The 56494-nt window shown below is 57.9% G+C and carries 49 protein-coding genes and 1 tRNA gene (1 of these 50 cut by a window edge); 19 read left to right on the top strand and 31 right to left on the bottom strand.

Going from position 1 to position 56494, the window contains the following annotated elements; genetic code table 11:
• From tssC to ACYVIS_RS07625, 4 genes are all read right to left on the bottom strand, one after another.
• A protein-coding gene (gene tssC / locus ACYVIS_RS07640; RefSeq protein WP_232744016.1) for a type VI secretion system contractile sheath large subunit crosses the window boundary here: on the bottom strand, positions 1 to 37 show its beginning. 1451 nt of this gene lie to the left of the window's left edge; only the first 37 of its 1488 coding nucleotides appear in the window; the start codon lies at positions 35 to 37; the stop codon falls past the left edge of the window.
• Positions 38 to 48: 11 nt separating this feature from the next.
• The gene (gene tssB / locus ACYVIS_RS07635; protein ID WP_232744015.1) at positions 49 to 558 is read right to left on the bottom strand and encodes a type VI secretion system contractile sheath small subunit; all 510 of its coding nucleotides are present in this window, start codon (positions 556 to 558) and stop codon (positions 49 to 51) included.
• 19 nt (positions 559 to 577) lie between these two features.
• Positions 578 to 2155, bottom strand: a complete 1578-nt coding sequence (tssA, locus tag ACYVIS_RS07630) for a type VI secretion system protein TssA (RefSeq protein ID WP_460873669.1) — start codon at positions 2153 to 2155, stop codon at positions 578 to 580.
• A gap of 270 nt (positions 2156 to 2425) precedes the next feature.
• A complete protein-coding gene (locus ACYVIS_RS07625) occupies positions 2426 to 4315 on the bottom strand; it encodes an LTA synthase family protein (RefSeq protein WP_460873668.1) in 1890 nt (629 codons plus the stop codon).
• Between the two features lie 134 nt (positions 4316 to 4449).
• On the opposite strand from ACYVIS_RS07625, the gene ACYVIS_RS07620 reads away from it, so the two are divergent.
• The 4 genes from ACYVIS_RS07620 to ACYVIS_RS07605 are packed head-to-tail and all read left to right on the top strand — an operon-like array spanning position 4450 to position 9139.
• Positions 4450 to 5661, top strand: coding sequence for an ABC transporter substrate-binding protein (locus tag ACYVIS_RS07620; protein ID WP_232744012.1), 1212 nt, complete (start codon positions 4450 to 4452; stop codon positions 5659 to 5661).
• A gap of 42 nt (positions 5662 to 5703) precedes the next feature.
• Positions 5704 to 7623: an ABC transporter permease gene (locus tag ACYVIS_RS07615; RefSeq protein ID WP_460873666.1), complete on the top strand. Its 1920-nt coding sequence runs from the start codon at positions 5704 to 5706 to the stop codon at positions 7621 to 7623.
• On the top strand, positions 7620 to 8396 hold the full coding sequence (locus tag ACYVIS_RS07610; protein ID WP_460873664.1) for an ABC transporter ATP-binding protein: 777 nt from the start codon (positions 7620 to 7622) through the stop codon (positions 8394 to 8396). Before ACYVIS_RS07615 ends, ACYVIS_RS07610 begins: the two co-directional genes overlap by 4 nt.
• Positions 8393 to 9139 (top strand): ABC transporter ATP-binding protein, encoded by a 747-nt coding sequence (locus ACYVIS_RS07605; RefSeq protein WP_232744009.1) that lies wholly within the window; start codon positions 8393 to 8395, stop codon positions 9137 to 9139. Before ACYVIS_RS07610 ends, ACYVIS_RS07605 begins: the two co-directional genes overlap by 4 nt.
• A 57-nt stretch (positions 9140 to 9196) precedes the next feature.
• Here the strand turns inward: ACYVIS_RS07605 and ACYVIS_RS07600 are convergent, their stop codons facing one another.
• Positions 9197 to 12778, bottom strand: a complete 3582-nt coding sequence (locus ACYVIS_RS07600; protein ID WP_460873663.1) for an indolepyruvate ferredoxin oxidoreductase family protein — start codon at positions 12776 to 12778, stop codon at positions 9197 to 9199.
• A gap of 99 nt (positions 12779 to 12877) precedes the next feature.
• Between ACYVIS_RS07600 and ACYVIS_RS07595 the strand changes: the two genes are divergently transcribed.
• Positions 12878 to 13837, top strand: coding sequence for a LysR family transcriptional regulator (locus tag ACYVIS_RS07595; protein ID WP_232744007.1), 960 nt, complete (start codon positions 12878 to 12880; stop codon positions 13835 to 13837).
• Positions 13838 to 13932: 95 nt separating this feature from the next.
• Here the strand turns inward: ACYVIS_RS07595 and ACYVIS_RS07590 are convergent, their stop codons facing one another.
• Positions 13933 to 15243, bottom strand: a complete 1311-nt coding sequence (locus tag ACYVIS_RS07590; RefSeq protein WP_460873662.1) for a phospholipase A — start codon at positions 15241 to 15243, stop codon at positions 13933 to 13935.
• Between the two features lie 233 nt (positions 15244 to 15476).
• On the opposite strand from ACYVIS_RS07590, the gene ACYVIS_RS07585 reads away from it, so the two are divergent.
• Positions 15477 to 15553: transfer RNA gene (locus ACYVIS_RS07585), tRNA-Arg, on the top strand.
• A gap of 480 nt (positions 15554 to 16033) precedes the next feature.
• Here ACYVIS_RS07585 and ACYVIS_RS07580 read toward each other — a convergent pair.
• Complete coding sequence (locus ACYVIS_RS07580; RefSeq protein ID WP_460873661.1) at positions 16034 to 16915, bottom strand: LysR family transcriptional regulator; 882 nt, start codon at positions 16913 to 16915, stop codon at positions 16034 to 16036.
• Positions 16912 to 17850 carry a LysR family transcriptional regulator gene (locus ACYVIS_RS07575; RefSeq protein WP_460873660.1) on the bottom strand — a complete coding sequence of 313 codons (939 nt, stop codon included), beginning with the start codon at positions 17848 to 17850 and terminating at the stop codon, positions 16912 to 16914. Before ACYVIS_RS07575 ends, ACYVIS_RS07580 begins: the two co-directional genes overlap by 4 nt.
• A gap of 140 nt (positions 17851 to 17990) precedes the next feature.
• Between ACYVIS_RS07575 and ACYVIS_RS07570 the strand changes: the two genes are divergently transcribed.
• Together ACYVIS_RS07570 and ACYVIS_RS07565 are read left to right on the top strand one after the other, a co-directional pair.
• Positions 17991 to 18608 carry an RraA family protein gene (locus ACYVIS_RS07570; RefSeq protein WP_460873658.1) on the top strand — a complete coding sequence of 206 codons (618 nt, stop codon included), beginning with the start codon at positions 17991 to 17993 and terminating at the stop codon, positions 18606 to 18608.
• A 33-nt stretch (positions 18609 to 18641) separates the two neighbouring features.
• Positions 18642 to 19619: a Bug family tripartite tricarboxylate transporter substrate binding protein gene (locus ACYVIS_RS07565; protein ID WP_460873657.1), complete on the top strand. Its 978-nt coding sequence runs from the start codon at positions 18642 to 18644 to the stop codon at positions 19617 to 19619.
• A gap of 125 nt (positions 19620 to 19744) precedes the next feature.
• On the opposite strand, the gene ACYVIS_RS07560 is transcribed toward ACYVIS_RS07565, so the two are convergent.
• Positions 19745 to 20419, bottom strand: coding sequence for a hypothetical protein (locus ACYVIS_RS07560; RefSeq protein ID WP_460873656.1), 675 nt, complete (start codon positions 20417 to 20419; stop codon positions 19745 to 19747).
• Positions 20420 to 21090: 671 nt separating this feature from the next.
• On the opposite strand from ACYVIS_RS07560, the gene ACYVIS_RS07555 reads away from it, so the two are divergent.
• Together ACYVIS_RS07555 and ACYVIS_RS07550 are read left to right on the top strand one after the other, a co-directional pair.
• On the top strand, positions 21091 to 22890 hold the full coding sequence (locus tag ACYVIS_RS07555; RefSeq protein WP_460873654.1) for a sensor histidine kinase: 1800 nt from the start codon (positions 21091 to 21093) through the stop codon (positions 22888 to 22890).
• On the top strand, positions 22887 to 24236 hold the full coding sequence (locus ACYVIS_RS07550; protein WP_232743999.1) for a sigma-54-dependent transcriptional regulator: 1350 nt from the start codon (positions 22887 to 22889) through the stop codon (positions 24234 to 24236). The genes ACYVIS_RS07555 and ACYVIS_RS07550 overlap by 4 nt, the downstream gene beginning before the upstream one ends.
• Before the next feature lie 53 nt (positions 24237 to 24289).
• Here ACYVIS_RS07550 and ACYVIS_RS07545 read toward each other — a convergent pair whose 3' ends face one another.
• Genes ACYVIS_RS07545 through ACYVIS_RS07535 form a run of 3 tightly spaced genes read right to left on the bottom strand, consistent with a single transcriptional unit; the run spans position 24290 to position 27598 of the window.
• Positions 24290 to 25177 (bottom strand): LysR family transcriptional regulator, encoded by an 888-nt coding sequence (locus ACYVIS_RS07545; protein WP_460873653.1) that lies wholly within the window; start codon positions 25175 to 25177, stop codon positions 24290 to 24292.
• Positions 25178 to 25212: 35 nt separating this feature from the next.
• Positions 25213 to 26607, bottom strand: a complete 1395-nt coding sequence (locus tag ACYVIS_RS07540) for an MmgE/PrpD family protein (protein WP_460873651.1) — start codon at positions 26605 to 26607, stop codon at positions 25213 to 25215.
• A 13-nt stretch (positions 26608 to 26620) separates the two neighbouring features.
• The gene (locus ACYVIS_RS07535; protein WP_460873650.1) at positions 26621 to 27598 is read right to left on the bottom strand and encodes a Bug family tripartite tricarboxylate transporter substrate binding protein; all 978 of its coding nucleotides are present in this window, start codon (positions 27596 to 27598) and stop codon (positions 26621 to 26623) included.
• 188 nt (positions 27599 to 27786) lie between these two features.
• On the opposite strand from ACYVIS_RS07535, the gene ACYVIS_RS07530 reads away from it, so the two are divergent.
• The 3 genes from ACYVIS_RS07530 to leuD are packed head-to-tail and all read left to right on the top strand — an operon-like array spanning position 27787 to position 30694.
• Positions 27787 to 28653: an isocitrate lyase/PEP mutase family protein gene (locus ACYVIS_RS07530; RefSeq protein ID WP_460873649.1), complete on the top strand. Its 867-nt coding sequence runs from the start codon at positions 27787 to 27789 to the stop codon at positions 28651 to 28653.
• Positions 28650 to 30065 (top strand): 3-isopropylmalate dehydratase large subunit, encoded by a 1416-nt coding sequence (locus ACYVIS_RS07525; RefSeq protein ID WP_460873648.1) that lies wholly within the window; start codon positions 28650 to 28652, stop codon positions 30063 to 30065. Before ACYVIS_RS07530 ends, ACYVIS_RS07525 begins: the two co-directional genes overlap by 4 nt.
• Positions 30065 to 30694 (top strand): 3-isopropylmalate dehydratase small subunit, encoded by a 630-nt coding sequence (gene leuD / locus ACYVIS_RS07520; protein ID WP_460873646.1) that lies wholly within the window; start codon positions 30065 to 30067, stop codon positions 30692 to 30694. Before ACYVIS_RS07525 ends, leuD begins: the two co-directional genes overlap by 1 nt.
• Before the next feature lie 127 nt (positions 30695 to 30821).
• Here leuD and ACYVIS_RS07515 read toward each other — a convergent pair whose 3' ends face one another.
• The 13 genes from ACYVIS_RS07515 to ACYVIS_RS07455 form a co-directional block, all read right to left on the bottom strand.
• A complete protein-coding gene (locus tag ACYVIS_RS07515) occupies positions 30822 to 31895 on the bottom strand; it encodes an MBL fold metallo-hydrolase (protein ID WP_460873645.1) in 1074 nt (357 codons plus the stop codon).
• A 140-nt stretch (positions 31896 to 32035) separates the two neighbouring features.
• Complete coding sequence (locus ACYVIS_RS07510) at positions 32036 to 33025, bottom strand: Bug family tripartite tricarboxylate transporter substrate binding protein (protein ID WP_460873644.1); 990 nt, start codon at positions 33023 to 33025, stop codon at positions 32036 to 32038.
• 70 nt (positions 33026 to 33095) lie between these two features.
• Positions 33096 to 34463 (bottom strand): FAD-dependent oxidoreductase, encoded by a 1368-nt coding sequence (locus ACYVIS_RS07505; RefSeq protein ID WP_460873643.1) that lies wholly within the window; start codon positions 34461 to 34463, stop codon positions 33096 to 33098.
• Between the two features lie 143 nt (positions 34464 to 34606).
• Positions 34607 to 35398: an aspartate/glutamate racemase family protein gene (locus tag ACYVIS_RS07500; protein ID WP_232743995.1), complete on the bottom strand. Its 792-nt coding sequence runs from the start codon at positions 35396 to 35398 to the stop codon at positions 34607 to 34609.
• Positions 35399 to 35423: 25 nt separating this feature from the next.
• Positions 35424 to 36419, bottom strand: a complete 996-nt coding sequence (locus tag ACYVIS_RS07495; RefSeq protein WP_460873642.1) for a tripartite tricarboxylate transporter substrate binding protein — start codon at positions 36417 to 36419, stop codon at positions 35424 to 35426.
• Positions 36420 to 36580: 161 nt separating this feature from the next.
• The gene (locus ACYVIS_RS07490; RefSeq protein ID WP_460873641.1) at positions 36581 to 37579 is read right to left on the bottom strand and encodes a Bug family tripartite tricarboxylate transporter substrate binding protein; all 999 of its coding nucleotides are present in this window, start codon (positions 37577 to 37579) and stop codon (positions 36581 to 36583) included.
• A gap of 49 nt (positions 37580 to 37628) precedes the next feature.
• Positions 37629 to 38216 (bottom strand): cysteine hydrolase family protein, encoded by a 588-nt coding sequence (locus tag ACYVIS_RS07485; protein WP_232743992.1) that lies wholly within the window; start codon positions 38214 to 38216, stop codon positions 37629 to 37631.
• 33 nt (positions 38217 to 38249) lie between these two features.
• Positions 38250 to 39029: an enoyl-CoA hydratase/isomerase family protein gene (locus ACYVIS_RS07480; RefSeq protein ID WP_460873640.1), complete on the bottom strand. Its 780-nt coding sequence runs from the start codon at positions 39027 to 39029 to the stop codon at positions 38250 to 38252.
• Complete coding sequence (locus ACYVIS_RS07475; RefSeq protein ID WP_460873639.1) at positions 39026 to 39427, bottom strand: Zn-ribbon domain-containing OB-fold protein; 402 nt, start codon at positions 39425 to 39427, stop codon at positions 39026 to 39028. Before ACYVIS_RS07475 ends, ACYVIS_RS07480 begins: the two co-directional genes overlap by 4 nt.
• Before the next feature lie 3 nt (positions 39428 to 39430).
• Positions 39431 to 40603, bottom strand: coding sequence for a thiolase C-terminal domain-containing protein (locus ACYVIS_RS07470; RefSeq protein ID WP_460873638.1), 1173 nt, complete (start codon positions 40601 to 40603; stop codon positions 39431 to 39433).
• Positions 40600 to 41742: an acyl-CoA dehydrogenase family protein gene (locus ACYVIS_RS07465; protein WP_232743988.1), complete on the bottom strand. Its 1143-nt coding sequence runs from the start codon at positions 41740 to 41742 to the stop codon at positions 40600 to 40602. The genes ACYVIS_RS07470 and ACYVIS_RS07465 overlap by 4 nt, the downstream gene beginning before the upstream one ends.
• A gap of 41 nt (positions 41743 to 41783) precedes the next feature.
• The gene (locus ACYVIS_RS07460) at positions 41784 to 42479 is read right to left on the bottom strand and encodes an enoyl-CoA hydratase/isomerase family protein (RefSeq protein ID WP_460873637.1); all 696 of its coding nucleotides are present in this window, start codon (positions 42477 to 42479) and stop codon (positions 41784 to 41786) included.
• 18 nt (positions 42480 to 42497) lie between these two features.
• Positions 42498 to 44666, bottom strand: coding sequence for an acetate--CoA ligase family protein (locus tag ACYVIS_RS07455; RefSeq protein WP_460873636.1), 2169 nt, complete (start codon positions 44664 to 44666; stop codon positions 42498 to 42500).
• A 135-nt stretch (positions 44667 to 44801) separates the two neighbouring features.
• Here ACYVIS_RS07455 and ACYVIS_RS07450 point away from each other — a divergent pair, with 135 nt between their 5' ends.
• Positions 44802 to 45566, top strand: a complete 765-nt coding sequence (locus ACYVIS_RS07450) for an IclR family transcriptional regulator (protein ID WP_460873635.1) — start codon at positions 44802 to 44804, stop codon at positions 45564 to 45566.
• Positions 45567 to 45653: 87 nt separating this feature from the next.
• Here the strand turns inward: ACYVIS_RS07450 and ACYVIS_RS07445 are convergent, their stop codons facing one another.
• On the bottom strand, positions 45654 to 46391 hold the full coding sequence (locus ACYVIS_RS07445) for a FadR/GntR family transcriptional regulator (protein ID WP_232743983.1): 738 nt from the start codon (positions 46389 to 46391) through the stop codon (positions 45654 to 45656).
• 159 nt (positions 46392 to 46550) lie between these two features.
• Between ACYVIS_RS07445 and ACYVIS_RS07440 the strand changes: the two genes are divergently transcribed.
• Positions 46551 to 47483: a beta-keto acid cleavage family enzyme gene (locus tag ACYVIS_RS07440; RefSeq protein ID WP_232743982.1), complete on the top strand. Its 933-nt coding sequence runs from the start codon at positions 46551 to 46553 to the stop codon at positions 47481 to 47483.
• 32 nt (positions 47484 to 47515) lie between these two features.
• On the top strand, positions 47516 to 47986 hold the full coding sequence (locus ACYVIS_RS07435; RefSeq protein ID WP_232743981.1) for a MaoC family dehydratase: 471 nt from the start codon (positions 47516 to 47518) through the stop codon (positions 47984 to 47986).
• 36 nt (positions 47987 to 48022) lie between these two features.
• Here ACYVIS_RS07435 and ACYVIS_RS07430 read toward each other — a convergent pair whose 3' ends face one another.
• The 3 genes from ACYVIS_RS07430 to ACYVIS_RS07420 form a co-directional block, all read right to left on the bottom strand.
• Positions 48023 to 49000 (bottom strand): Bug family tripartite tricarboxylate transporter substrate binding protein, encoded by a 978-nt coding sequence (locus ACYVIS_RS07430; RefSeq protein WP_460873634.1) that lies wholly within the window; start codon positions 48998 to 49000, stop codon positions 48023 to 48025.
• A 63-nt stretch (positions 49001 to 49063) separates the two neighbouring features.
• A complete protein-coding gene (locus tag ACYVIS_RS07425) occupies positions 49064 to 49936 on the bottom strand; it encodes an HpcH/HpaI aldolase/citrate lyase family protein (protein WP_460873632.1) in 873 nt (290 codons plus the stop codon).
• Between the two features lie 98 nt (positions 49937 to 50034).
• Positions 50035 to 50811, bottom strand: coding sequence for an enoyl-CoA hydratase/isomerase family protein (locus tag ACYVIS_RS07420; RefSeq protein WP_232743978.1), 777 nt, complete (start codon positions 50809 to 50811; stop codon positions 50035 to 50037).
• A gap of 177 nt (positions 50812 to 50988) precedes the next feature.
• Here ACYVIS_RS07420 and ACYVIS_RS07415 point away from each other — a divergent pair, with 177 nt between their 5' ends.
• On the top strand, positions 50989 to 52185 hold the full coding sequence (locus ACYVIS_RS07415; protein ID WP_460873631.1) for a CaiB/BaiF CoA transferase family protein: 1197 nt from the start codon (positions 50989 to 50991) through the stop codon (positions 52183 to 52185).
• 46 nt (positions 52186 to 52231) lie between these two features.
• Positions 52232 to 53398 (top strand): acyl-CoA dehydrogenase family protein, encoded by a 1167-nt coding sequence (locus ACYVIS_RS07410; RefSeq protein ID WP_232743976.1) that lies wholly within the window; start codon positions 52232 to 52234, stop codon positions 53396 to 53398.
• Between the two features lie 27 nt (positions 53399 to 53425).
• Here ACYVIS_RS07410 and ACYVIS_RS07405 read toward each other — a convergent pair whose 3' ends face one another.
• Positions 53426 to 54439 (bottom strand): NADPH:quinone reductase, encoded by a 1014-nt coding sequence (locus tag ACYVIS_RS07405; protein ID WP_460873630.1) that lies wholly within the window; start codon positions 54437 to 54439, stop codon positions 53426 to 53428.
• A gap of 54 nt (positions 54440 to 54493) precedes the next feature.
• Complete coding sequence (locus ACYVIS_RS07400) at positions 54494 to 55711, bottom strand: trans-sulfuration enzyme family protein (RefSeq protein ID WP_460873629.1); 1218 nt, start codon at positions 55709 to 55711, stop codon at positions 54494 to 54496.
• Positions 55712 to 56068: 357 nt separating this feature from the next.
• Here ACYVIS_RS07400 and ACYVIS_RS07395 point away from each other — a divergent pair, with 357 nt between their 5' ends.
• Positions 56069 to 56272 carry a hypothetical protein gene (locus ACYVIS_RS07395; protein WP_232743973.1) on the top strand — a complete coding sequence of 68 codons (204 nt, stop codon included), beginning with the start codon at positions 56069 to 56071 and terminating at the stop codon, positions 56270 to 56272.
• Positions 56273 to 56494: the final 222 nt, after the last annotated feature.

Raw genomic sequence — 56494 nt, 5'->3', positions numbered from 1 at the left:
CCTCGGCGGGTTGTTGTTGTGGTGAATCCTGACTCATAAATGTGCTCCTTATTTCTTGGGGGCCGGGGCCTGTTCTTGGGCGCCGAGCTCGGATAGCAAGCGTTCGCGCGTGCCTTCGTCATGAACCAACTCTTGGATCTGCTTGCGGAAAGCCGGCAGATTGCCAAGCGGACCCTTCAGCGCCTTGAGTGCGTCGCGCAGTTGAATCAATTGCTTGAGCTCAGGGACTTGCTCCACGAGCGAATCGGGCTCGAAATCACGAATTCCCTTGAATTCGAGATTAACGGCCAGGTTTTCATCTGTTTCGCCATCGGCCAGGCGATTGGGTACGGACATGGTCAAGTTCAGTCCCTGGGCTTTCAAGACCTCGTTGAAGTTGTCCTTGTCGACCTGAATGGGCTTGCGCTCATCCAGCGGAACCGTGGATTCCTTAAGCGTGAAATCACCGACCACCAATTGCTTCAAAGGTAATTCGACATCTTCCTTTGCGTCGCCGGTTGCGGGCTTGTAGACAATATTTACTCGTTCTTTTGGTGCAACAGATCCGTCGGTGGCCATCAGTGTTCTCCTTAAATATTCAGGATGTAGGTGCCTGTGAAAGTCTCCAGGCTGCATGACAATCCAGCCCGGCCAGACGCGTCAGCATCGGCGCAGGCGGCTGGCTGGGTTCGGCGCCGTAGCGCCGCTCGACGGCTGCTGCCAGCTCCAGGGTTTGCCGGGCAAGGTCCGGCTCCCAGCGAGACAGCTGGTAGACATCGAGTACATCGATTAGTGGCGCCAGCAAGGGACGCAGATCGGCGCGCGAATCGAATCGGTGGAGCAAATCGCACTGGGCCACCCTGAGGCGAAAGGCGTCCCGCGTGCTATTGGTTTGATCTATGGCGGATTGCAGCGAATCCAGCGCGGCTTCCAGCTTGCCCGCGGCGGCGTCGGCATCGGCTTTTTCCGTCAAGCCGTGCAGGGCATCGCTGTCGGCGCCATTCTGAGCGGGGCGCGTGTTGGCTAGTGTATTGAGCCAGATGCGCGTTGCCGCGTCGGCGAACGGACGACCGTCGCTAAAGGATAAGGTAGCCAGTTCGGGGAGGCGGGCAATTAGCTGCGTTGTTTCGAATGCGACAGTGGCTGCCGCTTCGCTGGCGCCCATTCGGCTTAGCGCGGCATGGGCGGCTCGATTCAGATCGAGCCAGTAACGCTGGTTGATCAGGCGCGCCTCGACGAAATGCACGACTGCCTGGGCTTCTGTGCCTTGCTCGACCTGCGCCAAGCCGGTGGTCATCTGATCGGGTGGTGGTGGAATCCGGGTGGTACCGCCTGTATTGGGAGGGGCTGCGTCCAGCGAGGCCCAGGCACAGATGCGATTCAGGCGAAATAGCAAGGGTAGAGTAATGTGGTCGTTGAGGCACCATTCGATCAGCGGACGCAGATTGGTCAGGGCGCTGTCGATGACGGTTTCGGGGTCGGCGCCTGAGGCCGGCACGGATGTGGGAAGCAATGCGGGAGAGGGCGCTGCCGGGGAATTTGTATTGGAGGGTGCGCCGGCAGGCCCGTTGGCGGGCTCGACCGATTTCGACGAGGGGGAAGGTTCGGGGGCCGCTGTGCCGGTGGCTGTGTTTTCGATCGGTACCGCGCTCAAAGCCCGGCGCAGGCCGTAAAATGCTGGCGCCTCGGTGTCATGAGATTGCCAGGCGGCGTCCAGTGCTTCCCAGTCGGCCAGCAATTCGGCATGAACTTTGTCCGGCAAAGCCTCGAGTTCGCCTTGAAGGTACTCGCCCATGTGGTCCAGCAGCCATTGCATCTGGTTGCGGCGCCCGCGCAAGCGAGCGGGAGGGGGGGACATTTCTTCCCAGTATGTGTGTACCAAGTCGTTCAGGACATGTACACCGCCGGCCAGGCCGATGGATCCGTATAAATGCATCCAGGCTGCCAGAAGCCAGATTGCCGCCGATAAATCCTTGCCTTCTTCACGCAGTATCTGACTCGTCAGCGAGGCTACTTTATCCCAATTTACTGCGCCATCGGTGTGGATATCGGTGAGGCGGTCAATTTGCGCTTGGACTTCCGAGAATTTTTCACCCTCGCGAGGATTTTCTCCCGCGGGCCGCTGAGGCCCTACAGGGTCTAAACCTAAGGTGCGCTCGGATGAATTAATCGGCACGTTGCCTGATCCTTGATGCTACAGCAGGAAATTAACTCACAAATACTAACATTAAAAACGAGACATTTACCAAATATTTTTTTTGGTATTGGTGTTGCCAAGCCTATGTTTTATGATAAAAATCAAGGAAGTAGCAACCATATTAAAAGATTATGATTATTGTATGATTTGTTATTATTTATATCGAATAATCGTTTTTAGGACGAATTCCGTAGATTAAAGTAGCTTGAATTTGCAACAAATAAGCGCTTATTTGTATTGATACTTTGTTTATATTTTTGACCGTAAATGCGGCAGCGTGTAGCGCTGATGTCTATACATCCAGGCAGGCCACAGCACATGAGCCAGCGCTTCGCGCGCAAGATCGGGGTCGACCGCCATGGGGGTGTAGGTCTCGGGGGCAGTGTAGCGGTATTGCAAAGGTTCGCGATGCGGTTCCAGCACCAGCAGGGCGTCGCCTTTCAGGTAGCCGTAGTTGTCGCTGTATTGCATCATGGCGCGGCCGCCGCCGGCCGCTGTCAGGTCGTGCCCTATCATGGGGTGCTCGGTGCGCAGGCCCATGAGCGACAGCAGAGTAGGCGGCAGGTCGATCTGGCTGATCAGCCGGTCGTCGCGCCGGGCGGGCACATCGGCGCCCAGGATCAGGGCCGGGATGTGGAAATGCCGCAGGGGCACGAGGCTGGCGCCGAACACGCGCGAATCGTGGTCGGCCACAAGCAGGAAAACCGTATTTTCCCAATAGGCCGAGCGTTTGGCTTTTTCGAAGAACCGGCCTATGGCCCAATCGGCGTAGCGCACGGTATTTTCGACCGTTGCCGGGTCGCCGTCGGGTTCGATACGGCCACTGGGATACTCCCAGGGCGAGTGGTTGGTGACTGAAAAAGCCAGTGTAAAAGTAGGCTGATCGGGCGGATTGCTGAGCAACTGATCCAGTTGTTTGAACATATCTTCATCGGACGCGCCCCACGTGCCGACGAAGGCCGGGTTCTTGAATGTGGCGCGATCGTACAGGTCGTCGAAGCCATTGCCGAAAAAGAAGCTTTTCATATTGTCGAAATGCGCTTCTCCGCCATAAATGAACCGTGACCGGTAGCCCCGCTGCTTGAGTACTTGGGCCAGTGTGAAGAAATTGCCCTGGGCGCCCGGCAGGCGCAGGGCGGCATCGGACACGGTGGGAGGAAAGCCGGCGACCACAGCCTCGAGTCCGCGCACCGAGCGTGTTCCCGTGGCGTAGGCGCGACTGAAATTCCAGCCCTGTTGCGCCAGCTTGTCGAGTTCGGGGGTGAGATTGGCGCCGCCCAGATTGCCAATGTATTGAGCGCCCAGGCTTTCTTCGACGATCATCACCACATTGAGCGGGCGGTCGCGTTTGGCGCTGGGTTCCTGGGTGTGCAGGGATGGAATATCTTGCTCGGTATCGCCCAGGCCGGCGCAATGATTGACAATGCGATTCATGTCATGGGGTGGCAGATCGCCGTAGACGTCGGCGGCTGAACGCTCGTTTTTCATGCTGTAGATGGCGTAGGCGACGTTGTAGAGCGAGTTCAGCGGCAGGGTATTGAGCATGCTGTCGCCGCAGTAGGCGACCGTCGACGGATTGATGGGGCGGTGGCTGAGCGTGCCGCGGATCGCCAGAAATATGATCGCGGCCGCGGCCAGGCTGAACAGGGGGCGCAGCCACCACGCCATGGCCGTGTCGGGCAAGGCGTGCCCAAAGAGTGCATGGCCCATCCATAAAAACGCGGCGAGCGCGAGCAGGCCGCCGATAATCATGATCTTGTAGCCCTTCCAAAGCATGCCGAACACTTCTTGCGGGTGTTTCAAATATTCAACATAAAGGCGGTTTGGGCGTGTATCGTATTCATAAATGAACTGGGGGGTGGAAACCTCGAGCAACACCAGCAGGAACCAGGCCAGTTGAAACCACCAGCCGGTTATTGTCACCGCGGTCGGCCAGTGCCCGATCCAGGGGGCCAGCAAGGCAGGTATGCCGACGATAATCGCGATTTGATTGGCATCGATGCGCAGCCCCCCTTTCAGTATGGGAAGCAGCCCGCCGGCTTGCTTGACCCTTTGCCATTGCCATGCCGCAAGCAGGCAACGGCTGAGCGTCAAAAGGCAAAAGCCCGACACGATGAAAATCCAGATCTGTTCGCGCATATTGTGGGTAAAAAAGCGTTTAACTACCTAAGTGTATATGCTTATTCATGAGCACTTCGGTCTTATATGTTTATATTGCGTACAATTTATTCGCAGCAGACGTCCCCGCTTTGTTAACACAGGAACCACGCATAATGTATCGCACAGGATATTACGCCAAGTTGTTCGGATCGATTGCCTTGAGCGCCTTTGCCGCTTCATCATTTGCCCAGGGTACGATCAGGATAGGCGAGCTCAACAGCTATAAAACCCAGCCCGCCTTTTTAGGGCCCTATAAAAAGGGCATGGACCTGGCGATTGAACAGATCAATGCGGCAGGCGGAGTGAATGGCAAGTCGCTCGAGCTGGTGACTCGCGACGACAATTCAAATCCCGGCGATGCGGTTCGCGCGGCCGAAGAACTGCTTGCCCGCGACAAGGTCGACGTGCTGTGCGGCACGTTCCTGTCGAATATCGGTCTGGCCGTTACCGATTTTGCCAAACATAAAAAAGTCTTTTTTCTGGCCAGCGAGCCCTTGACCGACAAGATCGTCTGGGCCGATGGCAATCACTATACCTATCGCCTCAGGAACTCCACCTATATGCAGGTGGCCATGCTGATTCCGGCCGCCGTCAACATGCACAAGAAGCGTTGGGCAGTGGTTTATCCCAATTACGAGTATGGCCAGTCGGCGGTTGCGACGTTCAAGCAATTGCTCAAGGCCGCGCAGCCCGATGTAGAGTTCGTGGCGGAACAGGCAACGCCTCTGGGCAAGATCGATGCCGGCAATGTGGTGCAGGCCTTATCCGACGCCAAGCCCGAGGCCCTGTTCAATGTTTTGTTCGCCAGCGACCTGGCCAAGTTCGTGCGCGCCGGGACGCAACGCAATTTCTTCAAGAATTTGCCTGCTGTAAGCATGTTGACGGGTGAGCCCGAGTATCTGGACGCCCTGGGCGGCGAAACCCCCGTAGGCTGGGTGGTGACCGGTTATCCCTGGTACGCGATCAACACGCCTGAGCACCAAAAGTTCCTGAAGGCATACCAAGCCAGGTTCAATGATTACCCCCGCTTGGGCTCCGTGGTGGGCTACAACACGATTCTGTCGCTGGCGGCCGGCATAAGCAAGGCGGGCTCCACCGACACCGAAGCGATGGTCAAGGCTTTCAGGAACCTGCCTGTGGACACGCCATTCGGCCGCATCGTGTATCGGGGCATCGATCATCAATCCACCATGGGCGCGTACGTTGGAACCCTGGCCGTAAAAGATGGCAAGGGGATCATGACCGACTTCAAGTATATAGACGGTGCGCAAGTTCAACCCAGCGACGAGCAAGTCAGGAAGTGGCGCCCGGCCGATGCTGATTAATTCATAAGAAAGTGCGCTGCCGCGGGGGCGGCGCCGGATCACATGCACCTTACCGGCTTTATCGTTCAGTTCCTGAATGGCCTGGCGGAGGCGTCTTCGCTGTTCCTGGTGGCGGCCGGGTTGTCGCTTATCTTCGGTGTGACGCGCATTGTCAATTTCGCGCACGGCTCCCTGTACATGCTGGGCATTTATATTGCCTACACTCTGGTGCGGCATTGGGGGCAAGATCCGGTGGGCTTTTGGCTGTGCCTGCTTGCGGCGGCGCTGCTTGTGGGCGTTCTGGGCGCCGCGATTGAAATTGGCTTGCTGCGGCGCATCTATCGGGCGCCCGAAATGTTTCAGTTGCTGGCAACTTTTGCCTTGGTGCTGGTTATCAACGATGCGACGCTCTGGACGTGGGGGCCCGATGACCTGCTGGGCCCGCTGGCGCCCGGGCTGAACGGCGCCCTGAAACTCTTCGATCGCTATTTGCCGGTTTACGATCTGCTGCTGATTGCCATAGGCCCCCTAGTGCTCGTTTGCCTGTGGCTGGTATTGACCAGAACACGTTGGGGCACTCTGGTGCGGGCGGCCACCCAAGACCGTGAAATGCTGGGCGCCCTGGGTGTGAATCAGGCCTGGCTGTTTACCGGCGTGTTCGCGCTGGGGGCTTTTCTGGCGGCGCTGGGCGGATCCCTGCAGATACCGCGGCAGCCGGCCAGCCTGGGCCTGGATCTGAGCGTGATTGGCGATGCCTTTGTGGTGGTCGTGGTGGGTGGCATGGGATCGATCCCCGGCGCTTATCTTGCCGCCCTGATTATTGCGCAGGTCAAGGCGCTTTGCATTGCGCTGGGGCTGGTGTCATTCTGGGGCTTCGATATCGCCTTTCCGAAACTGACTTTGGTGGTTGAATTCGTTTTCATGGCCATTGTGCTGGTGTTTCGTCCATGGGGGTTGCTGGGCCGGCCTTTGGCAGCCATGCGCAATGTCGGTTCGCCGGAACGGCCTTTGCGTGCGGCAAGCGCTGGATTCAAAGGCGGCATGCTGTTGCTTGTAATGGTTTTGCTGGTTTTGCCGCTGCTGGCTGGATCTTTTCCGTATGCCCAGGTACTGGCCCTGGATATTATCCTGGCGATCCTGTTTGCGGCCAGCCTGCACTTCATGATGGGACCCGGTGGCATGCCTTCCTTTGGACATGCCGCTTACTTCGGCCTGGGTGCTTACGGGGCGGCGCTGCTGTTCAAAATGGCGGGCTGGCCCATGGTTGCCTCGATGGCCGCCGCTCCCATGCTGGCGGCTTTCGGGGCCCTTGTTTTTGGCTGGTTCTGCGTTCGCCTTTCGGGTGTCTACCTGGCTATGTTGACCCTGGCGTTTGCCCAGATCGTGTGGTCGGTGGTGTATCAGTGGGATGCGGTGACGGGCGGCTCCAACGGCATAATCGGCATCTGGCCCGCCGACTGGCTGTCGGGCAGGGCCTATTATTATTTCGCGCTGGCTATCGTAGTGTTGGCGGTGCTTGTTTTGCGACGCATGGTGTTTTCCCCGTTTGGCTATGCTTTGCGGGCGGCCCGTGACTCCGCGCTGCGTGCGGATGCGCTGGGAATTCATGTCCAGAGAGTGCAATGGGCCGCATTTGCCATTGCCGGCGCGTTTGCGGGGCTGGCCGGCGCCCTGTATGTTTTTTCCAAAGGCAGTACCTCGCCCGAAGTTATTGCCGTAGGCAAGTCGGTCGATGGCCTGGTGATGGTTCTGCTGGGCGGGGTGCAAGCGCTCGCAGGGCCCATTGTTGGAGCCACCGTATTCACAGTGCTGCAGGATTATGTCGTGGGTATTACTCAGTATTGGCACGCCTTGTTCGGTGGCGTGATTCTCGTGCTGGTGCTGGCCTTCCCTCAGGGAATAGCCGGTTTCCTTGACTTGCTGAGCAGCTCTTCCAGGGCGTCGGTACGTGATCGGATTGACGATAAACGGGAGTCGGCATGAGCCTGCTGATGGTCCGGGGCCTTGAAAAGCGGTTTGGCGGCAACATGGCCGTGGACGGCATCGGTTTCGACCTGGCGCAGGGAGAGTTGCTGGCGCTTATCGGGCCCAACGGAGCGGGCAAATCGACCACCTTTAATATGCTGGGTGGACAAATGGCCGCCGATGCGGGGTCGGTGCTGTTCAACGGAACCGAATTGCTGGGCTTGCCCTCGCGCAAGATCGCGCACCTGGGGGTAGGACGTACTTTCCAGATTGCAGCCACGTTTTCGTCTCTAAGCGTTGTCGAAAATGTGCAAATGGCCTTCCTGGCCCATCGGCGCAAAATCCATGCGTTCTGGCGTTCGGCCCGGCGCACTTATCGCCATGAGGCGCTTGCCTTGCTGGAGCAGGTGGGCATGCGAGAGCAGGCGGACCATCCATGCAGCGAACTGGCGTATGGCGATGTCAAGCGCGTTGAGCTGGCCATGGCCCTGGCCGGCAATCCGGAATTGTTGCTGATGGACGAGCCCACTGCCGGCATGGCGCCGCAAGAGCGCAATGCCCTGTTTGCGCTTATCCGCGAGCTGGCGGTTCAGCGCCGGATGGCGGTATTGTTTACCGAACACAGCATGGATGTGGTGTTTGCCTATGCGGACCGGATCATCGTTCTGGCGCGCGGCCAGTTGATTGCCCAAGGCACGGCCGAGGAAATACGTCGTCACCCAAGGGTTCAGGAAGTGTACTTTGGCTCCGGCAAAACCTTCGAAGCCACGGCCGGCGAGGTGTCGTCATGATCGCAGAGAATGCGCCCGGTTCGGCCCTGTTGTCGGTGCACGGCCTGGATGCCTGGTATGGCGCCGCGCACATTTTGTACGGAATCAATCTGGAAGTGCGATCCGGTGAGGTGGTCGCCTTGATGGGGCGCAACGGTGCGGGTAAATCGACAACGCTGAAATCGATTATGGGCCTGGTTCCGAAATGCACAGGCGCGGTGCATTTCATGGGGCAATCGATAACACGGCAGAAAACCTATCGGATTGCCCGTTCGGGTTTGGGTTATGTCCCCGAAGACCGCCGGATATTCACCGATCTTAGCGTCGGCCAAAACCTCGATGTAGGGCGGCAGCCGATGCGTCATTGGCCAGATGGCCGGCCTGCCTCGAACTGGACCATGGAAGCTTTGTATGAATTATTTCCGATCCTCGATACGCTCAGGAACAGGCAGGCAGGATCTTTAAGCGGCGGCGAACAGCAGATGTTGACTGTGGCCAGAACGCTGATGGGGAACCCCTACCTTGTGCTGCTCGATGAGCCGTCGGAAGGCGTGGCTCCTGTGCTTGTCGAGCAAATGGTTGCCATGATCCTGGCCTTGAAGAAGCAGGGGACGAGCGTTTTATTGTCCGAGCAAAACATGCACTTCGCGCAGCTCGTATCCGACCGGGCCTATGTGCTGGAAAAAGGCTTGGTCCGTTACGCCGGCACGATGAGGGAACTGAAGAGCAACGACGACATCTTGCGTACCTACCTGGCCTTGTAGTGACGGTCAGGGGCACCCGCAAGGGGTGCCCCTGACCACAGGGCGGCATAGACGAAATCAACCAACGTGGGCATGGATGGGGATAGGGGTGGCCCTTGTGGCCCCCCGATATTCCTCGAGCAAATCGTCCCGTCGTTGTTGTGCGGCGGCCAGGTTTTTTTCCTTGACGTGGCCGAAGCCGCGTATGTCGTCGGGCACATTGGCCAGGTCGATGGCGACCGCCAGGTTCTGCTCGCTGACGGTTTGCGCCAATTCTTGAACCAGGGCCAGGTAGTCGCGCACGAGCTGACGCTCGTGCCGCCGTTCTTCGGTCCTGCCGAAGACGTCGAACGCCGTGCCGCGCAGCCCTTTCAGCGTTGCCAAGACTTTGAAGGCGGTCATGATCCAGGGGCCGTACTGTTTCTTGATCAGGTGACCCTTGTCGTCTTTCTTGGCCAGCAAGGGCGGCGCCAGGTAGAACTTGAGGTGGTAATCCTTGCCGGGTTCGCCGTCGAACTGGGCGCGCAGCTTCTCGGTAAAAGCTGGATCGGCGTAGAGTCGCGCTACTTCGTATTCGTCCTTGTAAGCCATGAGCTTGGCCAGGTTTTTGGCAACGGCGCGAGTCAATCCCAGGGCCTTGGCGTCATGCAATGAACTTTCTTTAGTGCGAATCAGCCTCACTGCCTCGATGTATTGTCTGGCATAAGCCTTGTTCTGGTAGGCCGTCAGCATTTGCGTGTTTCGTTCGATGAGCTTGTCGAGCGTTTCAGGCATGGCAATGACCTGGGCCACAGTTTCAGGCTTTTTCAGATCGGGCGCAATGGCTTGCGGGTCATGATGGGCAATGGCGCGGCCCCATTCGAAGGCCGCCTGATTCTTTTCGATCGTTACGCCATTGAGCTCTATGGCGCGTGACAGGCTTTCGTGCGAGAGCGGAATCCATCCCTTTTGCCAGGCGTAGCCCAGCATCAGAGGGTTGGTGTAAATCGCATCGCCCAACAGCCTGACGGCCAGTGCGCCGGCATCCAGAAATTCGCAGGTTTGCCCGATGGCTTCTTTCAAGTCATGTTCGGCCGAGGCCTCGGGAAATTGCCATTTCGGATCTTTGATGAAGTCGGCGGTAGGCATGTTGGCGCTGTTGATGGCCGCGTGCGTGGTTCCCTTCTGTACTTTGGCGAGCACTTCGGCCGAAGTCGATACGATCGAATCGCAGCCTATGATGAGTTCGGCCTCGCCGGTGGCAATGCGCGTGGCGTGTATATCGTCTGGCGCGGCCGCGATCTGAACGTGACTGAGCACGGCGCCGCCTTTCTGTGCCAGGCCTGCCATGTCGAGGACTGTAACCCCCTTGTTTTCAAGGTGCGCCGCCATGCCCAGCAGGCCGCCGATCGTGACGACGCCGGTGCCGCCTATGCCGGTCACCAGTATGCCGTATATGCCTTGTATGTCGGGCAATGCGGGGGCGGGCAGTTTATCCGCGTCGGCAGCGCCCATCCGGGGCGCCTGCGCCTTGGGTTTCCGAACCTGCGCGCCTTCGGCTGTCACAAAGCTTGGGCAAAAGCCATTGACGCAGGAAAAGTCCTTGTTGCACGAAGATTGATTGATTTTGCGCTTGGTACCCAGTGGAGTATTGAGCGGCTCGACCGACAGACAGTTGGATTTCACCGAACAGTCGCCGCAGCCTTCGCATACGGCGTCGTTGATGAAGGCGCGCCGGGCGGGGTCGGGGTAGGCGCCGCGCTTGCGGCGCCGGCGCTTTTCGGTGGCACAGGTCTGGTCGTAGACCAGGACAGTGGTGCCTTCGATTTCACGCAATTCGCGCTGCACCCGATCAAGTTCATCCCGGTGGTACACAGGGGCATTGCCCGCCAGCGACACGCCCCGGTATTTCTCGGGCTCGTCGGTAACCACCACGATTTTTTTCGCTCCTTCGGCATAGACCTGCGCAATGACATCGGTGACTTTCAGCACGCCGTCCACGGGCTGGCCGCCCGTCATGGCAACCGCATCGTTATACAGGATCTTGTAGGTGATATTGGAGTTGGCGGCGATGGCGGCGCGTATGGCCAGGATGCCCGAATGGAAGTAGGTGCCGTCGCCCAGGTTCACAAATACATGTTTTTCTTTGGTAAACGACTTCTGGCCTATCCAGGCTGCGCCTTCGCCTCCCATATGGCTGAAGGTTTCGGTTTTGCGATCCATCCAGATGGTCATGTAGTGGCAGCCTATGCCAGCCATGGCGCGCGAGCCTTCGGGCACGTTGGTCGAGGTGTTGTGCGGGCAGCCCGAACAGAACCAGGGCTTGCGTTCGGCGGTGATGATGGGCTGCAGCAATTCACGTTCCTTGGCTTCGATTATTGCCACGCGTGCGGCAACGCGAGCCTGGATGTCCAGCGGCAGCACGGCTTTTTCGAGGCGCTTGGCGATGGCCTTGGCGATCAGTGCAGGCGACAGCTCGCTTTGGGCGGGCAAGAGCCAGTTGCCGCGCGGCACCGACCATTCGCCGCCGGCATTGTCCTTTTCATCGAACTTGCCATAGACCTTGGGGCGCACATCGTCGCGCCAGTTGTACAGTTCTTCTTTAAGCGCGTATTCCAGAATTTGCCGCTTTTCTTCGACGACCAGGATTTCGTCCAGGCCGGTGGCAAATTCGCGTGCGTCCAGCGCGTTCAAAGGCCACACGCAACCCACTTTCAGGACCCGTATGCCGATTTGCGCACAGGTGTTTTCGTCCAGGCCCAGATCGGCCAGGGCCTGGCGGGTGTCGAGGTAGGCCTTGCCGGCGGCCATGATGCCGAAACGGGCCCGCGGCGAGTCGATGACAATGCGGTTCAGTTTGTTGGCGCGCACGTAGGCCAGCGCGGCATACCATTTGTAGTTCATCAGGCGCGCTTCCTGCACCAGCGGCGGATCGGGCCAGCGTATGCTCAGGCCTTCGGGCGGCAAGACGAAGTCGGACGGAATGACGATGTTGGCGCGGTCGGGATCGATATCGACCGAGGCGGTGGATTCGACCACATCGGTGACGCATTTCATGGCGACCCACAGGCCCGAATAGCGGCTCATGGCCCAGCCGTGCAGGCCGTAGTCCAGGTATTCCTGGACATTCGATGGATACAGAACCGGCAGGCCCGCGGCCTGGAATACATGTTCGGATTGATGCGCCAGCGTGGATGACTTGGCGGCGTGGTCGTCGCCGGCGAGCACCAGCACGCCGCCGTGTTTCGAAGTGCCGGCGGAATTGGCATGCTTGAGCACGTCCATGGACCGGTCCACGCCGGGACCTTTGCCATACCACATGCCGAATACGCCGTCATGCGTGGCGTCGGGATAAAGATTGACTTGCTGCGACCCCCAGACCGAGGTGGCCGCCAGGTCTTCGTTCAGGCCCGGCTGGAAAACGATGTCGTTGTCGATCAGGTGCTGCTTGGCTTTCCAGAGTGCGAGGTCCAGGGAACCCAGGGGCGACCCGCGATAGCCGGAAATAAATCCGGCCGTGTTCAGCCCGGCATGCTTGTCGCGCAGTTTTTGTAACATGGGCAAGCGCACCAGCGCTTGCGTGCCGCTCATGTAGGCGCGGCCTTTTTCGAGAGTGTACTTGTCGTCAAGGCTTACCTTGGCGAGTGCGGACAGCACCGCCTGATCAAGGGGGGCGTTCATCTCGATTGTCTCCTGTAGGGATGATTTATTTTATTAGTGTATGTATTTATATTGGTATCGTAAAATCAAATTTTCAGGTATCAGGTATTAAAAAAACAGATGAAGAGCGAAGTTACGTTGAGACAATTCCGGTACTTCATCGCCGCGGCGACCTCGGGGCAGTTTTCCACAGCGGCCATCTCCGAGCATGTGTCGCAATCGGCGATCACCAGCGCGGTCCAGAGCCTGGAGAGACAGTTGAAGGTACGTTTGTTCGATCGCCTGCCTCATGGCGTGGTTCTGACGGCGGAAGGACAGGTGTTTTTTCACCATGCCCGGCATGTGATGGACTCGGTCAACGATGCCATGCGGCATGCCAGTTTGCGTACCCAGACGGTGCAGGGAACGATCCGGATCGCCGCCACCTATACGGTATTGGGCTATTTTCTGCCGGATTTGCTGAGCCGTTTCAAGCACAGCTACCCGCAAGTGGAGATAGACCTGGTGGATATGGACAGAATTACGCTGGAACAAGCGCTGGCCGACCGGAGCATAGACCTGGGAGTGGGGCTGATATCCAATATTGCCGATGTGCAGCGCTATGGGCATCGATTGCTGGTGCGCTCACGCCGCAGAGTATGGGCGGCAGCCTCGCATCCTTTGGCCAGGCAGTCCGCCGCAAGCCTCGACGAGATTGCAAAATACCCCTATATATTGCTGACTGTGGATGATGCCGATTCCGCGGCCACCGGTCATTGGGGAGCGAGTGGTCACGCACTCAAGATCGCGATGCGCACCAGTTCCCTGGAAGCCTTGCGCGGCCTGGTCGCATATGGTTTTGGCGTATCGATATTGTCGGACCTGGTGTATCGCCCGTGGTCGCTGGAAGGCAAGAAGATTATGGCCATTCCCATTGCGGATCCGGTCGCGCCCATGGATGTTGGCCTTCTTTGGCCCAGGCAGGCGGAGCCGAAAGGGCTGGTGGACACATTCCGGCAGTTCCTGATTCATGCTTGCGATAGTGAGTCCGAGGCCCCTGCGGCAAGCGCGGCCGCACGGCCGGGAGCGCGGCGGAGATAACGCGGGTCCCTTCTCCCGAAGGAGTTATTGTTCTTAAGGCGCGGGGGTGGCGGCCCAGGCGGGGTGGCGCATCACCGGCATGCGCAAGGAGTTTTTTATGGCACCAGCGACAAACCGACACGGATTTGCGAATCGCTGTTTTGCCGATATCCCAGCAAGGTTTCGCCATAGCCCTTGAAAAACTGCACATGCAGATAGCCGTTCATGTTCAGGAATGTGCGCTGCAGAGGCCAGGCGGCTTCGATCTGGGTAGCCTGGTGGCCTTGATTGCCGTGGCGATACATGCCCGACAGTACCAGCCCGTTATCTTGCGCCCAGCGCAACTTCCAGTCCACATGGCCCGCATAATCGGCGTAATCTGGATTGTCAGTGATTCCCATATAGGCTTTGACTCGTGGGGCGAAGGTAAGCGTACTGCCGCCATCGAAACGGTAATTGAACTGCGGTTCTATAAATCCGTCGTTCAGCGAACGCGAGTCGGCGCCGGCCTTGCCGTTGGATTTGTGCTCCACGCCGGTGCTCAGGCCCACAAACCATTGTTTGCTGTCTGCCTGCCAGAGCGCGTCTTTATGCCAGAAAATGCTGGGATTGTAGGTAGTGTCGATAAAAGGGCTGGAACTGGCCGATAGGTCCCACAAGGAGGTTTGGGTATAGCCCAAATACATATTGTCGAAAAATTTTGGATTTTCCGGATCGGCTGGCGTGAACAGGCGATATTTAAAGCTCAGCTGGAAACGCGCATTGGTCCCGCCCTTGGTGCCGACATCGAAGTAAATCGGTTCGTATGGAGACAAGGCATTTCTGAAGTTATCGAATGCCGAGGGCGTAGTGATGGGCTTTTGCAAGGTGTCGATGGCTGGCCCTTCGTTGATCGAAGCACCTGTCGCGGCAACAATGTTTTTGGGCAAAACAGGATCGGCCTTGCGACCTTCGGGGGCGGCACCGGCGTCCACGATTTGCGCATGGGCCGGGGTGCCTGCGATCGGGCTTTTTTCCAGCGGGTTGGTATCAAGCGCCAGCAGGGTCGGCCGACCCTCGACATTGATTGCCTGCAAGCCTTTGACGCCCTTGGGTACCACCGCGCGCCAGGCAAACTGAACGAAATTGTTCACGGGCACATTGACCTGGCTTGGAGCCGTTTCCAGATAGGCCAGGCTGCGTATAGCCTGGCCGCTTTCACTACGCCATTGCAACACCAAGGTTTTGGAGGGACGCCAACTAAGAGTGTTGCCCGTGTCGTTGAAGAGCACAGCCTTTACATTAATTGTTTCGCCTGCGACGGCGTGTGTCTGGTCCAATTGGTAGGCCATGCCCGCCCAAGCCTGGCTCATGTTGAGCAAGGTTACTGCCAAGGTAGCTGCGAGCGTGAAGAACAGGGTACGCAAAGGTCGGACAATGAGTTTCATAAGGCGATAACATGGTGATGCTTCGACTGAATGGGCAAGGCGCCCATTCAGTCTGGACAGGCTGAATGGGTATGCTTCGGATTCAGCCGCGGGTTTGCCCGAAACTTTAGCATTGCGCCGGTTTGATTGCGCTACCTGATGTAAGCGTGCTGTGACATATCGATTCAGGGCAGGATTTTCTACCTTTTTCGATTTTGCGACCAACAAGGTAAAATGCCTGCGCGTTACCTGATGCGGCAGTAGCTCAGCTGGATAGAGCACGGGCCTTCTAAGCCCGGGGTCGGGGGTTCGAGCCCCTCCTGCCGCACCATATAATTTTTTATAAATCAATATATTATTTGTTATTGATCTCCAAACAGCTACACTGGAAATTGTCCCCGAGTGGCTGTGCGCTGTCCCCATATTGTTCCGGAATCGGGTAAGGCCGAGGCTAAATTCCGTTGCGATTATTTGCGAGGGTAGTGAGCATTCGCGTGTGGCCCAGTTCCCCCATGCGGGGCCGTTAATGGGGTGGGGGGTAGTCGATTCCTGGCAGGCATTCTTTTTATTTCAGCCAGCCAGTGGCAATGACTCTCTTCCCAGGAAACAATAACAATCATCCATAGCTTCCCCTGCGAAATAAAGGGCGGCTTCTCGTTAGGCGAGAATGAGAAATGATCGGGACTCTCTGTGGTTCGGATCAGCGATAACTACCGCAATCCTGTCCAAGGGATCCAGATCGAGATCGAGCCACCGAGTTCCTGCGGGAGCATTCCTACAACGAAGTCCGTGTCATCCTTGAAGAATATTATTAGCTTGCAGAATGTTTTATGCAAATTTGCCTGGCAATTTCGGCAATGGGAAGTGCAACCAGAGACTCATGTTTCAGATGCGCGCCATAATAATTTATATGTTCGACAGGCATGCTGGTGCCGAACATTTTTATTTTATTTTGATTGAGTTGCGCCAAGAAAAGCTCTTTGGGCAGGTAGCTAACCCCAAGCCCCGCCTGTACCAGGCTGCATAAGGAAACCAGGCTGTTGGATTCGGAAATACTCGGCGGCCTGATGCTGCTTACCGCGAAAAAATTATCACAAAGCGCGGAGGTGATGGAGTCGTCGTGCTGTCTGATCAATGGCAATCTGAATATTTCATCGAGAGACAGCTCGCGAGACGGCAGCAGCATTGAAGGAGAGCAAAACCACGCAAACTCTGATCTTTTCAGGAATGTCCGCACCATGGCTGGAGTTAGAAAATGTTCTGGAATGACAATGAAGTCAAGCTTGCCTTCCAGCAACTGGCTTTGCAATATGGGGGCATGGCTCACGCAGGTACTGACGAGAAGGTTTGGATAGCTGCCCTTCAATTCTTTGATGAATTCCGGAAACCACGTTAGAGCGCTAAGCTCCGTGATTCCTATGGCTATTTTCTTTAGTGTCTGGGATGATTGCTCTGTCAGGCCCATCAAGGCAATCAACAGCTTTTCGGTGGATTGCATTACCTCTCGCCCAAGATCGGTAAGCTCTGATTTCTTGTTTCTGGTGTCAAACAAAGGTGCGGAAGATAGTCTTTCCAGTTCCTGCAATCGTTTGGTTGTGGCGGATTGGGTAATGTTCAATTTTTGGGCGGCCTTATTCATGGTTCCCAATTTTGCTGTCCAGTAAAACGCCTCCAATTGCTTAATCGTAATCATGGCTGGTCAGGTTTCCCGTTAACGGAAAACGCTTGATGTTTTTGATGCAACTGGTCGAAATTGCAAATCGTTTGCATCAAGCGGATGATGTTTTTGTGGAAGACGTTGTATTTTGGAGTAAGGATGATCGCGACATAGCTGACGGACGGTACCGGGGGAGATGAAATAATTTCTTTTAGCTGGCCGTCAACGAGCAGGTTCGTAAATACGTTGCGAGGCAGATAGGCAACGCCTAATCCGGCAAGAACTATACCGACCAGGACGGTCAGGCTATTGGTGCTTATTTTTGTTTTTGCAACAATACCTCTTTTTTCCATCCATTCAGACATGATAATTCCCGCGCCCGATGTGCTGTTTTGAACAAGCGAGGTGAAGTTTCCTATCTTCGACACGGGAAGGTCGGCTTCCACATTGTGTAAGCTTGGATGACACAGCCACGCTGATTGAACGTCAGCCAGTTTGGTTTTTATGAGTCCTGTCGCGTTGAATGCATCGGGCACAATAATAATGTCCAGAACCCCTGTCTTCAGCTTGTTTAATAAGACCGTGCTTGCCTCGACCTCAATTTCAATATCCGCCGCCGCGTATTTTTCTTTCAATTTTTCTATCAGCACCGGCAGCCATGTCATGGCTGTCAATTCTGTAACGCCCAAGCGAACTTTTGTCGATAACAGGGTTTTATTGATCATCTGATCGACGATGAGGTCCCGATGCTGCAACAGGACCCGCGCTTTGCTTAACACTTCCTGGCCACTCTTTGTGAATTTTGCCTGTCGGGCGGAGCGATCGAGCAACTGGCATTTCAAATGATTTTCCAGTTCCTGAACTTGCCGCGAGATGGCGGATTGGACGACGCCCAGTTTATGAGCGGCATCGCTGAATGACCCCGTTTCGGCAACAGCCACGATTGCTTCCAATTGCTTGAAGCTTGTCATATTCGGGTTTACCTTGGTAATTCATCTAATTTATTCATATTTTATTAGCTGAATATATCACTTTTTTATTATTTTCCCGTGTGTGAGAATTTCGTCTTCACAGATTTCTTTACGTGTTAATTAAAGTGTAGAAAAAGGTAATGGAAGATATTCAAAGTTCATTCAACGGAGTTTCTACTTCGATCATCAGCGATGTGATGGATCGTCTGCCTGGTACCAATCAATTGAAGCCGATGCATGGCAGCACGCAATTGATCGGTCGAGCCCTTACCGTAAAGGTTGCAGCCGGCGACAACCTGTTCATACATAAAGCGTTGCGGACTGTGCAGCCTGGCGATGTTCTGGTCATCGACGCGGGAGGCGGGGTGGATAGAGCCCTGATCGGCGAGATTATGCTTGCTGTTGCAAAAATGAGAGGGGCGGTCGGCTACGTGGTTGATGGAGCAATCAGGGATGTGGGGGCATTCTCCAAAAATGATTTTCCATGTTTTGCCAAGGGAGTTACGCATCGAGGCCCATACAAGAATGGTCCCGGGGCAGTGAATATTCCTGTATCCATAGATGGGGCCGTCGTTCAGCCGGGAGACATTGTGATAGGCGATGAAGATGGGGTGGTCTTTATTCCAGTCGAGAAGGCAGAAGAAATTCTTGGCCTGGCCAGAAAAAAAATGAAACTGGAGGCCGATACCCTCAGCGGTATCGGCCGCAATGTGTATGACGATAGCTGGATCGAAGCGTCATTGTTGAAACAAGGTTAATGCCTGAACTGCACTACTTATCGAAGGTAAAAAATGCTATTTATCAAAAAAACAATCACCGCGGGTTTTGCTGTCAGTATGCTGTTGGTGACAGGGGCAACAGCGAATGCGGCCGATTTCCCGGATCATGCAATTCAACTGGTTGTTCCCTGGGCGCCCGGGGGAGCAACGGATGTGATTGGCCGTTTTATCGCCAAAGGCTTGAGTGAGCGGATCGGCCAGGCCGTGGTGGTCAACAATAAGGCCGGCGCGGGTGGAAATATTGGGACGACTTCATTTGTTCGCGAAAAGCCCGATGGCTACACATTGCTGGTCGTTACCAGTTCAACCAATGCGGCGAATCCGCATTTGTATTCACACCTGGGATTCGATCCAAAAAAGGATTTTGCACCGATTGCATACATTGGTTCGATTCCCAATGTCCTGGAGGTACCTAAGGGATCTCCCTTCAACTCCGTCGGCGACTTATTGATCTATGCCAAAGAACACCCGAACAAACTGAATTATGGCTCGGCTGGCGTGGGTTCGTCGCAGCATTTGGCAAGCTCCTTGCTGGTGCACCTGACTGGAATCAAGGTCACTCATATTCCCTATAAAGGTAGCGGCCCGGCCGTCAGTGATTTGTTGGGGAAACAACTGGATTTCATGATCGATACGGGATCGATTTCGCAGGTTAAGGCCGGCACACTCAAGGCTTTGGCCGTGGCCTCGAAAACAAGGTTGACGGAACTGCCCGATGTTCCAACCTTTGCAGAGGCGGGTGTAAAGGATATGTACGCTTCAGCCTGGTATGGCATAGCGGCTCCGGCCGGTACGCCAGTAAAAATTGTGGACGAACTGAACAAGAAAATCAATCTTGTCCTGAAAGATCCAGATATCAACAAGAAGCTGGAAGCAATGGGTGTACAGGTAGGCCCCGCCCAAAGCCCCAAGGAATTTGCCGGGTTCATGTCCAGTGAGTTGAGCAGATATGGTGAGCTGGTCAAACTGTCGGGCGCGAAAATGGATTGAGTATGCCGCTGTTGCCGTGTTTTGTCGGCACCCACGGCCGCCCCGCACACCATCATTCGGGATGTATCTTGTGGACATCCGCAATTCCGGTGCCGCCTCATGGAGGCGGCGTTTTTTCGAAATGATTATTCCCGCGGAATTGTGTCCTGCGCCTGGCCAATCCCACTGCGGATTGCCGCTTCGACGGCGGTGCGTCCATGCGTGGATTTTTGCGCCAGGTCGTTGAAGCTGATAAATTCTTTGGGGCGCCCGCTTGTTTCATCGATGGAAAAAGAGGGAAAGATCGCGACGCCGGCGACAGCCTGGGCTGCTTTGATGGCGTTACGGTAGCTGCCGCCGAGTTTGGTATTGCGTTCCAGATGCCGGTCGTCATTGCCGCATATCAATAGAGGCTTGTTGGGAAAGCGTCCACGCAAGGCTTGGGCGACGGGCGTCAGGTTGTCGCTGTCAAAGGCCACAACAGTGGGATGGGATACGGTTTCCGCTATGGTGGCGGCCGTGGCATAGCTTTCGGCAAGAATAATGACCGAGGCCTGGGCCAATACGGCAACACCCTGGCCGGGTGCCGCGTCCAAGACGTGGAAACAACCGGGCTTGAGGTTGTCTGCCTGGTAGCACTGGCTGCCATCCGTATAGATTTTTTGGGCGGCCCATACCTTGCCGTGTATGTCTTGCGCGGGAATCACGAGGTTGCCATAGCAGTTTTTCTTGAGACCCTCGTGGGCGCTGATTCCTTTGCGGCGCAAGTAGGCATTGGCGTCCGTGGCGCGTGGAAAGGTAGGCAGCTTGGCCGCAAGCATGATGGCTGTGCTTTCGTGTTTGGCATGTAGTTCTCGTTTCCTGTCCGCTTGTTTTTGTCCGGTCTGGGCCTCGGATGTGGCTTTTCTCGCTTCTTTTTCAGTTCTCTCATGGGCTTGCCGACTCGGGAATTGTTCGAGATTCGTCGTGCTCCACGCACACCATCGTTGCCTTTTGAGGGGCCACTGCGCCTCGGCCCAATTTTTCTCCGAAAACGACAACTCCGATTTTGCCAATGTCATGCTGCCTCCATGGTATTGTGAATACCCACTATCTTGAGTGGTTGGTTCAGACTGACGCAAGAACCGTGCCAGGAGCGTCAAAAACCTACAATAGGTGTGAAAGGCGGGTACAGTGGGGCATTCGAGCAAAATTCGTCAGGCCTGGCATACGACTCAAGTGTGTAGATCGGCAGAATTCAGTGTTTCTTGTGTGTACTTTTCCATCCTGCCCGGGGTGGGACGCAGTGGCGAGTTTGTTTCTACTGGTTATTCGCAGGCTGCAATTTCCGCGTGCTTCTGGTATATATTCACCGGCGCGGATGCGCGCGGGCATGCTCGAATAACAAAAGCCAGACCCTGAGCCCTGGCATGTCATCGGGCTTGAAATGAGCCTGGTCCGGACCAATGGCGATTCCGCTTTTGTTGAACTTCAATGTCGATTGGACGATTACATGCGATATCTTTTTGCCCGACGGCGCTTGAGCATTTATTTGTTGCTCGCCGCCTGTGTCGGGATAGCCTATATCGCCGATTGCATCGTCTTCGCCCAAGAGACCAAGTCCACACTCGCGCAAGCGCATCAACGTGCCGTGTTTTATTCCCTGAGCCTGGAGTCGACCCTGGCGCGATACGAATCGCTGCCGAAAGTTATTTCGTTTGAAAAGAAAATGAGCGTCCTGCTGGACAATCCGGGCGATGCGGTGGCTCAGCAAGCCGCCAATCAATATCTGCGCGCCGTTCAGGTGACAACCGGTTCGCGGGTTGCTTATCTCATTGATGCCGATGGCTTGACTCTGGCATCCAGCAATTGGGATAAGCCCGATACCTTTGTCGGTCAGAACTATACCTTTCGGCCTTATTTTCGCGATGCGCTGCAATTCGGCCAGGGGCGCTTTTATGGTCTTGGCACCACCAGCCACGAGGCCGGCTATTTTCTTGCAACATCCATTCGTACGCAGGCGGGAGCGCGCGGCGTTATTGTTGTGAAGATCAGTCTCAGTGAGTTTGAATCGGCGCTCTCGCAAAGCAGCGATACGGTCATGCTGCTTGATTCGGGCGGGATTATTTTCCTGTCCTCGGTTCCCGCCTGGCGATACCATACCCTGCTTGCGCTAAGTGCGCAGAAACGTGCTGCAGTGAATCGGAATCGTCAGTACGGTAAGAATCCGCTCGATCCCCTGGAGGGCGTTGTTCTCGACAATACCTTGCCGCAAACCCTCGATCTGGCGCTTCCAGGCCAGCCCAAACGTACATTGCTCACCGAATACGTACCGGTGGGGCCGCTTGGGTGGAAGCTGGCAATATTTGTCGATCCACAGCGGGACCGTCAATTATCCCGGGTGGTGGGTATAGGCGTGGGCTTTGTCGCCGCGTTCGTAGCGGCCCTGTTCATGGTGCGCAATCAACAGCGCAAACGCTACGAAGAGCGGCGTCGTGCGAAAAATGAACTGGATCAGGCGCATGCGGAACTGGAGACGCGGATTGCCTTGCGCACGACCGATCTTACCGAAAAAATTGCGGCGCTGGATCGCGCCCAGCATATCTTGCGGGAAACACGCGACAGCGCGGTGCAGGCGGGCAAACTGGCCGTACTGGGGCAAATGGCGGCCGGCATCACGCATGAACTCAGCCAGCCCCTGACTGCCCTGACCACGCTTTCCGACAATACGGTTCACCTGGTCAAGCGCGGAGAACTTGAGGAAGTCAGCAAGAATGTTTTTCTGATCAGCAAGCTGGCCGCCCGCATGGGCAACATCGTGTCCAGCATCAAGGCTTTTTCCCGCAAGGACAATGTCGGACGCGAGCCGGTCAATGTCAGCAATTCCATTCATCAGGCGCTGATGTTGGTCGAGCCGCGCCGCAAGCAGGTCGCAGCCAAAGTCCAGTTGGTGCGTACAAGCTCGGAGGCGTTGGCTTGGGGTAACTCCATACGGCTTGAACAGGTGCTGGTCAATCTATTGCGCAATGGCCTGGACGCCGCTGCCGATCAGCCAGGCAGCGTACTGTCGGTAACGGTTCAGGTACAAGAGAAACATGTACACATTATCGTACGCGACCAGGGTCCGGGTATTTCGGACGCAGTGCGCCAGCACCTTTTCGAGCCATTCTTCACCACCAAGCCCACCGGCCAGGGCATAGGGCTGGGCCTGGCCATTTCCTTAGCTATCATTGAGGAAATGCGCGGCCAGCTGCAGATAGGCAATGCGCCCGATCGGGGCACCGAGGCCACCATCATCCTGGAACATGTATGAACACGGAAAACCCCATTCCCGCCGCTGAAGGCAGCCTTGTGTATTTGATCGAGGACGATGAAATCGTCATGCATGCCTGCGGGCAGGCTTTGCGTTTGGCGGGCATTTCGGTGCGCGGCTTCGGCGATGCGGAAACCGCGCTGGCCAGCGTTGGCGGCGAACGGCCGGCGGCCGTGATCTGCGATGTACAGCTTCCCGGCATGGGTGGAATGTCGCTGCTGGTCGATTTGCTGCGCCTGGATCGCAATTTGCCTGTGATTCTGATTACCGGACATGGCGATATTTCCCTGGCAGTGGAAGCCATGCGGGCTGGCGCCTACGATTTCATCGAGAAACCATTTCATTCGGAGCGGCTCGTCGATGTGGTCCGCCGGGCCATGGAGCGCCGCGCCCTGGCCACCGAAAATCAGCGCCTGAAAGATCAATTGCAAGAGTTGCAGGTAACCCCCCTGATTGGCCAATCGCCCGCGATCCAGCATGTCCGCAAGCTGATCGCCGCGCTGGCGCCGACCTCGGCCGATTTGCTGGTTTGCGGCGAAACTGGATCGGGCAAAGAGGTGCTGGCAAAAGCCATCCACACCGCCAGCGGCAGGCGTGGCGCCTTTGTTGCGCTGAATTGCGCGGCAGTGCCCGAAAGTATTTTCGAGAGCGAAATATTTGGCCATGAGGCCGGGGCGTTTACAGGAGCGCATCGCCGTCGTATCGGGAAAATCGAATATGCCCAGGGCGGCACGCTGTTCCTGGACGAAATCGAATCCATGCCGCTGAATTTGCAGGCTAAATTGCTGCGCGTGCTGCAGGAGCGCTACGTGGAGCGGCTAGGCAGCAATACGCCGATACCGGTCGATTGCCGGGTAATAGCGGCAACCAAGCTGGACCTCAAGCAGGCCTGCGACCAGGGCGAGTTCCGGGCCGACCTGTATTACCGCCTGAATGTCGTGTCCATCGAGTTGCCGCCCTTGCGTAAACGGCTCGATGACATCCCGTTGCTCATGGCGTATTTCATTGCCATTGCGGCGCGGCGCTATCAATGCGAGCCGCCGCAATGGTCCGGCCAGGACTTGCTGCGCTGGCAACAGCACGACTGGCCGGGCAATGTGCGTGAATTGCGGAACACCGCCGAGCGATTCTGCCTGGGTGTCGAAGACGGTCTGGCGCAGCCTCCCGACAATGCCGACTCCCTGGCGTATCGCATGGAACAAACGGAACATGAATTGATACAGGAAGCGCTGCGCAGCGCTGCAGGCAATGTGGTGCATGCGGCAAAGCTATTGAAGATTTCGCGCAAGACCTTGTATGACAAACTGAATCGCCTGGCGATCGATCCCGGCAGCTTTCGGCAGTGATACGCGGCGTGTTAATGCATTAGCTTGTGGCGAGAGCATGTCGGTGCCTTCGCTTACGACTCGCGCCCTCGGGAATAGGCATCCCGGACGCAATCGCGCAGGGCGTTGATCCGCCGGTTGTCGATGTCGGCTTTCCTGCGTGCCAGGACGATGTGACGTTTGCGCATCTGGCGATCAAGCCGGATGATGTTTACGGGGTAGATACGTGACAAGGGCTCTTTCGGCTGAGGTATCACGGAAAAGCCCAGACCTTCGGACACCATACTCAGGACTGCGAAGCTTGACATCATTTCGAATCGAGGCTCGAGTGCGGGCGAGATTTCGCGAACGAACTTGGATGCGGTTTTGCCACCGCTTAGCTTCAGGTTATAGCGAATCCACGGCAGATTCGCGATGATATCCTTGATGACTCCCGGGCCCGCGTAGTGGCGTGGGTAAACGAATACAAATGGCTCGTCGGTGATTTCCTCGCATTCGACAGCGCGCGAGAGGCCCGCCTCCGGGCGGGCGATGATGACGGCCTCGACGTCGCCCGCCTTGAGTTTTTCCAACAAGTGTTCCGAGGCATTCTCCGGTTCCAACACTACCTGGATTCCGGGATAGCGCTCCTGCATGAATTTCAGGGTTCTGGGAAGCGCAGACAGCTGCACCGTGTTCGCTGCGCCGAATCGCAAGCGCCCCCGTACGTCGAACCGGCTACGATCCCTCAGGTGTTCAAGACCACCCAGCGCCCCTTGCACGGTCGCAACGACCTCCGTAGCCAATGATGTAGGTTTGACAGTACGCCCTGAGCGATCGAACAGCGGCTGTCCGAAGTACTCCTCCAGGCTGCGCATCTGCTGACTCACCGCACTGGGCGTCAATCCCAGCTCCTGAGCAGCCAATGCGAAGCTGCCTCTTCGTAAAACTACCTGTAACGTAGGCAGGGCACCAAACTTCATGATTTCTCCCGGTGGTGTCCGCCGGGAGACGGACATCAGGCTGTAGACATCTCGGCGCAGATAGCGTCGACCGAGTCCAGCGTTTCGGCATGCTTGACTAGATCGACGATGCGGTCTGCACGGCGTTGATCGATACGCTCGGCGCATAGCAACCGGAATTTGCCTTCTATGTCATCCCAGGACAGCGGATTCTCGGGGCTGCCGCGCCGGTGCTCGACGTAGGTCTCGAATGCTCGGCCCGAAACGTCGGTAACCTTCATCCGCATCGAATGACGCGCACGCGCCCCCATTTTCTCAATCTCGGGGTCCACGTAAGCATTGATCTTCTCGATGAATCGGAGGATGGCCGGATCGGCGATTCGGTCGTCTTTATATTGCGCGACAAACGCATCCCCGTCAACGGCGATAGCACCGAGTCCGAAAAATAGGTTCATCTGGGCCGCCGTGACACCCTGAGCCTTGTATTCCCATGCGCAGTGCAAATACGTCATCGGGCTGAGGCCAACATCGACCTTGGCAATGCTGTCGGCCGTCAATTTGTGATCTTTCATCAGTTGCCGTAGGCCGTCCAATGCGCTATGGATGCTTGTGACGCACGCGTAAGGCTTGAAGCCCGTGTTGATCGTCTCCCAGCTCTTGTGGAGTCCAGCAGTCAGGTATTCGGGCTTCGGGTCCCCGCTGATCGTACTCAGGAAGCCACCGTAGCCGGCCTCGATGACGTCGACAATGCCTGTGAAGTTGCGTCGCGCCAGCAGTCCGGCATAAACCCCGCTTTGGGCGGAGCGACCGGAATGGAAACGCTTCACCATTGAGCCCTCCTGGGCCGCCATGAGGCCGGCGGCTTGCGTACCGGCGATGCCGATTGCATGCCAGGTCTGTTCCGGGCTGAGGCCCAGAATGCCCGCTGCCGTGGTGCCGGCCGTGAATACTCCGCATGCGCCCTGCGGATGATAGCCACGGAAGAAAAGCGACATTCCGGCAGCCATGCCGACACGATTGCTCACCTCGTAGCCCGCGACGATTGCAGCGATGACACGGCGGCCGTTCGTGTTGCCCTCGTATTGGGCAAGCGCCAGCGCAACGGGAACCGCGATAGACCCGGGGTGAAACATGCTGAGCTTGTGAATGTCATCGAGCTCATATGCATGGCAGGCCGTACTGTTCACCAACGCCGCATTCGCGGGCGAAGTACGGTCGCTCTGACCGTAGATGGTGCAGTTGCCCTTCGCTCCTTCGTCCCGTACCATGTCTGCTACTGTTCTTGTCCAGGGCAGCGCCGCGCCGAATATGCCGCAGCCCAGGCTATCGAGCATACAGAGTTTTGCGTGCTGGACCACTTCCACAGGAATGTCTTCATACCGCAGGTTCGCGGCGAACACCGCAAGGTCGCGGGTAGCACCTTCCTGGTAGCTCTTGTGCGTGGCTGTCATGCTCGATTCCTTCTTATTCCGGTTGAATATGGGCGACCTTGATGAGTTCCGCCCAATGTGCGATGTCTTGCTTCAAATAGGCGGCCATTTCAGCTGCGTCCCCGTAGAAGAGGATATTGCCGGTCGTTTCCAGCGGGGCCAGCACTTCCGGATCTGACATCGCCTTTTTGAACGCTTCGGAGAGATATGCAATGATCGGCTCCGGGGTTCCTTTCGGGGCGAAAAGCCCGGACCAAACCATGAGTTCGAAGCCTTTTGCTACGCGGTTGATCGGTGGGACTCCGGGTAACGACGGAATCTCCTTGGTCGTCGTGACGGCCAATGCCCGCAGGCGCCCCGCCTTGACGAGCGGCAGCGCATTCGCAAGGTCGACAATGGCGAAGTCTATGGTTCCCCCGAGCATGTCCTGCATCAACTGCGGCACTCCTTTATAGGGAATCATGAGCGCGTTGATCTTTGCATCCTGCACGAGAACCGTGCCTGCCGCCAGGTTCGCCGAATTCCCGTAGCCCCAGTTCAAAGGCTTGGGCCCCTCGCCGCGCTTGCGTGCGATTTTCACGAATTCATCGAGCGTCTTGGCCCCCACCTCAGGGCGTACCACCAACGTAAACACCACTCCGGTGGCTCGTCCGATGGGAATGAAATCCTTCTCAGCGTCGTAAGGCGGCTTGTGCTTGAGTTGCTGTGGCCCAGCAGAAAGAGACGTGCTGCTGCCCAGCAGCAGCGTGTACCCGTCGGGGGCTGCGTGCGCGGCCTCGGCGGCGCCGATTGTTCCGAACGCGCCCGGCCTGTTGTAAATCACAACGGCCTGCCCGGTGGCTTTGCTGAGGCCCCGGGCAACGGCCCTTCCTATGACATCGGTAGCTGTTCCCGCAGCGAATGGCACCATGAGGCGAATCGCGTGATCTGGATACTTGTCCTGGCCCGTTGCCATAGCCGAAAAGACAAGCGCGGCGGCCAACAGCAGCCTGCGGATATGAATCAATGACATTTGTCTGCCTCCAACGCCATGCTGCATGGCTTTTTTGTTATCGAACTAAAACAAGTTTAGAAGCGAGATCACATCATGAATAGTTATTTTTCATCATTAGAACATTAGAAAAACTTACCAATTGAACAGCCTCGATCTGATAGAGTGGCCGAAGCGATCCCGAATCTGCCAACAAAAGGAGACCATGCATGAGGCGGCAACTGAATCAACACCTAAAGCGGATCTTCGTGCGCAATGCAGGAGTCTTGATGCCCGGCGCATTCAACGCGCTTGCGGCGCGAATTATCGAGGCCGCTGGACATCAATTGGTCTTTGTGACCGGAGCCGGCGTGTCGAACGCGTATCTTGGCATGCCGGATCTCGGCTTGCTTACTGTCACGGAGCTGATTGCGAATGTCAACGCCATTGCGGCCGTCGTGCAGTTGCCCCTTGTGGTGGATGCCGATACAGGATTTGGAAATGCGATCAACGTACGACGTACTGTCCAGCAATTGGAGCAAGCTGGCGCGAGCGCCATCATGCTCGAGGATCAAACGTTTCCCAAGCGCTGCGGACACTTTGACGGCAAGTCGGTCGTTCCCACTGAGGAAATGACCGCCAAAATCAAGGCGGCCGTCGATGCCCGTCTCGATGATGATCTCATGATCATCGCCCGCACGGACGCCCGTGCAGTAGAAGGCTACGAGGCTGCCATTGCCAGGGCAAATTCCTACAAAGAAGCGGGAGCGGATATCATTTTTGTGGAAGCTCCATTGAACGAGAACGAGCTGCTGAGAATCCCGCAAGACGTGCCGGGACCGCATATGTGCAACATGGTGATCGGTGGCAAGACTCCCATATTGCCGCGAGCAAAGCTGGCTGAGGCGGGCTACGCGGGTATTTGCTATGCCAATGCCGCGCTGCAATCCGCCATGCTCGCAATGCGGAAAACCATGGAGCATCTGAATGAACATGGGTCGAGCGACGGCCTCGAGGATCTGCTGCTCAGCTTCGAGGAGAGGCAGCAGGTTCTACGAACTGCTCAATTCAAGGAGCTGGAGGAACGCTATAAATGAATCGAGCAATCGAACGGACGTTCCTGGACAAAGTCTGGGCCGGCCATGTCATCGAAAAGCTGGACGACAAGATCGATCTGATGCACGTCGACAGGCTGATGCTTCACGAGCTTTCGGGTAGCCAAGTACTGCGGGCTATACGGGAAGCAGGATACTCACCGGACAGTCCGAAACAGATATTCATGGTGATCGATCACCTGATTTCCACGCGGCCAGGCCGCCATGCCGTCGAGTCCGCATCCCCAAGTGGGCCGGAGATGATCGGCGCAGCGCGCGCCGAATCCCGGGCATGGGGCCTGCAGTTCTTCGATTTCGATGATCCTCGGCAGGGCATTGCCCACGTAGTGGCGCCTGAGCAAGGGATTGCATTTCCAGGTTGTACCCTCGTATGCTGTGACAGCCACACCAGCACCGTGGGCGGGATCGGCGCATTGGCATGGGGAATAGGCGCCAGCGAGGCGGAGCACGTTTTCGCAACGCAAACGCTGCCACAGGCCAAGCCCAAGGCGATGCGCGTGGTCTTCGACGGCCTGCTCGGCTCCGGCGTATACGCTAAAGACATGATTCTGGCTCTGATCGGCAAGATCGGAGCCCAGGGCGGCATAGGGTATGCGACCGAGTTCAGCGGAAGCGCTGTCACGGCGCTGCCCGTCGAAGGCCGCATGACATTGTGCAATATGTCCATCGAATTCTCCTGCAAGTACAGCTTCGTCCCACCTGACGATGCGACGCTCGCCTACATGAACGGAAGGCCATATAGTCCAACCGGCAAGGCATGGGATGTTGCTGCGGCGCAATGGCTGATGCTGCGGTCGGACGAGGCGGCGCGGTTTGATCTGGAAGTCACCATCGACTGCGACCAACTACGTCCCCAGGTGACGTGGGGAATCAGTCCGCAGCATGTAGTTTCGGTGGATTGCGTGGTACCGGACCCCGATACCTTGCCGGATGCGGAGCAACGCAAGCTTGCCGTGCGGGCGTTGGAGTATATGCGCTTGCAGCCTGGGACTCCTCTGGCCAGCGTGCCGATCGACGCGGCTTACATTGGATCGTGTACCAACGCACGGCTCTCCGACTTGCGGGCGGCAGCGGAGGTCCTGCGGGGAAAAAAAGTCAAACCAGGCATACAGGCGGTCTGCGTTCCCGGGTCAACGCCGGTCAAGCGTGCCGCCGAAGCCGAGGGCATCGACCAAATCTTCAAAGAAGCCGGATTCGAGTGGCGCGAATCAGGCTGCGGGTTATGTGCCAGTATGGGTGATACACGGTTTGCCGATATGCGGGTGATCAGTACGACTAACCGCAATTTCGAAGGACGACAGGGAACCGCCACGCGGACACATTTGGCGAGCCCGGCTACGGTGGCCGCCTCCGCTGTTGCTGGACACATTGCCGACTCGAGGAGGATCGCATAGTGGAAGCGCTCACCTCGGTTACCGGAGTGGCGGCGCCACTCATGCAGATCAACATCGATACCGATCAGATCATTCCGACGACTTTTCTCGGCGGCACCGACGCAAAGGGATACGGTGAACATGTATTTCATGGATGGCGGTTCCGCCCGGACGGATCCAGAAATCCCGACTTCATTCTCAATCGACCGCCTTTCGATAATGCCCGGATTCTGCTCGCAGATCGAAACTTCGGCTGTGGCTCATCGCGCGAACGCGCAGTATGGGCGTTGCGGGAATTCGGCATTCAGGCGGTGATTGCGCCATCATTTGGCGAGATTTTCTTCAACAACTGTTGGCGCAATGGGGTGGTACCCGTCGTCATGCCGATCGACGGTGTCAATAAGATCGTCGCGGCGGTCGAACGCTCGGATGGTGCGTGGGATGTCACAGTGAATCTTGAAACCCTCGCTGTGACAAGTGGAGAAGATCATTTCATTTTCAATGCGCCACCGGCATTTCGGGAGATGCTTTTAAAGGGACTCGATGAGATCCAGCTCACTCTTTCGCGTGGAGAAGCCATTCGACGCTTCCGTGAAGCGGATCGTGTTGTGCGACCCTGGGCTTATTTCGATTTACCGCCACCTGCTTGAGGTCACGTTCTCATCGGTGGTGACTGTCCGTCCAGCGCCTGCTTCGCGTTGAGGCGTCGCTCGAGAAACGTCATCAGCTCGCCATCTTTCTCGACAGGTGCGCCAGAGGCTTTGGAGATCAACGGAGTCATGACCCGGCGCTATACCACGCCACTCCTTCGTCATCCAGCTGCATCGCAGCTTCGCCGCGCCGGATCAGGTAATTCAGGTGGGCGATGCTTTCACCGGTGGCCAGGCCGAGCTGGCCATGATCGTCCGGAGTTATCGGCCGGGAAAATAGCGTCGGGAAGACATCCACCGCGCGCTGCGGTTGCCGCAATACCGCACGCAATCGTTCAAGCGCGTCCAACTGGCTGGATTCGAGATAATCGAGGCGTTCATGCAAGCCCCGAAAGGGCTCGTTGTGGGCCGGCAGCACGAGCACATCGTTGGGAACTTCCTTCTTCAGTTTTTCAAGCGAGGCCAGCCAGTCTTCCATGGGATCGGCGTCGGGTTCGGTCGGAAACACCGATACATTCGATGAGATGCGGGGTAGAACCTGATCGCCCGATATAAGGAGTTTGAGATCGGGACAATACAGGCAGGCATGTTCAGGCGAATGGCCATTGCCCACGACCACTTTCCATTGATGGCTGCCTATGTCCAGGGATTCGCCGTCCTGCAGACGCCGAAAGCTGTCTGGCAAGGCATGCGTCATTTTTCCAAAATTGCCGAACCGTGCACGATAATTTTCGATGGAATGTTCGCTCCAGCCAGCCTGGCGGTAGAAGCGGATGCCGTCGTCAGGCGCCTCCCGCCCGGTGTCGGCAACAAGTGTGCGGCATGTCACGTATTCCAGGCGCGTCATCCATAGACGGCAGCCGAACTTGCGGGTCAACCAGCCTGCCATGCCGATGTGATCGGGGTGCATGTGAGTGACCAGAACACGGCTGGCTCCTTTCGCACCCAGCGGGCCGGAAAATAGTTTTCCCCATGCCGCCGTCGTGTCGCTGGTCCGCAGGCCCGTGTCGACGATGGTCCAGCCATCACCGTCTTCCAGCGCCCACAGGTTGATATGCGTGAGCACAAAGGGCATGGGCATGCGTATCCATAAAACCCCGGGTGCTATTTCCCGAACCGCGCCGGGTTCGGGTGCGTCCCCGCAGGGATAAACCAGGGTTGGCCGGTTGTTTTTCTTGGCTTCGTTGTGGGCTTCGACCATTGGAGGGGCTCCGCTTTAATGGGGTATTGGCTCGTGTTGGTCAGTGTAAAGTAAATTGTGGTGAGGCACTCAGGGAAGCCGATTGATGATTCATGTCCGCGTGCAGCGCCCGGCTTTGTGAGAGGCGGGCGCTGTACCTATTAGTCGATCTTGATATGAGCGTCGTGCACCACCTTTGCCCATTTGCTTGTTTCCTGTTTCATGTACGCGACAAACTCTTCCGGCGTCGAAGACATGGGGTCCAGGCCCAGTGTGCCCAGCAGAGTCTTGAAATCCTGACTGTTGATGATTTGTACCAACTCGGCATTCAGCTTTGCAATAACAGGCTGAGGAGTATGGGCCGGTGCGAGAATGCCAAACCAGGACCCGACGTCAAAGCCCGGCAGGCCCGATTCGGCCACGGTCGGGAGATCCGGCATGGCCGAAGCGCGCTTTAGCGTGGAGACCGCTATCGGGCGGAGGCGGCCGTTTCTTACATAGGGCAGGGACGAGGTCATGCCATCGAACAGCATGTCCACATGGTTGCCCAGAAGATCCATGACAGCGGGCGCATTCCCTTTGTAAGGAACATGAATCATGGATATGCCGGCCATGTTCTTGAGCATTTCACCGGCTAGGTGGGCGCCTTGGCCGGCTCCTCCCGATGCGAAGGTAAACCGATTGGGGGTGGCCTTCGATAAATCGATAAGCTGCTTGATCGAATGAATAGGGGACTTCGGATTGACGACGAGCATCAAGGGCAGGTTTGCGACGGTCGTGACCGGTGCGAAATCCTTGACGGGATCGTATGGCAATTTTTCGTAGAGACTGGGGTTCACCACCAGTGTGCCGAAAAACGCGACCAGCAAGGTGTATCCATCTGCCTGGGCGTGAGCGACCGCATCGGTTGCGATGAAGGAGTTTCCGCCTGGCCGGTTTTCGATGATTACAGGGACGTTCCAGGCCTTGCTCAACTTGTCTCCAAGAGCGCGTGATACGGTATCGGTGGGGCCGCCTGGAGGAAAGGGAAGCACCAGATGGATGGGCTTGGATGGGTAGGTACCGGCATCAGTGGCCGCGCTTGCCGGCATAGCTGCCGCGGCCAGGCAGGCCAGGCCGAATAGTTGAGTTTTCCAGAAACGGGATTTCATAGTTGATGTCTCCTTGTCTTGATCGATCGAAGCGATACTCGGGGTTTTTACTTCATGCAAAAAAACTCACTCAACAGGACGCGGCGGCATTGTTGCCCGCTATGCGGCCAAAGACGGCGCTTTTACCCAGCGACGAGCCGGTCATATACGCGGCGCCGTGAAATCCACCCATCAATTCGCCGGCTGCGAAAAGGCCGTCGATAGGCTGTCCGTAGACGTCAATCACGCGCGCTTTGCTATCGACGGTGAGTCCGGCGTAAGTGGCCAGCACGGCGGATGTCGACGGATAGGCGTAGAAAGGAGGCTGGTCGATTTTTCGCAATTTGCCATAGTGATTCGCCAGCCCATCGCGGCCGAATTGTGTGTCGCGGCCCCGCTCGACGTCGCCGTTGTACTGGTCCAGGGTGGACAGGAGCGCTGCGGGATCGATATTTATGCGCTCGGCCAGCGTCGCAATGGAGTCGGCCTGGATCAGATGGCCGGAGCTGAGCGCCGAGCGGAAGTCCGAGGTGGTAACGCCAGGAACCGACAGATCCATGATGCCTTCGTCGAATATCTGGTAGGCCATGCCATCGGGCTGGGCAAGGCATGCGTCGCCGCTGATTTTGTATGAAACCGATTCGTCGACGAAGCGTCGGCCGTTCGCGTTGACGGCGATCGCCCCTTTGAAGATGGGATGGATCAGGAGACGTTCCTCTGCTTCGGCGGAGGGATGTACCCCGAATGTTCCCTTGATGAAGCCCATGTCGCGCAGATTGGCGCCAAGCGCCATACCCATCCTGAGGCCATCGCCGGTATTGCCCGGGCCGCCGATGCGCAGGGCTTTGATCTGCGCTGGCGCAAACACGCCCAGCCATTCTTCGCTTCGTGAAAATCCGCCTGTGGCCAGCACCACGCCGCCTCGAGCATGCAGCGCATAGGATGGCCCGCCGGCGGACGATACGATGACCTCCATGCCGCCGTCTTCCATCCGGTGCAAGCGTAGCGCCTGTGTGTTGCAGCGCAGTTCGAAGCGCTGCGAGGCCTGGGCCTGTTTATCGAGCGCCTCCATCATCTGGCGGGTGTCGACCCGATTCGATCGGGGCACCGATTGGCCGCCGCCAAGCTGAACTGATTGGAATTGCACACCCAGGCGCTTGAGCCAAAAGTAGGTATCGAGTTGAGCGGCAACATAGGCTTCGAGAAGACTGACGTCGTTGTGGTGTTCTCCCATTGCCTTCAAGTCGGACAGCAACAGGGAATTGGAATCGGAGATGCCGGCTTCGCCTTGCTCATCGGTGCCGGCGAACGCCATGGCTCCGCCGCTGATGACGGTGCTGCCGCCCGTCGCCGCAAGTTTTTCCAGCAGGATTACTCGTTTGTCGCGTTCCAATGCCGCGGCGGCCGCACAATATCCGGCCAACCCTCCGCCACACACGATGACATCTGTTTCTTCCATTGTTCCTTGACTGGGCGAATTGGCGTCGGGACGGGCGGCTGTATACAAAGTAATCTCCTGAGTATCATTGATTCGATGTGCAAATTATGAAATCGCCGTGACGGTCGCTGTGTGAGGCTGTGCAGGTCGATGCGCGACGCTTGCTAGCGCGATGCGCCGAGTGCCTGCAATATTTCGTCGGGCGGCCGGCAATAACCCCAGCGGCGTCCCACACCGAGTCCGCTGGTGCGTTTCAGGCGCACCAGCATGCAGGCATAGGCCAGGCTGGTTCCGATACAGTCCATGACGGCGGCTTCGTCGATCCGGCGTACCCCATTCCAGTACAGTAATTCGCTGATCACACCTTCGGCAGGAATAACCAGATCGGCGCCAGCTTCCACCAGCCTGCGCGCCACGGTTTCGAAATCTTCGATGACTTCCTGCGGCGCATCGAAGGCCGCTTCCAGTTGGGCTTCGGTGACCGGCGCCGACAAGGCCTCGATGCCGCAGACCCGGCCCTCCAGGCCATGGCGCCGCACCAGCGCACGCACTCGCCTTACACCGGCTGGGGCCAGCGGTACCAGGGCGAACTGTTCGGCCAGAGAACAGGCGACCAGCAGTGCGCTTTCCGGCATGGACACCACGGGAATGTCGAGCAGTGACCGGATCTCAGCCAGGAAAGGCTCGCTGAAGCTGCCGAGTATGACAGCGTCATAGCCTTCGGATTCCGCTTTGCGGCAGAAGTCGATGGCTTCGCGCTGGATGATGTGTTTTACATACGGAAATTTGAGCATTTCGGCCGGTGTGCGTTGTCCGTACCAGGATTCGGAAGCGCCGTTGAATGTGACCGCGACCTCGTCGCCGCAGGTCTGGCTGGCATGGCGCTGCAGGGCTTCTACATAGCATGGCAGGCCGCCTAGCGGTGCCATGGATTGATACCAGATTTTTATGCTCATGGGTCGATCTCCTTTGCGGTGGCGTTCAGTTGGCCTTTGCACCTGTCAGCTTGACGATGCGCGCATACTGCGGAATTTCGCGTTGCAGTGTTGCGGTGAATTGCTGCGGCGTACCGGCGACTTTTTCCAGGCCGCCCTTTTTGAAGAGCATGTCATCCACATCGGGTTTTTGCAGCGCGGCGATGATCGCGTCGTGCAGCTTATCGATAATGGGTTTGGGTGTGCCGCCCGGGGCGAGCACGCCATACCACGATACGATTTCAAAACCTGGCAGGCCCGATTCCGCCACGGTGGGTATGCCGGGCTCCAGCACGGAGCGCTGCGGAGTGACTACCGCCAGTGCTTTCAGCGAACCGCTCTTCAGCGAAGGCAACGCCGCCAGTAAGCCTCCTACCATGAAATTGACGTGTCCGGCCAGCAGATCGGTCGTGGCCGGAGCGACGCCGCGGTATGGAACATGGATGATGTCGATGCCCGCCATCGAAGCCAGCAGCGCGCCGGCAAGATGGCCGCCCGAACCCATGCCCGAAGAGGCGTACGTAAGCTTGCCGGGGTGGGCCTTGGCGTAGGCGATGAGTTCCTGTACCGAGTTGACCGGTACGGACGGATGAGCCAGAAGGACCAAAGGAATCGTGGCTACCTGCGAGATGGGAGCGAAATCCTTGAGTGGATTGAATGGCAACTTGTCATAAAGGCTGACGTTGACGACCAGCGGCCCGTTGGTGCCTAAAAGCAGCGTGTAGCCATCCGGCACGGCTCGCGCTACTTCCTCTGTGCCGATATTGCCGCCGGCGCCGGAACGGTTTTCGACCACAAAAGTCTGGCCCATGCTTGCGCCCATTTTTGCCGACAGGGCGCGCGCCACGATATCGGCTGGACCACCGGGCGGATAGGGCACGATGATTTTAACGGGATGTGAGGGGTAGGAGTCTGATTTGGCGGCAGCCGAACTGGCCGTCAGCGTAGCGCCCATTGCCGCCAATGCCAAGATCAAGCTGCGGACGAGATGTATGCATGTCATGATTGTTATAGGACACCCTCCGATTGCCAAAGACGATTTGATGTGGCGAGCCGTATGCTGCGGCTTTATACCCGGCTTGTTTGCCGTCACGTTTGTCGTCTTTTGCGCAAGTATTGGGTGGCCCGTCTCCTGGTGGGTTAATACAATGACAGCTGGGGAAATTACTGCGGCTCCAAGCCCGCATTTTTCACGGCTTCTTTCCAACGCACGAGATCCTTGCTGATCTGCTTGGCGTATTGCTCGGGCGTGGTGCCTTCCGGGGCAAGGCCGTTCATGGACAGGGTCTTGACGATGTCAGGCATTTTCAGAATTGCGGCAACATCGCGCTGCAGCAGATCGATGATGGCTTTGGGGGTTTTGGCCGGCGCCATGAGTCCGTACCAGGAATTGACTTCGAACCCAGGATACGTTTCGGCTATGGCGGGCAGATCGGGCAGCAGGGTGGATCGTTTCAAGGTGCTGACAGCTATCCCGCGCATTTGGCCGGACTTCAGGAAAGGAATCACTCCGGCGATATTCAGGAATGCCATGTCGATCTGCTTTCCAAGCAGGTCGGTGACGACGGGAGCCGCGCCCTTGTAGGGCACATGCAGCAACTTGACGTTCGCCATACTGGCAAGCATTTCTCCCGCCAGGTGTGTCGTGCTGCCCGGCCCTACAGAGCCATATGTAAGCTTGCCGGGATGGGCGCGCGCATAGTCGACCAGCTCTTTCAGATTGTGGATAGGCAGGTCGGGGCGCACCACGAGCACGGTGGGCGCCGACACGACTTGGGTGATGGGCGCCAGGTCGCGTACGGAGTCGTAGGGCATATGCTTTTGAACGGCGGGACTAATGGTAATGGGACCCACGTGCGAAAATAGCAAGGTGTAGCCGTCGGGAACCGCATGCGCGACAAAGTTGGAACCGATCGTGCCGTTGGCACCTGCTTTGTTTTCCAGGACCACCGGCTGTTTCAGCATTTCCGACAGCTTTTGCAGTATCGGCCGCGCCACGGTATCGGCGGGTCCGCCCGCGGTCCATGGATTGATGACTGTAATCGAGTGGTTCGGATAGGCTTCCTTCGCCACCGATGGCGCAGGGGAGGCCAGGGCAACGGCTATCGCCAGTACGCCACAGGCGGTGAGTGTATGACGTGTGAGTTTGCGTAATTTCAACATGGTTTTGTCTCCTTGTTTTTTGCCGGTAAGTACTGCGTTCGATTTTTCTTCAACGCTGGAATTCGACCTCGCGAGAGGTAGTGAGTTTTGCGAAGCGGGATACTGCGGTCATGGATTGATCATGATCCTCACCAGAAAAGGATGCGCAGCAGTCCTCAAGCACAATGCATTCATAGTCCCGGTCGTGGGCTTCGCGAACGGTCGCTTGCACAACCGCGCTGGATGAAACGCCGCCCAGGTAGATGCGCCCGATTCCGTGCGCGCGCAGTATGGGTTCCAGGTTCGTGCCGTAGAATGGACTGACGCGGTGCTTGACGATGTCGAAGTCGCCGGCCGATGGCGTCAGGTCCGGATGGATTTCAGTGCCCCATGTCCCCAGCTTGAAAAGGCCGTTCTCTCGCGCCTTGGAAAAGATGGGCGAGGCGGGCGGGCATTCGAGGTAGTCGCCGGAAAAGCCGACACGCACGTAGCCTATAGGTAGTCCGGCAGCGCGCGCCTTGTCCAGCGCGTGGCGGGTGTTTTTGATGATTTGGCGCGTGCGGATTTGTTCGCCCAGCGGCCCCTTGCCGTTGGGGCCGTCATTGTGCACGAGGTCATTTATCAGGTCCAGTGCTAGATAGATGGATTTTGCTGTCATGAGAACTCCGTGTTGCATTGAATAGGAAATTGTTTATCGGCCAGTGAATTTGGGGCTGCGCTTTTCGCTGAAAGCCCTGGCGGCTTCCTGGCGGTCCTGTGTATTGATGAGGTGGGTGAACAGGTCTGTTTCCTGACGCATGCCGGCCGCCAGAGATATTTCGGCGCCTGTGTGAACGGCCTCTTTGGCAAACTGAGTGGCGAGCGGCGGCCGGGAGGCAATTTTCTGTGCGATGCCGTGCGTCAGCTCGTTTAGCGCCGCCGGTTCGACCACGCGTGAAACCAGCCCCATCGACCACGCGTGCTGCGCGTCGATTCGTTCGCCTGTAAGAATGAGGTCGAGGGCTACACCCATTCCCAGCACTCGTGTAATGCGCTGCGTTCCTCCCGCGGCGGGGATAATGCCGAGGCTTGTTTCGGGGAATCCGAAGGATGCGTCAGTGGCGGCGATGCGGATATCGCAGGCCAGGGCGATCTCCAGGCCGCCGCCGAGGCAATAGCCATGAATCGACGCAATCAATGGTTTGACGGCGCGATCGAAGGCCGCGATCCAGTGGCGCTGCACGCGCGACTGGCGATGCGCGGCCGGTGCATCGACGGTGGCGAACTCTTTGATGTCGGCGCCTGCGCAGAATGCGCGCGGCCCTGCGCCGCGGATTACCATGACCCGTACATCCGGATTGGCATCGGCCGCATCGATGGCATCGGGCAACATCCGCCGAGTATCGTTGTTGATGGCGTTCAGCGCATCGGGACGATTCAGCGTTATCCAGGCGACGGCATCTTCAATATGGGTAATTACGGCGTCGGTCATACATTCTCCTTGGTTTCATCCGATTCGAACAGCGGTTCGGGCGCTGTGGCCATGTCGAGCACGCGAACGCGCATTCCAATTCGCACCCGGGCGGGATCCACGCCTGCAACACGGGTCAACAGATGAGGACCTTCATCGGTGGCGACTATGGCTATTGCATAAGGAACATCGCCGGCAAAAGCCGGGCCAGGGGCGCGATGCACGACGGAGTAGCTGTAGACGCTGCCCCTGCCACTGGCCACGGTGGGGAGCACCCGGTCGCTGCCGCAGAAAGGACAGGCGGGACGGGGGTAAAAATGAAACCGGCCGCAATCGGAGCAATGAGGCAAGGCGAATCCCAGGCTGCGGGTCCGCTCCCAGTAGTGGGCGCTTTTCATCATGGGGGAAGATTCAGACATGATTTACCCCTTGGCTATGATGAGAGTGCTGTGCAGCCCGACGATCCCGCCGTTGCCATGCACCAGGGCCACTTCGGCGCCGGGTACTTGGCGCGCGCCAGCTTGGTTACGTACTTGGCGCACACCTTCCAGCAGATGAAACATGCCTCCCGATAGACCGGGATGGCCGGCGGATAGAAGACCGCCATGCGTGGTGACAGGCAGTTTTCCGCCCAGCGCAATCCCGCCATTTTCGACATAGTGGCCGCCTTCGCCCTTGGCGCAGAACCCCAGGTCTTCGAGTTCCACGATGACCGTAATTGTGAAGCAGTCGTACAGTTCGGCCACATCGATATCGGATGGCGTCAGCCCCGCCATGTCGAACGCATCCCTGCCGGATTGCACTGCGCCGGTTGTCGTGATGTTCTTGTAGTCGCCTATATATGTGTGTGAATGCCCATAGCCATGCCCGAGCAGCTTGGCGGCGGGCTGGCGCAGGTCGCGCGCGCGTTCGGGCGTGGTGACTATGAAAGCGGCGGCGCCATCGGATACGAGGGCGCAATCCAGCATGCGCAGCGGCGACGTAATGGTGCGCGATTGCATGACATCGGCGATGGAAAGAAGGTCTTTCTTGTGTGCGTTGGGGTTCAGCGCGGCGTGGCCGCGCAGGGTGACGGCCACCTCGGCCATCTGCTCCAGCGTGGTTCCGTACTCGTGCATATGGCGCTGTGCCACCAAGGCATAGAGCGTGGGTATGAGCGGGCCGTATGGTGCTTCGAATTCCGGGTGAGCCCATCCGGCGTCGGCGAGCTTCTGCACGGCGGCGCCGCGCGAACTGAACGACAGCATGTTTTGGCCGGCGACGCACAGCACGGTCTCACACTGGCCCGTGGCCACCGCCATGGCCGCGTGGTGAGCCATGGCCACGCCGGACGCGCCGGCAACATCCAGTGTTGCCAGATAACGTGGATGGAGGCCCAGGCTTTCCGATACCACGCCGCAGGGCATGGCCCAGTTTTCCACCCGGATGGGAGTGGTCAGCAGGCCGTCTATATCGGCCAGCGTCAGGCCCGCATCTTCCAGCGCCGCGAGCGCCGCCATGCGCTGCAAGCCGAGGGAGTCCAGATGCGGCACGCGGCCCACTGTGCTTTCGCCGACGCCGGCAATGACGGCATTCAGCGGTGCGCGAGCTTTCATCGCAATACCTCGCGGGCAATCAGCATGCGCTGTATTTCGGAGGAGCCTTCGCCTACGCGGTAATGGCGCACGTCGCGGTAGAAGCGCTCCACCGGGAATCCGCGCAGCAGACCCATGCCGCCGTGAATCTGTACCGCCCGATCGGCGACCTGGCCGACCATTTCCGAAGCCGCCAGCTTGCACATGCTGGCGGCGGAACCGACGTCTTCGCCGGCCTGGATGCGGCGCAGGGTTTCGTAGGTCAAGGCGCGCGCCATCGCCAGCTCGGTCGCGGAGTCGGCCAGCATCCACTGGATTGCCTGTCGGTCGGCCAGGGGCTTGCCGAAGGTGGAGCGCTCCTTGGCGTAGGCCGCGGACATTTCCAGAAGACGGTCGGCCGCGCCCAGGCACGAGCACGCCACACCCATGCGGCCGCTGGTCAGCGACTCCATCGCCACCTTGAAACCTTGGCCGACTTCCCCCAGCACCGCGCCGGCCGGCAGTTCGCAGTCGTCGAAGGACAGCTCCGCCAGCTTGATGGGATCGGAGCCGATGGTGGTATCGACCCTTGTGACACTGAAGCCCGGCGTGCTGCTATCCACCAGAAACGCGGTAATACCGCCGCGCCCGCGTTTTTCGGGATCGGTGACGGCCATGACGAGCACGACGTTGGCCAAGTGGGCGCCGCTGATGTAGTGCTTGCGCCCATTTAACACCCAGCCATCGCCGCGTGGCTGCGCCCGGGTTTTGATGGCCTGGGCGTCGGAGCCCGCGCCAGGCTCGGTCAAGGCAAACGAGGCGTGCAGGGTGCCGGCGCATAATCCCGCTAGGTATTTTTCTTGTTGCGCACGGCTGCCGAAGCGGGCAATGGCGATGGGGTTAAGGCCGCTGGTGGCATCCAGCATTAACGTGAACATGCGATGGGACCGGCTGAATTCTTCCAATACCAGGCAATAGGTGGAGAGATCGAAGTCGCCGCCGCCGAACTCCGCCGGCATGCGCATGCCCAGGTAGCCCTGGGCTCGCAGCAAAGGCAAGGTTTGCTCGGGCACTTCGCCTGTCTGGTCGATTTCCAGTGCGATGGGTTCCAGTTCGTCCTGTGTGAAGCGGCGTACGGCCGCGCGCATTTCCGCGAGATCCGGGCTGATTTCCAATTGCATGGTCTATCTCTCGTTCCATTTGATTTGATGGTTAATGAAAACTATGGGTGCTGGTTGGCTGTCGCGGCGTTGGCCGCATCGGCCAGGTCCCGCTTGAGTTCACGGTTCATCCAGCGCTTGTTCACCGCATATGCATGGCCGGCACGGGCGGCGCAGTCGCCGGCGCGCGCAGCGCAATATGCTTTCAGCTCGGCCGGCACCGCCACCTGATCGGCCAGCCCGGCAAGCAGCGCGTCTTGGGCGCTCAGGCGCTGCCCGAGCTGCACCAGCCCTTGCACGATCTGTCGATGAGCGCGATGGGCAATCATGGCGACCCCCATGGGCGAGGGCAGACCCAAAGTGATTTCGGGGAACGACAGCGAGGCGTCGCTCGCCATCAGGATCTCGTCGCAGGCCAGCGCCAGCATGGCACCCGCCCCGATGGCCGGTGCCTGTACGGCCGCCAGCAGCGGCTTGGGAAAGTCCAGCATGGCAGTCAAAGTGCGCAATAACAGTTCCCGGCGCTTGAGCGCAGCCTGGGCGGAGGCAAGCTGGGAGAATTCTTTCAGATCGGCTCCCGCGCAAAAAACCCGATCGCCCGCGGCCTGCAGCACGACTGCGGCCACATCGTCATCCGCGGACGCGCGTTGCAGTTCGGCGACCAACGCATCGTGGGTTGCCGCATCGAGCGCGTTTGCCGCGTTGGGGCGCGAGATCGTAAGCCAGAGCACGCTTTCTTCCGCTGCCGCAGTTATCATGACGATGATTCTCCGTATTTAATCGGCAGTTCTGTGGGGAATGACCAATGCGTCGACTACACGCGCGCCGCGGCCTTTCGGCAGTACGCAGAGCGGATTGATGTCGAGCTCGGCGATCCGCCCACCCAGGTCTATCGCCAGCCAGGAGACACGCACCAGGCAATCCACCAGAGCATCCACATCGGCTGCGGGCTTGCCGCGGACTCCTTCCAGGAGCTTGAAGGCGCGCAGTTCGCCCAGCGCGCGCCGCGCCTCGTCGGGCGTTAATGGGGCCAGGCGAAATACCACGTCTTTCAGCACTTCGACGTATATGCCTCCCAATCCGAGGGTCAGCACCGGGCCGAAAGTGGCATCGTGCGATATGCCAACGAAGATTTCCTGTGCATCGGCGATCATCTCTTGAACCAGCACGCCTTCGATGCGGGCATCGGGCCGGTATGCCTTTGCCGCAGCGATCACCGCGTCGTAGGCGGCCGTAACGGCGCGCTCGCCGGTCACATCCAGACGCATGGCGCCTGCTTCGGTCTTGTGCGGAATATCGGGCGACTGGATTTTCAATGCTACCGGGCCGTCGATTCGCGATGCGGCGGCGACCGCGTCCCCAGCCGACAAGACAAGAGTCTCCGCCGTCACCGGTAATCCGTAATGCTGCAGCAGCGCTTTCGATCGGTATTCGCTCAATGGGCCGTCGGCCTCGTCCAACAGGTGCCGGGCGGCGGCTGCGTCGATATTCTTGGGCCGTACAGCTTCGGGGCTCGAAAGGCGTCGGCGAAATTCAGCATATTGCATTGTGCGGTGGACGGCTTTCAAGCAGGGCAGGGCATCGCGATATACAGCCAGACCTTCGGCGACCAGCACTTCGGGCGTAAGCGCGGCGTCATTGCTGGCGCAGCCCGTCCACAAGACGGCCACGGGTTTGTCGCTGCCGGCGGATACCTCCGCTATGGCGCGGACATCGGCCGCGCTGTTTATGGTCAGGACCGGGATGAGTATGTCTACAGCAGGGTCTTGCAGAATCGTCTGCGCCGCATTTTTATAGGCGTCCCGTTGTCCGATTGCGGCGGCGGTCAAGTCCGTGGGGTTGTTGGCGGAGCCGAAACCCGGCAGGGATTCCGCGAGTTTCAGGCAGGTCTGTTCGCTATACGAGGGCCATTCGATACCAAGGGATGCGCCCAGGTCGGCCACCATTACAAGATTGCCGCCGGAGATGGACATGGCGGCCGCGCGGCGGCCACCCGGTCGCCGCCCCTGGCGCAGCAGCATGGCGGTTTCATACAGCTCATTGCAATCGTCGACTCGCACGATGCCCATTTGCCGCAATGCCGCGTCGCAAACGCCATCGGCGCCGGTCACCGCGCCGGTATGGGATGCCGCCGCCTTGCTGCCCGCTTCGGTACGGCCGACTTTGACCATGATGATGGGCTTGTCCAGTTCGGCGGCGCGCCGGGCCAGGGCGCGCAGACGATCGCCGTCCGCCAGCCGCTCGGCGAGCATCAATACCACTTTGGTGGCTTGGCTTTCCAGCATGAATGCGGCGTAATCGACCAGGTCCAGGTCGGCCGCATTGCCGCAACTGACTTGGTAGCTTATGCCCAGGCCCGCCTGCTGGGCTCGCCACATGATATTGACTTGTCCCGCGCCGCCAGATTGGCTGACTACACCGATATCGCCGGCGGGGCGCCGCGGACCTTGAATAGTCGCGGTGGAGGTCAATGCGAAGCCATTGACGAAATTCACCATGCCATTGCAGTTCGGCCCCATCAGTCGGATGTTGCCTGCCCGGGCGATGTCCAGGATACGCTGCTGGTCGGCCAACCCTTGGTCGTTGCCGGTTTCGCCGAACCCCGACGAAAACACGGTTGCAAAGGGGACGCCGCGTTCCGCGCATTGTTCCAGGGCGGCGGGTACCGCGTGGGCTGGCAAGACGATGCCGACATGATCCGGAGTGTCGGGAAGCGACGCGATCGATGTATGGCAAGGCAGGCCGAATATCTGTTCGCGTTTCGGGTTGACGGGATAGAGAGCGCCTGTGTATCCGAAATCGATCATCTGCCGCATGCAGCGGCCACCGAATTTACCGAGATCTTCCGTGGCGCCCACCATGGCCACGCGGCGAGGGCTGAAAAAATGCGTTAGATCGGGAAACTGTTCAGTAGGAACAGCATGCCTGCCGTGGTGGCTTGTCATATCCAATTTTTTATCCTATAATTTGCACTGCAGTTTTGTAATCTGCAATACGAGTAAGTTTAATGACGGGCCCTGCGGCTGTCAATGGCTGCGCGCGCATGAAATATTTGTTTATGCCTGCGGCGAAAGGTTTAAATGAAAGAAGACCGGCATTTCGTTACTGCACTAGCGCGCGGCCTGGACGTGCTGCGCTGCTTTTCAGCGGAGCGCATGGAGCTGGGCACAACCGATATTGCACGCCTGATCGGCCTTTCCCAATCGACGGTCTGGCGCCTTTGCTATACCTTGCAAAAAGCCGGTTATCTGGTTCCCGGCAACGATCCGGAACGTCTTCGAGTAAGCCCCGGTGTGTTGGCGCTGGGCTGCGTATGCCTGTCGCAACGGGGCGTTACCGAAGTGGCGTTGCCGCATATGGCCGAAATTGCCAATCGGTTCCATTCCTCTTTATCCATCGCCGCGCGCGATGGCTTGCAAATGATCATCATGGGCAGGGAAACCGCCCCAACCGTCCTGAAGCTGAATTTCCATGTGGGGTCCGCGCTGCGCATTGAACGGTCCGCGGTTGGCTGCGCTTACATGGCCGCCATCGGCGAGCCGGAACGCGAGCGCCTGATGGAAGAGATCGCGCGCGCCTATCCGAGTGACTGGGAAGAAAACCGCCGCTACATACAGGAATCGGTACGCATGTACCGGGAACACGGCTATGTATTGAATCTGCGCTGGTATCACCCCGATGTCAACGCATTGGGTGTGCCGGTTGTGTCTCCCAACGGCAAGCGTGTCGTGGCCATAAATTGCGGCGGCGCCAGTTCCGTCATAAGCCGCGATAAATTGGAAGGCCCCATTGCCCAAGTCATGAAAGACCTGGCCAGCAAGCTTTCGACCATGATGATGTTTTGACGGCATCTGCGTGAGCGCGAGCCTGCCGCTGCGCAAAATCAGGCCGTTCGAGTTTGTGGCGCAGCGGAGCGGAACCGGGTTGGAACGTTAAGCGGGTTCCATCAGCAGCTGGACGTGTTGCGCATAGGCCCGCACGTGACGCTGCATGCGGCGTTCCGCCGTATCCGGGTCTTTGGCGACGATGGCATCGAGAATCCGGTCGTGGGCCTTGATGACCGCAGTTCGGACGTCGAAGGGGGCCATGTTTTTGATAGCGGTGGCGTCCCGGATAAGTTGCGCGATGGAAACGGTAAAGGTATGCAGCAGTTCGTTGTGGCTGGCTTGCGCCAGGGCGCAATGCCAGTTGACGTTTTCGTCGAGATAGGTGGGAACATCGTCATAGGCCGCGACGATGCGTTGCGAAATTTCGCGCAGTTGTTTCAGGTCATCGTCTGTGCGATTCAGGGCTGCCAGCCTTGCCAGCGCGGGTTCAAGCGTTACGCGCGCTTCAACGATGGAGATCAGCGAAATACCGCTGACCCGGGCGAATAAATTGATCTGATTCGATACCATCGCGCCGGATGGGCGGGTAACCGATGAGCCGCCGTAGCGCCCTGAGCGGGTTTTGATGAGCCCCTCGGCTTCAAGAATGCGCAAGCCTTCCCTCACTGATCCGCGGCTAAGGCCGGTTTGTTCGACAAGATCGCGCTCGGGCGGCAGCATGGCGCCGTCTGCGATGGAGCCGTCCAGGATCTGCTCGCGCAGTTTGTTTGCCAGCATGTCGCAGGACTTGGGGACGTCGATGATGCTGAGTCGGGCAGTGGCGGAGGGGGCTGCTGTATTCATGGCCTTTGTCAGTAAACCTAAGCGTCTGAAGTCTAGCATGGAATAATCGATTTAACTAATTGTTTGACCATTGACTAAATGGACCATATTCTTTAATGTGAGGTTTTGCCGGTAATGCGCTTGACCCGGCATGCTGCGACACCAACCAGGAGACGTGCGTTGAAAACCTCGAAAAAAGTCATTATTACGTGTGCGGTGACAGGATCCATACATACTCCTTCCATGTCGCCTTATCTGCCGATTACGCCCGCGGAGATTGCCCGCGATGCCATAGACGCGGCGAAAGCCGGGGCTTCCATGCTCCATTTGCATGCGCGCGATCCCGAAACAGGCCTGCCGAAACAGGATCCCAAGCTCTTTGCACAGTTTCTGCCTGTCATTAAAGAACAGACCGATGCGATTCTGAATATCACCACCGGCGGCGGGCTGGGCATGACGCTCGACGAACGTCTTGCGCCGGCAAAATGGGCGCAGCCCGAGGTGGCGTCCATGAATATGGGGTCGTTCAATTTCAATATCTCGGGCGCGGCAGGCAAGCTGGACAAATTCAAATTCGATTGGGAAAAGCCTTATCTGGAAATGACGCGCGATTTCATTCTTTCCAATACCTTTGCGCAAATCGAACGGGGGCTGAACGAATTATCGGCGATGGGCACGCGCTTCGAATTCGAGTGCTATGACGTGGGCCACTTGTACAACGTGGCGCATTTTGTCGATCGCGGCCTGATCAAGCCGCCGTTTTTCCTGCAGTGCATTTTCGGAATCCTGGGCGGTATCGGCGCACATCAGGAAAACCTGCTTCATATGCGCTCCATCGCAGACAAGCTTTTCGGCGACGATTACTACCTGTCGGTGCTGGCGGCCGGCAAGCATCAGCTTCCGTTTGTCACCATGAGCGCCTTGCTGGGCGGGAATGTGCGTGTGGGCCTGGAAGACAGCCTTTATGCCGGAAAAGGCCGTTTGGCAAAGTCCAATGCAGAGCAGGTGACAATAATTCGCGCGATTCTCGAGCAACTGTCGATGGAAGTGGCAACGCCGGAAGAGGCTCGATCCATGATCCAGACCAAAGGTAAAGACAATGTTGCGTTCTAGGACTTTCGCACGACCACCAGAAGGAGCCTTATATGGCCGGCCTGTATTTTGAACAGTTTTCCGTTGGGCAGACATTCAATCATGCGATTCGACGCACTGTGACGGAAGCCGATAATGTCTTCTTCAGCGCTCTCACTCACAATCCCGCTGCGCTGCATCTGGATGAGGAGTATTGCCGCAACCATACGGAGTTCGGGCAGCGGCTGGTCAACAGCGCGTTCACGCTGGGATTGATCGTGGGCATTTCGGTCGGAGATACCACGCTGGGGACGACGGTGGGAAATTTGGGCTGGGATGAAGTACGGTTCCCGGGTCCGGTCTTCCATGGCGACACATTGCGTGTTGAAACCGAAGTCGTTTCCGTGCGCGAAAGCCGGTCGCGACCGCAAAACGGCATAGTCGTTTTCGAGCACCGCGGCTATAACCAGAACAATGTGCTGATCGCCACATGCAAGCGCAGCGCGCTCATGCTCAAGAGTCCCGAACATCGGGACGGAGCATGAGCGCGCTGCCTTGAGCTTGAGGACGCGTTGCGCAGGCTATTGCGGAACGATCCCGGCTTCCTTCACCTTTTGGCCCCAGATCGTTAATTGTTGTGCAACAAAAGGCCCGAATTTCTCCGCGGGTTCGGGAGTGGGTTCGGCTCCCAGTCTGGTCAGGCGCTGCCGCATATCCTCCGAGGAGGCGATTTTTACTATTTCGGTGCTTAGGCGATCGACCACCGGTTTGGGCATTCCGGCCGGGCCGAAGATTCCCACCCACGCGGCGAGATTGAAGCCGGGCTGGTGGATGGCATCGGCTATGGTGGGCAAATCGGGGGCCAGGGCCGTGCGCTTGTTTGTGGTGACGCCCAGCAGCTTCAATTTTCCGGACTGTATGTAGCCGGCCGCGGAAGCAAGGTCGGCAAACATGAAGGACGCCCGGCCGCCGATGACATCGGTCATGGCCTGTGGCGAGCTTTTGTAGGGAACAGCGGTCGCGGCAAGCCCCGTGACCTTGTCAAACGCGGCGGCCGACACCTGGCCGGTGCTGTTTCCATAGGCGTAGCTGAGCGTGGACGCGTGTTTTTTTCCGTAGGCCAGCAATTCCTTGATATTGGAAACGGGCAATTTTCCGCTCACAGCCAGCACAAAGGGGAAGTTGCATATTTGGGCTATCGGCGTGAAATCCTTGATCGGGTCATAGTGCAGTGTCTTGAACAGATAGGGATTGGCCGAGTGCGTGGTGTTCGTCGCCAGCATGATGGTGTAGCCGTCGGGCGGGGCCTTTGCGACGAAGTTGGCGGCTATCTGCCCCGAAGCTCCTGCCTTGTTCTCGACTATCACGGGCTGGTGCAATGCGGCCTGCAGGCGCTCGGCAATCAGCCGGGCAACGATATCGCTGGCGCTGCCCGCCGCAAAAGCGGTGATGAAGCGGATTTCCTTCGCAGGATAGCTTGGCGAGGCCGCTGCCGTGCTGCCCGCGAGCGCTGCGGCAAGGCAGGAGGCGGTGAGGATTTTCCTGAATGAATTGTTCATGCATTGTCTCCTGAGGGTGTTGTACGCCGACCTATATTGATCAGTGGCGGTGCTGGCACATATTTAGATGCGGGCTCGCATTGCCAGTGTCTGCAAAGCCTGTTTGAGGTGGGGGCGGTCAAGCATTTGTCCGTCCAGTTGCACGGTTCCGGCGCCTTGGGCGTCTTCAAAGGCCTGTACGACCTGCTGCGCATGCCGCAACTCCGCTTCATCCGGAGTAAAGGCTTCGTTGATGATGGGCACCTGGTCGGGATGGATGGCTATCTTTCCCGCGAAACCGGCCTTTCGCGCCAATGTCGCGTCGTTGTGCAAGCCTTTGGCGTCCTTGAAATTTCCCCAGATGGTGTCGATCGCCGGCACGCCGGCGGCATGGGCGCCCAACAGGCACAAGGAGCGTGCAAGCTGGTAGGTGAATTCATATTCGCCATTTTCAAGACGGTTGGTACTGGCGCCAATCGCGGCTGCCAGGTCTTCCGCACCCCACGTCAATGCTTTCAGGCGGGGGCTGCTGTTTTTGTATCCTCCCAGTGCAAACACCGCCGTGGGCGTTTCGCTTGCAACGGGAATGATGGAGACCGAGCCCGGCTCCACTCCATCGCGAATCTCCAGGGCTGCCAGATAGTGGTCGAGTAATTCGATGTGCGCCGCACCGGACCCCTTGGGCAGCAGGATGCCATCGGGGCGGCCGCGCACCACGGCGGCCAGATCGTCCAGGGCCAGGCCCGAGTCGAGCGGGTTGATTCTTACCCAGAGTGCCTGCGTCCGGCTTGGCCGCGACGCCAGATACTGATGCACCATTTCCCTGGCCACTGGAAGCCGGGAGATATCGACGGCATCTTCCAGATCCAGCACCAGCGCATCGGCGCCAGAGGTTTCACCTTTGGCGAGTTTTCGTTCGCTATCTCCGGGCACAAACAATAATGACCTGAATATCATTTTTACAAGCTCCTCGATGGGCAGCGGGGCGGCAAATCCGCGATGGACTCCGCTGCGATGTTGTGTTTAAGGTATGAGTCGCCAAGCCAAACGGCACACTAGAACCCTTGAAAACGGGGAGGGCGTTTTTCGGTGAATGCGTCGGCTCCTTCCTGGATATCCTGGGTCTCCTGCAAAATGCGCAGGAAAAGCTGTTCCATGCGCAGCCCGGTTGCCAGATCGGCATCGCGGCTTCGCAAGGCGAGTTCTTTGGCGGCCTGAACCGCCAGCGGGGCGTTGGCGGCAATCCGCAGGGCATACTGCTGTGCCGTCGCCATCAGTTGTTCGCTGGCAACTACCTGGTTGACCAGGCCCCAGCGGCTGGCGGTTTGCGCATCGAATTGATCGCCAATCAGCAGCATTTCCATGGCTATGGCGTGCGGCAATTGCTGGGCAATGCGCTGGGTCCCGCCATTGGCGGGAAATGCGCCGCGCTGCACTTCGGACAGGCTGAAACGGGCATCGGGGGTACAGACTCTGATGTCGGTTGCCAGCAGCAGAGTCATGCCTCCGCCCAGGCAGTAGCCATTGACCGCGGCCACCACCGGCTTCCAGACCTCGAGGCCTCTGTTGAGCAACTGCGATTGCTGGGTTCGCATCAAGGTGGCAAGAGAAGGCGGGGCAGCCAGAAAAGTCTTTATGTCGGCGCCGGCGCAAAAGGCCTTGTCGCCGGCGCCGGTGATGATCGCCACGCGGATGTTATCGTCGTCGCGCACTGTACGCCATGCGTCGGAAAGCAGATCATAGTGATGCTGGTCAAGCGCATTGCGGCTTTCAGGGCGGTTGATGGTAATCGTGGCAATGCCGTTGTGTTCAACTGAAAAATCGATAGACACAAGGTTTTCCTTTTAGTGAACATGCCGAAGCCCTTTGGCTGGACGAGGTGCTTCGTCGCTGTTGGACATGCATTGACGTGAGAAAGAATAGTTAATAATATTGGTTTAGTCAACGGTTGGACCATTAAATTATCATCGGCTTTAAATAACAAGACCATTACGAGGAAACCATAAGAGATGAGCACCCTGAGCGGCATCCGTGTAATCGATTTTTCAAAAGTACTGGCGGGGCCGCTGTGCACCCAATATCTGGGCGACATGGGCGCGGAGGTAATAAAGGTGGAGACGGTAAAAGGCGGCGACGACACGCGCCGCTGGCCCCCTTTTCACGGAGACAAGGGCACGGTTTTCCTGAGCGCGAATCGCAACAAGCAAAGCGTTGCCCTGGATTTGAAAACATCTGAAGGGCTCGAGATTGCGCATAGGCTGATCAAAACGGCCGATGTCGTCGTGGAAAGTTTCGGGCCTGGAGTGACGTCGCGCCTGAAAATAGATTATGAAACGGTCAAGAACATCAATCCGGATATCGTGTACTGCAGTATTTCGGGTTTTGGCCGCACGGGCCCGCTGAAGAACGCAAAAGGATACGATGTGATCCTGCAGGCGTTCAGCGGGATGATGGCGATTACCGGCGAGCCCGACGGCGCGCCCGTGAGAAGCCCTTTTTCGCCTATCGACCAGGCGACGGGCATGCACGCAGCCATTGGCATCCTGGCCGCTGTCATCAAGCGCATGAAAACCGGGCAGGGCACGCTGATCGAAGCTTCGCTGTTCGATACATCGATCGGCTTTCTCGGCTATGTTGCGCAAAGTTTCTGGGAGCGCCGGTCCGAGCCCAGGCGATGGGGATCGGCCCACGAGTCATTATGCCCCTACCAGGTGTTCGACGCAGAGGATCGGCCCTTTCTGCTGGGTGTTGCCAACGATTCCTTATGGCAGGCCTTTTGCCGCGCGACCGCCGCGCCTGAGCTGGCCCGGGATGCGCGTTTCATGACCAATGCCGATCGTGTCGAGCACCGCGCCGAAACGCTTGCCGAGGTGCAGCGCATCCTGTTGCAACATCCCCGCGACTATTGGCTCGAACACCTGACGAACGCAGGCATACCCTGCGCGTCCATACAAGAGATCGGAGAAATGCTGTCGCATCCCCACACCAGGGAAAGCGGGATCATCCAGGAGTTCACCCAGGGGGAAGGGGCGCCCATCAATGTCGTTGCGCAGCCTTTGCGGTTCAATGGGGAGCGCAATGCATTACGGTACCCGCCTCCCGCCCTGGGGCAGCATACAAAAGAAATCCTGCTCGGCCTCGGGTATGGTGCCGCGGATATCGACGCATTCGTTCAGAATGGATCGGTACAGGCCTCTGCGCAATAAACTGTCTACGCACAGCCCATTTCATCAGGAACGAAACGGAAGAAAAATGAATTTCTCATTTACCGAAGACCAACTTGCGATCCGCTCGGCGGTAGAGGAACTTTGTGTTCCCTTTGACGATGACTACTGGCGCAAGAAAGACACAGTCGGGGGGTTTCCGCAGGATTTTTACTCGGCAATTGCCAAGGCGGGCTGGCTGGGTATTGCCATGCCGGTCGAATATGGCGGCGCGGGACTCGGCATCTCTGAAGCGGCGCTCATGATGGAAACCATTTCCGGGTCTGGAGCCGGATTGTCGGGGGCGTCGGCGGTGCACATGAACGTTTTCGGACTGCATCCCGTTGTCGTGCATGGCAGCCAGGAGCAAAAGGCGCGCTGGTTGCCGCCGATCATCAGCGGCGACAGCAAAGCCTGCTTTGGCGTCACCGAACCGAATACAGGATTGAATACGCTCAAGCTCAAGACCAGGGCGGTAAAGAAAGGCGACCGTTACATCGTCAACGGCCAGAAAATCTGGATCTCGACGGCGCAGGTTGCACACAAGATTCTTTTGTTGGCGCGCACGACTCCCGTGGAGAAAGTCACCAAGCCCACTCAAGGTCTGAGCCTTTTCTACACGGATCTGGACCGTGCAAAGATAGCGGTGCGCGAAATAGAAAAGCTGGGGCGCAAGGCGGTCGACTCGAACGAATTGTTTATAGATGGCCTGGAAATACCCATCGAAGACCTGATAGGGGAAGAAGGGCGTGGCTTTGAGTATATTTTGCACGGCATGAACCCCGAGCGTGTGCTGCTGGCCGCGGAGGCGGTAGGCCTGGGGCGCGCGGCATTGCGCAGGGCGGCGTCCTATGCCGGCGAGCGAGTGGTATTCAACCGGCCCATCGGCATGAACCAGGGGATCCAGCATCCGCTCGCCGAACGCTGGGTAGAGCTGGAGGCGGCGGCACTTTTATATCAGAAGGCCGCCTGGCTGTACGATCAGGGCAAGCCTTGCGCGGCCGAAGCCAACGCCGCAAAGTTCTTTGCCGCCGAGTCGGGGTTCAAGGCCTGTGAAACCGCCGTATTGACCCATGGCGGCATGGGTTATGCAAAGGAATACCACGTGGAACGGTATTTCCGCGAGGCTATGCTGCCGCGCATTGCACCCATATCGCCGCAACTGATTCTGTGCTTTATCGCGGAGAAAGTGCTGGGCTTGCCGAAATCGTATTGACACGTGCCTTACGCTTTGGGCAGGGAGTCAGTTTGCGTCCATGGCGATGATGATCTTCCCAACCGTTTGGCCCGATTCCAGGGCTTCATGGGCGTCGATAATTCGATCGAGCGCAAACCGGGCCGCGATATGGTGTTTCAGCGTCCGCTTGGCAAGTGCATCGGTGACAGCGGCAATCGCCTTGGCATGGGCCTCGCGGCTCATTGCATAAACCAGGACATATCGTACCGTGGCGTTGAGCCTTATCAATTGCCAGAAGGGCAAGGCGGGAACCGGAGTCTGGTCGGACGCGTAGGAAGCGATGGAACCGTTTGTTTTCAAGACTTTCAGGCTTGTGTCCAGGTTTGCGCCGAATGCGACATCAACGATGCGATCGATGCCCCGGCCGTCTTCCACGCCTGTAATTCTGGCTATGCCGGCAACCATATCGTCTTTCAGGCGATAGAGAATGTGCTGCGCGCCGGCTTCCCGTGCGACCCGCGCCTGTTCTTCCGTTCGGACGGTCGCTATGACGGTCGCGCCCTCATGCCTGGCGAACTGAACGGCGTAAAAACCGACCGCCCCGGCACCGCCGGTGACCAGGACAAATTTTCCTTCGAGTGGGCCATCGGCCGTGACGCAGTAATGAGCCGTGAGCGCGGGTACACCCAGGCAGGCTCCTTCTTCGAAGCTTGTCGTGGCTGGAAGCGCAACGGCGTTGATGGCTGGAACGCTTGTATAGTCGGCGGCGCAGCCGAAAGGACGGCCCAGTTGCGCTTCGTATACCCAGACCCGTTGGCCGATGCGGCCGGCATCCACGCCTTCGCCCACGCCTTCGCCCACGGCTTCGATGACGCCGGCTCCATCCTGATGAGGAATGACTCTGGGAAAAACATTGGGCCGCGCGCCCGCACCGCTGCGCGACTTGGTATCGGAAGGGTTGATCCCGCTGGCGTGGATTCGCACCAGAACCTCGCCGGCCTGGACGCTTGGCTTGGGCAAGTCTCCGACCTGAAGCACATCGCGTGCGGGTCCTCTATCGTCGTACCAGGCTGCTTTCATCACTATTTCCGTGAGTATGTGGGAGGTATGGATTTTTCAAGTGTAGCGGCTATGTCAGGCGTGTTCCAGGGCCGCCAGGGCGCTGCCCAGGTCGGCCTTGAGGTCTTCGATATGCTCGACTCCAACCGACATGCGTACGAAATTCGCTTCGATTCCCGCCGATTGCATCTGGGCTTCCGTCATGGTGCCGGCCCACATGGCGGCGGTGTGGACAATCAGAGTCTCGACGCCGCCCAGGCTGACGGCATGCGTGGCGAGCTTTAGCGAGGCGACGAATTGGCTGGTCATGTCGAACCCGCCCTTGATCGAAAAAGCGATGACGGCGCCAAATCCTTTCATTTGCCGCAGCGCCAGATCGTGCTGCGGATGGCTGGCCAGGCCGGGATAAAAGACGCGCTCGATCCGCGGCTGGTTTTCCAGCCAGCCGGCCAGGGCCAGTGCGTTGGCATTGATGCGTTCCAGGCGCAGCGGCAAGGTTCTGAGCCCGCGCAAGAGCAGCCAGGCGTCCATCGGGGAAAGCACCGACCCCAGGGTGACGTGCATTTTCCAGATGAGCTCGGCGTGCGCGGCCGAGCAGCAGACCGCACCGGCCGTGATGTCGTGATGCCCGCCAAAATATTTGGTGGCGCTGTGCACCACGATATCGATGCCCAGCGCGTGGGGTTTTTGATTCAGCGGCGAGGCGAAGGTGTTGTCGGCAATGGTGATGATGTTGCGCGGCCGGGCCATTGCGGCAACCGCCGCCAGATCGGTCAGGGACAAGGTCGGGTTGACGGGGGTTTCGAGCATGATCAGCCGGGTTTCGGGCCGGATGGCTGCGGCCATTGCGGCCAGGTCGGTCTGGTCGACGATGCTGACCTCGACTCCGAAACGCGGCAGCACTTCTTCGAACAGCTTCGAAGTGCTCATGTAATGACGTTTCTGGGCGATGACATGATCGCCTCTGGACACCAGGCTTAATACGGTGGTGCTGATGGCGCCCATGCCCGAGGCCATCAGCAAGGCTGTTTCGGTGCCTTCGAGTTCGGCAAGAATGGCTTCGACGCGTTTGTGCACGGGGTTGCCGTAGCGTGTATAAAAGGCGGGAGGTCTGGGCATATTGGCCATGTCGGCGAAATCGGCTGGCGTGTCGGCCCTGAATGTCGCGCTGTACTGGATCGGAGCCACCACGGATGAGTCGCAAGCCAGTGCCGCGTCGCCATGCAGGACGGTGGTTTCGTCGTGCCATTGAGTTTCTGTGTGATTGGCGGAGGACGGCGTTACGACCTTCATTGTGTGCTCCCGAAGCAGTGGATGGTTTGACTTGCCGGGACGTCTTCCGTGTCTGGAACCGGAAACGTTTCGGCTTGCCCATGATACAACCGATGGGGTTTTGCCATTAAGCCAGGGGTCAGGATTGTTACCGGCCGTATGGGCGATTTGGGCGGATCTTTCAATAAATCAGGGTTTATCTCGATTTTGACCTTTGTTCGGGGTATTAACTGGCTACAGTTAATGCACTTGTTTGCATATTCGCTCCGAACTAAATGTTGGGCGTTGGTTCTTAACGAACATGAGTCGTGCAGTGTTTGTCGACTCTAACCCTCGAATGCACAGGCATTTCGACAACTGTTTCTAGGAGTCACTTCAATGACCAAACAATCGCGTATTGCTCTTGCCCTGTCCACCTCTGCTTTGTGCCTGGGTATTGCCATGGCTCCGTCGGCCTTTGCCGCAAGCGCCACGCACGCCAAGACCACTCATCATGCGAAGCACAAGGCCAAGTCGGCTACAGCGAAAACCGCAGCTCCCGGCGCAATGAAAACGGCGCCTGCGGCGAAGACGCAAAAGTAAGCAGCTTTTAGTGGTTCCTTCGAGCTTGTACAAAGCCCGGATCTTCATTTGAAGGTTCGGGTTTTTGTATTCCAAGTGGGTAACCTTCGGCCTTGCGGGTTGCCAATGGATGCTTGGGGTGGTCTTGTGGCTGGCTGTGGGCTGTCTTATCGCAACTATTCGTGTTCTTGAGACGCGGGGGTGGCGGCCCAGGCGGGGTGGAGCTCGCATCGTCCGGTCCTG

Source organism: Paralcaligenes ginsengisoli, from assembly GCF_054781135.1.
The sequence above is the reverse complement of the archived record's forward strand: the minus strand, read 5'-3'. Positions and strand labels throughout refer to the sequence as shown.

What these genes read in the sequence shown, in the direction of transcription:
- tssB (WP_232744015.1), bottom strand. Translation starts at nt 558, where the DNA reads ATGGCCACCGACGGATCTGTTGCACCAAAAGAACGAGTAAATATTGTC.
- ACYVIS_RS07625 (WP_460873668.1), bottom strand. Translation starts at nt 4,315, where the DNA reads ATGCGCGAACAGATCTGGATTTTCATCGTGTCGGGCTTTTGCCTTTTG.
- ACYVIS_RS07620 (WP_232744012.1), top strand. Translation starts at nt 4,450, where the DNA reads ATGTATCGCACAGGATATTACGCCAAGTTGTTCGGATCGATTGCCTTG.
- ACYVIS_RS07615 (WP_460873666.1), top strand. Translation starts at nt 5,704, where the DNA reads ATGCACCTTACCGGCTTTATCGTTCAGTTCCTGAATGGCCTGGCGGAG.
- ACYVIS_RS07610 (WP_460873664.1), top strand. Translation starts at nt 7,620, where the DNA reads ATGAGCCTGCTGATGGTCCGGGGCCTTGAAAAGCGGTTTGGCGGCAAC.
- ACYVIS_RS07605 (WP_232744009.1), top strand. Translation starts at nt 8,393, where the DNA reads ATGATCGCAGAGAATGCGCCCGGTTCGGCCCTGTTGTCGGTGCACGGC.
- ACYVIS_RS07600 (WP_460873663.1), bottom strand. Translation starts at nt 12,778, where the DNA reads ATGAACGCCCCCCTTGATCAGGCGGTGCTGTCCGCACTCGCCAAGGTA.
- ACYVIS_RS07595 (WP_232744007.1), top strand. Translation starts at nt 12,878, where the DNA reads ATGAAGAGCGAAGTTACGTTGAGACAATTCCGGTACTTCATCGCCGCG.
- ACYVIS_RS07590 (WP_460873662.1), bottom strand. Translation starts at nt 15,243, where the DNA reads ATGAAACTCATTGTCCGACCTTTGCGTACCCTGTTCTTCACGCTCGCA.
- ACYVIS_RS07580 (WP_460873661.1), bottom strand. Translation starts at nt 16,915, where the DNA reads ATGATTACGATTAAGCAATTGGAGGCGTTTTACTGGACAGCAAAATTG.
- ACYVIS_RS07575 (WP_460873660.1), bottom strand. Translation starts at nt 17,850, where the DNA reads ATGACAAGCTTCAAGCAATTGGAAGCAATCGTGGCTGTTGCCGAAACG.
- ACYVIS_RS07570 (WP_460873658.1), top strand. Translation starts at nt 17,991, where the DNA reads ATGGAAGATATTCAAAGTTCATTCAACGGAGTTTCTACTTCGATCATC.
- ACYVIS_RS07565 (WP_460873657.1), top strand. Translation starts at nt 18,642, where the DNA reads ATGCTATTTATCAAAAAAACAATCACCGCGGGTTTTGCTGTCAGTATG.
- ACYVIS_RS07560 (WP_460873656.1), bottom strand. Translation starts at nt 20,419, where the DNA reads ATGCTTGCGGCCAAGCTGCCTACCTTTCCACGCGCCACGGACGCCAAT.
- ACYVIS_RS07555 (WP_460873654.1), top strand. Translation starts at nt 21,091, where the DNA reads ATGCGATATCTTTTTGCCCGACGGCGCTTGAGCATTTATTTGTTGCTC.
- ACYVIS_RS07550 (WP_232743999.1), top strand. Translation starts at nt 22,887, where the DNA reads ATGAACACGGAAAACCCCATTCCCGCCGCTGAAGGCAGCCTTGTGTAT.
- ACYVIS_RS07545 (WP_460873653.1), bottom strand. Translation starts at nt 25,177, where the DNA reads ATGAAGTTTGGTGCCCTGCCTACGTTACAGGTAGTTTTACGAAGAGGC.
- ACYVIS_RS07540 (WP_460873651.1), bottom strand. Translation starts at nt 26,607, where the DNA reads ATGACAGCCACGCACAAGAGCTACCAGGAAGGTGCTACCCGCGACCTT.
- ACYVIS_RS07535 (WP_460873650.1), bottom strand. Translation starts at nt 27,598, where the DNA reads ATGTCATTGATTCATATCCGCAGGCTGCTGTTGGCCGCCGCGCTTGTC.
- ACYVIS_RS07530 (WP_460873649.1), top strand. Translation starts at nt 27,787, where the DNA reads ATGAGGCGGCAACTGAATCAACACCTAAAGCGGATCTTCGTGCGCAAT.
- ACYVIS_RS07525 (WP_460873648.1), top strand. Translation starts at nt 28,650, where the DNA reads ATGAATCGAGCAATCGAACGGACGTTCCTGGACAAAGTCTGGGCCGGC.
- ACYVIS_RS07515 (WP_460873645.1), bottom strand. Translation starts at nt 31,895, where the DNA reads ATGGTCGAAGCCCACAACGAAGCCAAGAAAAACAACCGGCCAACCCTG.
- ACYVIS_RS07510 (WP_460873644.1), bottom strand. Translation starts at nt 33,025, where the DNA reads ATGAAATCCCGTTTCTGGAAAACTCAACTATTCGGCCTGGCCTGCCTG.
- ACYVIS_RS07505 (WP_460873643.1), bottom strand. Translation starts at nt 34,463, where the DNA reads ATGGAAGAAACAGATGTCATCGTGTGTGGCGGAGGGTTGGCCGGATAT.
- ACYVIS_RS07500 (WP_232743995.1), bottom strand. Translation starts at nt 35,398, where the DNA reads ATGAGCATAAAAATCTGGTATCAATCCATGGCACCGCTAGGCGGCCTG.
- ACYVIS_RS07495 (WP_460873642.1), bottom strand. Translation starts at nt 36,419, where the DNA reads ATGACATGCATACATCTCGTCCGCAGCTTGATCTTGGCATTGGCGGCA.
- ACYVIS_RS07490 (WP_460873641.1), bottom strand. Translation starts at nt 37,579, where the DNA reads ATGTTGAAATTACGCAAACTCACACGTCATACACTCACCGCCTGTGGC.
- ACYVIS_RS07485 (WP_232743992.1), bottom strand. Translation starts at nt 38,216, where the DNA reads ATGACAGCAAAATCCATCTATCTAGCACTGGACCTGATAAATGACCTC.
- ACYVIS_RS07480 (WP_460873640.1), bottom strand. Translation starts at nt 39,029, where the DNA reads ATGACCGACGCCGTAATTACCCATATTGAAGATGCCGTCGCCTGGATA.
- ACYVIS_RS07475 (WP_460873639.1), bottom strand. Translation starts at nt 39,427, where the DNA reads ATGTCTGAATCTTCCCCCATGATGAAAAGCGCCCACTACTGGGAGCGG.
- ACYVIS_RS07470 (WP_460873638.1), bottom strand. Translation starts at nt 40,603, where the DNA reads ATGAAAGCTCGCGCACCGCTGAATGCCGTCATTGCCGGCGTCGGCGAA.
- ACYVIS_RS07465 (WP_232743988.1), bottom strand. Translation starts at nt 41,742, where the DNA reads ATGCAATTGGAAATCAGCCCGGATCTCGCGGAAATGCGCGCGGCCGTA.
- ACYVIS_RS07460 (WP_460873637.1), bottom strand. Translation starts at nt 42,479, where the DNA reads ATGATAACTGCGGCAGCGGAAGAAAGCGTGCTCTGGCTTACGATCTCG.
- ACYVIS_RS07455 (WP_460873636.1), bottom strand. Translation starts at nt 44,666, where the DNA reads ATGACAAGCCACCACGGCAGGCATGCTGTTCCTACTGAACAGTTTCCC.
- ACYVIS_RS07450 (WP_460873635.1), top strand. Translation starts at nt 44,802, where the DNA reads ATGAAAGAAGACCGGCATTTCGTTACTGCACTAGCGCGCGGCCTGGAC.
- ACYVIS_RS07445 (WP_232743983.1), bottom strand. Translation starts at nt 46,391, where the DNA reads ATGAATACAGCAGCCCCCTCCGCCACTGCCCGACTCAGCATCATCGAC.
- ACYVIS_RS07435 (WP_232743981.1), top strand. Translation starts at nt 47,516, where the DNA reads ATGGCCGGCCTGTATTTTGAACAGTTTTCCGTTGGGCAGACATTCAAT.
- ACYVIS_RS07430 (WP_460873634.1), bottom strand. Translation starts at nt 49,000, where the DNA reads ATGAACAATTCATTCAGGAAAATCCTCACCGCCTCCTGCCTTGCCGCA.
- ACYVIS_RS07425 (WP_460873632.1), bottom strand. Translation starts at nt 49,936, where the DNA reads ATGATATTCAGGTCATTATTGTTTGTGCCCGGAGATAGCGAACGAAAA.
- ACYVIS_RS07415 (WP_460873631.1), top strand. Translation starts at nt 50,989, where the DNA reads ATGAGCACCCTGAGCGGCATCCGTGTAATCGATTTTTCAAAAGTACTG.
- ACYVIS_RS07410 (WP_232743976.1), top strand. Translation starts at nt 52,232, where the DNA reads ATGAATTTCTCATTTACCGAAGACCAACTTGCGATCCGCTCGGCGGTA.
- ACYVIS_RS07405 (WP_460873630.1), bottom strand. Translation starts at nt 54,439, where the DNA reads ATGAAAGCAGCCTGGTACGACGATAGAGGACCCGCACGCGATGTGCTT.
- ACYVIS_RS07400 (WP_460873629.1), bottom strand. Translation starts at nt 55,711, where the DNA reads ATGAAGGTCGTAACGCCGTCCTCCGCCAATCACACAGAAACTCAATGG.
- ACYVIS_RS07395 (WP_232743973.1), top strand. Translation starts at nt 56,069, where the DNA reads ATGACCAAACAATCGCGTATTGCTCTTGCCCTGTCCACCTCTGCTTTG.